Origin of the sequence: Xanthobacter aminoxidans, from assembly GCF_023571765.1 — a bacterium.
GTDB classification, from domain to species: Bacteria; Pseudomonadota; Alphaproteobacteria; order Rhizobiales; family Xanthobacteraceae; genus Xanthobacter; species Xanthobacter aminoxidans.
The window spans coordinates 1-56728 of sequence record NZ_JAMJXC010000014.1; the positions used below are offsets into that span (position 1 = coordinate 1).

The following is a 56728-nucleotide window of genomic DNA, read 5'->3' on the forward strand; positions in this document are numbered from 1 at the left end:
CGGCGCTGGGCCATCGATCCCCCGCCGAGTTTGCCGCAACAATCGCACTGGAAACCGTGGCCGCCTGAGGCCACAAATCAACCGGCGGACTCTCTCCTCAACTGGAGGAGAAATGGGGCTCACGTCAGAGTTTCTGAATGCGGGCGGGTTCTTTGTCGTCAGGGCACAGGCGCATGAGCTTTGACGCAGCACCGCGCCACGCGGGCGATGTCGCCCGATTGCAGCGCTTCATGCCGTGCGAGACTGAGGAGGTCGACGTCGAAAGAGGCGCGGTCGAGAGCTTCGCGCATCACGGTCGCGCGCTCGCGCGGCGTCTCGACGGCCACAGCGACATCGAAGGCGCCGTTAATCTCGTCGGGCGGGCCGAAGGCGCCGCCCGCGCGTCTACAGCGCGGCTTCGTAAATGGCGAGAGCGTCCGCCTCGGTGACGGGGCGCGGGTTGTTGACCAGCAAGCGCGTCTGCTTCATCGCCTCCGCAGCCAGAAGCGGCAGGTCGTTGCGGGTGATGCCGACGGCGCCGAGCCCCGGGGGCAGGCCGAGGGCGTGGCTCAGCTCTGCCAATGCCGTGGCAAACGCGGCGGCCCGTTCCGTCGCAGGCACGTCGGCCAGCTCGGGGAAGGCGTCCGCGGCGATCTCGCCGTAGAGCGTGGCGGCGGCGGGCATGTTGAAGCGCAGCACCGGGGCCAGCACCAGCGCATTGGACAATCCATGCGGCACATGGAAATGCCCGCCGATGGGATAGGCGAGCGCATGCACCGCGGCGACCGGGGAATTGGCGAACGCCTGCCCGGCGAGAAGCGAGCCGAGCAGCATGTCGCTGCGCGCCGCGATATTCGCGCCGTCGAAGGTGGCGGTGCGGATGGCGCCGCCAAGCAGCCCCAAGGCCTGCCGGGCGAGTGTGCGCGACAGCGGATTGTTGTTCGGTGAGGCGGAAGTGTAGGCCTCGATGGCGTGAACCATGGCGTCGATGCCGGTGGCGGCCGTCACCGCCGGAGGCAGGCTCAGGGTCAACTCGGCGTCGAGGATCGCCATGTCGGGCAGCAGATGCGGTGTCACGACGCCCATCTTCGTGGCGGCGCCCGTGGTGATGATGGAAATGGGTGTGACTTCCGAGCCGGTTCCGGCGGTGGTGGGCACCAGCACCAGCGGCAAGCGCGGCCCGCGGGCGCGGTTGACGCCGTAGATGTCCGCGAGTGCTTCGCCGCTGCCGGCGATCAGTGCCGCCACCTTCGCCACGTCCATCGGCGATCCGCCGCCGATGGCAAGGAGGCCGCTCGCCCGGTGCGCTGCGACGAGGTTGGTCAGGGCGGCGACGTTCGCCTCCGGCGGGTCCGCCACCACGTCGTCGAAAATGGCGACCGCGATCCCGGCGGCAGCGAGGGAGGCGAGGGCGGGAGCGACAAGCCCGGCCGTGCGCAGGCTCTTGTCGGTGACGAGGACGACGCGCGGGCCGAGCAGCGGTCCGGCCAGATCTGCGATCCGGCGCGCGGCGCCGGGCTCGAGCACGATGGAGCGCGTGGTGTTGAAGACGAAACCTGCCATGGTCTGCCTTTCCGCCGTCAGGAGCCGCGACCGATGCGGATGCCCGCGGCTTCCCGGTCGAAGGTGTCGGAGGTGACGCCGGCGGCGCGCAACTCGTGCTTCTGCACCTTGCCGCTTGCGGTCTTGGGCAGCGCTTCCACCTGCCGGACATAGCGCGGCACCATGTAGTGCGGGATGCCGGCGGCCAGGAAGCGGATGAGGTCCTCGGCGTCGAGAGTCGCACCGTCCACCGGCGTCACCACCACCAGAACCTCGTCCTCGCTGAGGGCGCTGGGCACGGCCACCGCGGCGCATTCCTTCACTGCTGGATGGGTGCGCACCTCGGCTTCCAGCGCGAACGAGGAGATGTTCTCGCCGCGGCGGCGGATGACGTCCTTCAGCCGGTCGACGAAGAAGAAGTTGCCATCGGCGGTTCGGCGGAAGCCGTCGCCGGTGTGGAACCAGCCGTTGCGCATCGCCTCGGCGGTGGCCGCGGGATTGTTGTAGTAGCCCTTCATCAGGGCCCACGGCCGGTGGGCGCGGATGACGAGCTCGCCGGTCGCCCCCTCCGGCACCTCAAGGTCGTGCTCGTCGACGATGCGCAGTTCGAACCAGGGGCGGGGCTGGCCGGCGATGCCCTTTTCGGTGATGCCGGGGCCGGCGTGGAGGGGGCTCGCGATCTCGGTCATGTTGTAGATGGTCCAGGCCTCGACGCCGAAGCGTTCGGCGAAGGCAGGACCATCCTCGCTGAAGGGCGTGATGAAGGCGCGGCGCAGGGGATGGTCACGGTCGGTCGCGGCCGGCGGGGCCTTCAGGAGGAAGCTCGCCATCACGCCAAGCAGCAGCACGTAGGTGGATCCGGTCTCGCGTACGGCGGGCCAGAAGTCCTGGGTGCGGAACTCCCGCATCATGCCGATGGAAAGGCCGCGCGCGAGCTGGGCGTAGACGTAGAGCGTCGATCCGCAGTGGAAGATGGGGCCGCAGATCAGGCAGCGCTCGTCGTCCGCCACGGCGAACGCGTCGGGGCCCATGGTGTAGAGCTGGGTGTAGGACGAGATCACGCCCTTCGGGCTCCCCGTCGTGCCCGAGGTGTACATGATGGCCTGGGTGTCCCACGGCTCGATGGGGCGGTCGAGGTCGAGATCGGCGGGGGCGAAATCGTCCCGGTCCTCCAGGGCCACGACATCGAGGCCCGGCACCGTCTCAGGCGCGCCCGCCACCGTGAGGACGACGGAGAGCTTGCCCGGCGCCACCTCCCGCAGGCGGGGCAGAAGACTTGCCTCCGCGATCATCAGCGGGGCGTCGGCATCGTTCAGGATGTGCTCCAGTGGCCGGCCGCGGCTCGCAGTATTGAGGGGCACGTAGACAGCGCCGAGGTAGTTGATGGCGAACCAGGTGGCCAGCAGCTCGGGCCCGTTGCCCATGAAGCAGAGCACATGGTCGCCCCGCCGGACGCCATGGCGGACGAGCGTGGCCGCGCGCCGGCGCACGCGGGCGAGCGTCTCCGCATAACTCCAGGTGCAGGTTTCGGCAGGCCCCGGCCAGAATTGCACGAAGGGCGCCTGCGGCCGCTCCGCCGCGCGGCGCTCAAGCATGGCGCGCAGCACCGCATGGTCGCGCGACAGCGCTGCTTCCCGCTCGCTCATCCTCGTCCTCCCCCTTGGCCGGCGTATTCGTGACGCCCTTGGAGCCTGTTGCAAAGGCTTAATCCTTATGCAACATACTCAGTAGTATGTAAAGGACGGGCTGTTCGGAGGGCCTGCGGCGCCATGAAAATCGTGGAGATCGAGCGGGCCGGCACCATCGCAGTCGTGCGCTACGACCGCGGCGGCAAGGCGAATGCCCTGAGCCTTGCCGCCATCGAGGCGCTCACGGCCGCCGCGGCGGAGCTGGAGGCGGACACGACGGTGCGGGTCGTGGTGCTTGCCGGCACGCCCACCCGGTTCTCCGCCGGGGTGGACCTCAAGGACGAGGCCCTTTGGCGGCCGGATGACGACATCGCAGCGCGCCATCATGCCATGGCCGCAGGCGGACGCATGTCCGAGCGCTGGCGCCGTCTGCCGCAGGCGGTGATCGCCGCGGTGGAGGGGCCGGCCATCGGCGGCGGCGCGATCCTGGCGCTGGCGGCCGACTTCCGGGTTCTGGCGGACGGCGCCTTCTTCCGTTTCCCGGAGGTGCGCCTCGGCATGACGCTCGGCTGGGGCGGCCTGCCGCTGCTCTCCGCTCTGGTGGGGCCGGCCCGCGCCAAGCGGCTCCTCTTCTGCGACGAGACCGTCTCCGCCGCCGAGGCGGTGGCGATGGGCCTTGCCGACAGGAGCGCACCGCAGGGCGGCGCACTCGACGCCGCGCGGGCGTGGGCCGGCGAGATCGCGGCCTGCCCACCCCTCGCCCTCGCCATGACCAAGCGCGCGCTTGATGGCTCGGCGGGTGGCAACTGGGCCGCGGCCTACGAGGCCGACCAGTTCCTGCTGTCCAGGCTGGTTTCGGAGGCGACCAGCTAACGGGTCGTCCCGTCAAGCAACGACGGCGGGCTCAAACCGCCGCGTCCCCAAAAGCACCCAAGGGAGGATATCTGATGACGCGCGGATTTTTCGGCTGCGCCGCTCTGGCGGCGCTCGTCCTGTCCGGCGGTCCGGCGGCTGCGGAGACCTGGCGTCTTGGCGTGCTCACGGACATGTCCGGCATGAACGCGGACCTCGCCGGTCCCGGTTCCGTCGCTGCGGCGAAGATGGCGGTGGAGGATTTCGGCGGCAAGCTGCTCGGCCGTGACGTCGAGGTCATCGTCGGTGACCACCAGAACAAGCCGGACGTGGGCGCCAGCCTAGCGCGCGGCTGGATCGACCAGCAGAACGTGAAGGCCATCATCGATGTGCCGACGTCCTCGGTCGCCATGGCGGTGCAGGAGGTGACGCGCAACACCGACACCGCATTCCTCGTCTCCACCGCGGGTTCCTCGGAGCTGACGGGCAAGGCGTGCTCGCCCTCCACCGCCCACTGGACGTGGGACACCTATGCCCTCGCCAACGGCACCGGCCGCGCCATGACGCAGGACGGTGGCAAGAGCTGGTTCTTCATCACCGTGGACTACACCTTCGGCCATGCGCTGGAGAAGGACACGAGCGAGGCCGTGAAGGCGGCGGGCGGCACCGTGGTGGGCAGCGTGCGGCACCCGCGCGAGACCTCGGATTTCTCCTCCTACCTGCTGAAGGCGCAGGCCTCTGGCGCCAAGGTGGTGGCGCTGGCCAACTCCTCCGGCGACACCATGACTGCGCTGAAGCAGGCGCAGGAATTCGGCATCACCCAGGGTGGCCAGCGCATCGCCGGGATGCTGCTGTTCCTCACCGACGTGCATGCGGTCGGGCTCGACATCGCCAAGGGCCTGACGCTGACCACCGGTTTCTACTGGGACTATGACGACGCGACGCGTGCCTGGTCGAAGCGGTATGCGCAGCGCATGAACGGCCGGATGCCGACCATGGTGCATGCGGGCGTCTATTCGGCGGTGACGAATTTCCTGAAGGCCGCCGAGGCGGCCGGCACCGTCACCGGATCGCAGGTGATGGCCAAGCTGCGCGAGGCCCCCATCAACGATTTCTTCGCCCGCAACGCCTATCTGCGCAAGGACGGTCGCCTCGTGCACGACATGTACCTCGTGGAGGTGAAGGCGCCGAAGGACTCCAAGGGGCCGTGGGACTATTACAAGGTTCTGCGCACCATCCCCGGAAAGGAAGCGTTCCGCCCCATCGAGGAGAGCGCCTGCCCGCTGGTGAAGGGCTGAGGGTCTCTCCGGACGGAACGGGTCGGGCGCCCGCAGCCCCTGGATGCCGGCGCAGGAGAAATGGACTTCGTGCAGGACCGGGGAGGCCGTCGCGGCCTCCCCGTCTTCGGTGAGGGAGGGAGCCGTCGTGGACCATTCGCAGCAGAAGGCTGCCGTTTCCGGCATCGTCATTCTGGCTGACCGCGTCCGCCCGGAATGGGTGGATTACAACGGCCATATGGGCGATTTCGCCTATGGCATCGTCTTTTCCGATGCCGCCACGGCCTACATGGAGCGCCTGGGGCTGGACGCCGACTATCGCACCACGCAGGCTGCAACTCTCTACACGCTCGACAGCCGGATCGGATACCTTCACGAATGCCACGAGGGCATGGCGCTTTCGGTCGAGCTGGTGGTGCTGGCGGCGGATGCCAAGCGCATGCACATCCTCATGCGGCTCATCGATGCCGAGGGCGTGGCGCTCGCCTTGTGCGAACAGGTGCTGATGCATGTCTCCCGCGCTGCGGGCGCGCCACGGGCCGCGCCCTTTCCTGCCCACGTGCAGATGCGCCTTGATGCCGATGCGGCGGCCCACGCCCCCCTCCCGCGCCCGGCCTGGCTCGACAGACGCATCGGCCTTTCGGCACGGGGCTGATCCTGGGGCGCCAAAAAACCGGCCCCGGACTGCTCCGGGGCCTTCAGGCTGCTCGGGAGAAACTCACGCCACCTCGAACAGGCCGGCCGCGCCCATGCCGCCGCCCACGCACATGGTGACCACCACGTAGCGTGCGCCCCGGCGGCGGCCCTCGATGAGGGCATGGCCTGTCATGCGGGCGCCGGACATGCCGTAGGGATGGCCGATGGAGATGGCGCCGCCGTTCACATTCAGCCGGTCGTCGGGAATGCCGAGCCGGTCGCGGCAATAGAGGAGCTGGGCAGCGAAAGCCTCGTTCAGCTCCCACAGGCCGATGTCGTCCACCGTCAGGCCGTGACGGGCCAGCAGCTTCGGCACGGCGAAGACCGGGCCGATCCCCATTTCTTCCGGCGCGCAGCCCGCCACCGCCATGCCGCGGTAGATGCCCAGCGGAGAAAGTCCGCGCCGCTCGGCCGCCCTGGCCTCCATCAGCACGCAGGCGGAGGCCCCGTCAGAGAGCTGAGAGGCGTTGCCCGCGGTCACGCATCGGCCTTCCGCCACCTCGATGCCGCCCTTGAACACCGGCTTCAGCGCCGCGAGGCCCTCCGCGGTCGTGTCGGCGCGGTTCCCCTCGTCCTGCGTGAGGCGCACCGCCTCGCGGCGGGTCTCGCCCGTGGCCTTGTCGGCGACGACCTTCACGGTGTCGAGGGGCACGATCTCGTCGTCGAAAGCGCCGCGGGCCTGCGCCTGCGCCGTGCGCTGCTGGGACTGGAGGGCATAGGCATCCTGCGCCGCGCGGGAGACGCCGTAGCGCGCGGCCACGATCTCGGCGGTCTCGATCATGCTCATGTAGGTCGAGGGCACGTGAGCATCCAGCCAGGCGTCGTGCCAGCCAAAGACGTTCATGCGCTCGTTCTGCACCAGCGAGACCTGCTCGACGCCGCCGCCGACCGCGATCTCCATGCCCTCGCCGACAATCTGCCGGGCAGCGATGGAGATGGCCATGAGACCCGAGGCGCACTGGCGGTCGACGCTCTGGCCAGGCACCTGGACGGGCAGGCCGGCGCGCAGCGCGGCGGTCCGGCCGATGTTCATGTGCGTCGTGCCTTGCTGCAGGGCGGCACCCATGATGACATCCTCCACCTCGCCGCCCTCGATGCCGGCGCGGGCGAGCGCGCTCGCAATGGCGTGGCCGGCGAGCTGAGGGGCGCTGGTGTCGTTGAACGCACCGCGATAGGCCTTGGCGATGGGCGTTCGGACGGTGGAGACGACGACGGCTTCCCTCATGATGCGGGATCCTTCCGGGGAACGTGGAGCGTTGCTGCGAGGGCCCGCAGCTCCGGGCTGAGCGGCTGTGGACGGCGGCTGGCGCGGTCCACATAGACATGGATGGTGCGCCCCACCGCGGCTGTGAGGGGAGCGCCGGACCGGAACAGGCCGAAGCCCCAGGTGAGGCTGGAGCTGCCGATGCGCTCGATGCGCACGCCAACCTCCACTTCGTCCGGGTAGCTCACCTCGGAGAAGTAGTCGCAGCCGACCTTGGCGACGATGCCGATGGGCCCGGTGCCGGCGAAGTCGAGCGCACCCGCCCCGATCAGCGCCCGGTTGAGGGCGCTGTCGAAATATTCGAGATAGACCACGTTGTTCATGTGGCCGTAGCGGTCCACGTCGTTCCAGCGCGTCTGCATGGCATAGAGGCGCGGGAACGCCGTCCGCCCTTCGGGGGCGGGGCGAGGCTCGCTCATGGAAGCTCCCTTCAGGCCGCCGCGATGGCTGCGGCCTTGGCGCGCGCGATGATGCGCTCCACATGGGCAAGGCCGGCCTCGGTCTCGATCGCATTGTCCAGCCGGGCGAGATCGGCAAAGGCGGCCGCCACCGCTTCGGGGGTGCGCTGGCTCTGCGGCAGGAACACGCCTTCCGTCTCCACGATCGCCATGCGTGACACGGTGCCCGCGCCGGCGAGCAAAGCGGTGCGGCTCGGCGCCTCCTCGCTCACGAGGTAGAGGGCGGCGGGCGTGACATTCTCGGGGGCGAGATGGGCGAGGGTCTGCTCGTCCATCATGTCGCCGGTCATGCGGGTGGCGGCCGTGGGCAGAACGGCGTTGACGCGTATGCCGTACTTTTCGCCCTCGAAATGCAGCACGTTCATGAGGCCGATGAGCCCGGCCTTGGCGGCGCCGTAGTTGGACTGGCCGAAATTGCCGTAGACGCCGGAGGTGGAGGAGGTCATCAGCACGCGGCCGTATTTCTGCGCGCGCATGGTCTCCCACACCGCCTTGGTGGCGTTGGCCGAGCCGAGCAGATGCACCGCCACCACGGCCGCGAAATCCGCCATATCCATCTTGGCGAAGGTGCGGTCGCGCAGGATGCCGGCGTTGTTGATGAGGATGTCGATGCGGCCGAACGCCTGCAGGGCCGCCGCTGCCATCGCTTCCATGTCCGAAGCGGAGGTGACGTTGCCGCCGTCCGCGAGCGCCTCGCCGCCGCTGGAGCGGATCTCGTCCACCACCGCCTGCGCTGCGGCGGTCGAGCCGCCGGTGCCGTCGCGGGCGCCGCCGAAATCGTTCACCACCACCTTGGCGCCGCGGCGGGCGAGCTCCAGCGCATGCGCGCGGCCGAGCCCGCCGCCGGCGCCCGTGACGATGGCCACCCGCCCCTCGAACGAGATGCTCATGCCTTGTCTCCCTTGAGAATCAGAACCAGCCATTCCGCCGCGAGGGCCGGCTTGGCGGCGTGTTCGAGCTCGACGGTCACGTCGAAGCGATTGAGGATGCCGCCGCCCTTGGGCTCCTGCGCCGCGACGCGGAACACGCCGCGGATGCGCTGGCCCACCGGCACCGGCATGAGGAAGCGCACCTTGTCGAAGCCATAGTTGATGCCCACCTCGCCCGGTCCGGGCAGCTCCATAACCTCGGCGCCGAGCTTCGACAGCAGGGACAGCACCAGGAAGCCGTGGGCGATGGTGCCGCCGAAGGCGCTCTCCCGCGCCGCACGCTCGGGGTCCACATGGATGAACTGATGGTCGGAAATGGCGTCCGCGAACAGATCGACAAGAGGTTGGGTCACGTCGAGCCAGCCGCTCACGAGGGGCGGAGCGCCGGGGGAGGGGATGGGAAGGGACATCGGGACCTGTTCCGGCTTGTCCTGCGGCGGCATCGCGCACGGGCGGGACGTTGGCTTACAACATACTCGGTAGTATGCATTTGAGAGGGGCTTTGTCCAGCCACCTCATCCGGGTGAAGGATTTGCAATCGTTCGCTAGGCTGCGGGCGCGCGGCAGCCTAGCGTGCAGGCGCACTTAGCAAGGGTCTGGGCAGGACATGGCAGGAAATGGCAACGCTGGCAAAGCCAAGACGGTCTCGGGCAAGACGGCGACGAGTAAGGCAGTCACGGGCAAGACGGGCGCCGGCACGGCGGGCGAAGCGATGGCGGGCGGGAGCACGCTGGAGATCCGGAGCGACGGCACCGGCAATGCCGACATCCTCGAGGCGGCGGCCGCGTGCTTCATGGAGCAGGGCTTCTCCGCCACGAGCATCGACGACGTGGCGCGCCGCCTCGGCGCCACCAAGGGCCGCATCTATCATTACTACGCCTCGAAGACGGACCTCTTCTTCGACGTGCACCGCGAGGGCATGGACCGCCTGTTCGCCGCGGTGGAGACGGCGTCGGCGATGCCGGGCACGGCCGGCTCGCGCCTTGCTCGAATGCTGAAGGCACACGCGCTGGCGTCGATGGAGAACCATACCTACATCGCCGTTGTGGTGCAGGGCGTGCACATGCACCGGCTGGCGGCCACCACCCCGGCCCAGCGGCGCACCCTTGATGCCGTGATGGACATGCGCCGTCGTTACGAACGCTTGTTTCGTTCCATGCTCGACACGGCTCTGGAAGACGGCAGCGCGATAAGCGAATCTCCCTCACTCACCATCAAGGCTGCGCTCGGCGCCATCAACTGGATGTCGATCTGGTATCGCCCCAAGGCTGGCGAGACGGCCGCGGACCGCGAGGCGCTGGCGGAGCAGATCGTGCGCCCGCTACGCTTCGGCTTCGAGCCTCGACGAGGCTGACTGCAACCGGTTCAGGGCGACTTGGTGCCCCGCCTCCGCCTCTGCCTGAATTTCGATCGAGCAGCGCGGGGGCATCATGTCGGCGCTGGAAGTACGCGACCAACCGTGGCTTGCGCGGGGATTGCTCCGGCGAAACAAGATCGAAATGTGAAATAGCTATTCCAGTTACCTTGGGATAGCCTGACATTGCCCTGAGCCGGGGCGGCGGGGCATTTCATGACAATTCGATCGTTTTTTTGTGACGTGTCGCGCACACGCGCACTCGGGCTCGTCGCCATGGGCCTGGGTGCCGGCAGCCTTGCACAGAGCGCGCTGGCCGAGCCCCTGCCGTCTTCGCCGACGACCTATGAGACGCTGAATTACGGGACGAACGGGACGTTCCTCACCGGCATTCGCGGCGACAACATCGTCGGCAACTACACCATTCCCGGCAGCACCGAGACCGGCGGTCTCTACTACAACATGACCAGCCGCACCTGGTCGCCCATGCCGGAAGCCACCAACAACGGGGTCAACTATCCCGGCGCCATCGGTTCGTCGCCCTACGGGCCGAGCTTCGGAACCCCCGGCGGCATCCTGCGTGTGGTGGGCAGCTACCAGACTGAAACGTCGGCCCCTTATGACCTCAGCTATCTCTACGACGCCGCCGCGGCGCCGGGGCAGACGCTGACGCCGCTGGCCTATCCGGGCGCCGACACGCTCTACACCATTGCCCACAGCAACTTCGGCAACCAGGTGGTCGGCGACTACGACACCCGGCTCGCGACCGGTAACGCCTTCATCTACAATATCGACACAAAAACCTATACCACCAACAACATACCAGGCGCGGTCAGCACCACCGCCTATGGCATCTACGGCGACAAGATCGCCGGCGGCTATGGCGAGGTCGAGGTCGGCGGCGGGCTGCACGCCGAGCACGGCTACATCTACGACCAGACCACCGGCACCTATCAGACCTACGACCACCCCGGCGCCGTCGCGACCCATTTCGAGGGCATCACCGGAGCCGGCCGCTCCGGCGAGTACAACCTCGTCACCAACTGGGTGACGGCGGACGGCGTGGTGCATCCCGCGGTCATGCACATCGACGCCCTCGGCGTCGTGACCTGGTACGAGATCGACATCCCCGGGGCCGTCGTGTCGTCCAACTCGGCCTATGGCGACAATGTCGTGGGCATCTATGTCTCGACCGCGGGCGGCACGACCACCATAAACGGCTTCATCGCCACCATTCCCGGCATGTACAACCCGATCCGCAACATCGGGACCCTGAACTTCGCAGGCGAGAATGCCCCCGCTTTGTCAGGCATGAAGGGCGACGACATCATCAACAGCGGCACCATCAATGTCACCGGCAACGGCGGCATCGGCATGCGTGGCGAGACCTATGGCGTGCTGACCAACAAGGGCACCATCACCGCCACCGGCATCGCCGGGGCCGCGGTGGACTTGCATGGCGACTACGGCACCTTCCTGAACTACGGGATACTGAAGACCACGGTCGAGGCCGATGCCCTGCGCACGGGCCCGGACAGCCATGGCACCGTGATCGTGAACGCGGGCATCATCGATGGCCGGCTGGCCGCGACGGCGGGGCCGGACAAGAGATTCGAGAACGCCGGCTGGCTCGGCGTCAGCGGCACCGGCCCGACCATCACGCACCTCCTCAGCGGCACTTTCGTGCAGACCGCGACGGGCACCTACGCCGCGCGCGTGACGGACAAGGGCAGCGACTTCCTGGAGGTGACGGGCACCATACGGCTCGACGGCACGCTGCAGGCGTCCTTCCTCGACACCAGCTTCGCCCCGACCACGACGCTCATCGTCGCTACCGACGGCATCACCGGCACCTTCGACCATGTGATCACCCCCGGCCTGCCGGCGCTGTTCGACGCGAGCGTGGCCTATGCCCCGAACGCGGTGACCATGACGGTCGCGGCCGATCTCGCCGGCAAGGCGGGCAACACGCCGAACCAGCGCGCGGTGGGCGGTGCCCTCGATCGCGTCATCAACACCACCACCAACGGCCTGCTGACGACCCTTCCCACGGCGCTCAGCCCGCTCTACGGCCTCACCGTGGCCGAACTGCCCGGCGCGCTCACCGCCCTCTCCGGCGAGGCCTATGCCAGCACGCAGACCGTTCTCTTGGGTGACAGCGCGTACAGCCGCGACGCGTTGCTGGGACGCCTGCGCCAGGGCTCCTATGCCGGCCAGGGCGGCCCGACGGCCGCGCTCGGCTTCGGCGGACCGGCGCTCGCCTATGCCGCGCCGGCTACGTCCGGCGTGCCCTTCCCCACCAAGGCGCAGCCTTCCGCCGAACCCGCGTTCAACGGCACCATCTGGGCGCAGGCCTTCGGCGGGTGGAGCGCCTATGGCGGCGGCCGCGACACCGCCGACGTCGATGCCAACATCGGCGGGATCATCTCCGGCGCCGACGTGAAGGTCGAGAACTGGATGCTCGGCGCTGCGATCGGCTACACGCATTCCAATGCGCAGATGGATGCGCTGGCGAGCCAGTCCAACACCGACAGCGTGCTGGTCGCGCTCTATGCGGGCACCAGTTCCGGGCCATGGAAGCTGCGCCTCGCCGCCAGCTACGCCTTCAACCAGATCGACGCTTCGCGCACCATCGCCTATCCCGGATTTTTCCAGCGGGCGAACGCCGATTATTCCGGCGGGACCGGGCAGGTGTTCGCAGAGGTCGGCTACGGCTTCGCCGTCCAGCAGCTGGCGCTGGAGCCCTTCGCGGGCCTTGCCTATGTCCATCTGAACACCGACGGCTTCAGCGAGACGGGCGTCTCGGCCGGCCTGTTCGGTGCGTCGAGCTCGATGGGCGTCGGCTACTCCTCGCTCGGCCTGCGGCTGGCGAGCACCGTGGAGCTGTCACGCGGCATGGCGCTGGAGCCCCATGCCTCGCTCGCCTGGCAATATGCCTTCGGCGACCTCACCCCCGATGCCCGGCTCGCCTTCCTCAGCGTCCCGAGCGCGAACTTCACCGTCGCCGGCGTGCCGCTGGCGCAGAACACCGCGCTGGTGAAGGTGGGCGCCGACCTGCGCATCGGCGAACAGGTCCGCTTCGGCATGGCCTATGTCGGCCAGTTCGCAGACAGCGTGACGGTCAACGCCGTCCAGGCCAATCTGGCGTGGCGCTTCTAGCGGCGGGATGCGGAGATCCCCCGCCACGGCCCCCGCGGCGTCGGCCTGCTCCACCGCCTAGGGCCGTGGTCGCGTAAATTGATCTCCCTTGAGCAACTTAACTCCCATTCGATGGTCGATGGGGTTGGCGGAACATTGTAATTCTTGATATTTCCGCGTGTAATTCAAGCATGTATCAAGTCAGATACCATCAATTGATGGGCAGTATATTTGTGAATCCGATATGTTGGTCCTGCTCGCCATAAACGTGAGCGCACCATAAACGAGGTTCACGAGAAGGCAGGCCCCATGGAGGACAGCTCAACACCTGATCGCCGCTGATGCAGATCCGCACCTCGATTGTGCGGATCTGCATCTAGCTTGATCTGTTCGGCCCCGGTGGTGCCGATGGTCGCGGCTGTTTTGATGACGGAGCGCCGGGAGACGACAGGGCGCATCACCAGTTCTGTCGATGCGCCGTGAGCGCGGTGGAGATAATTCCCTGGCACCGGGTCCGCAAAGGGGCCCCTTGGTGCGGGCTGCGATCTTCGAGGCCCGGGACGTCTCACTGCGAGAGATCCCATGCGAAACACCTTCGGACTGATTTCCGGCCTGTGGCTCGGTACGCTGGCGGTGCTGCCGGCCTCGGCGATGCCTCTGGCGCGCCCTCCCGTGCCAGAGTCCGCCGTCGTGACCCCCATCGCCCAAGGTTGCGGTCCGGGCTGGTGGCGTGGGCCGTGGGGGCATTGTCGTGACACCCCCTATACCGGCCGCGTGCCGGGCGGCGGGTGGGTCTACGACCTGCCCCCCGCCTACGGCTACTTCGGCAATGGCTGCCCTCCGGGCTACTGGCACGGGCCGTGGGGCCACTGCCGCGACACCCCCTATCACGGTCGGCTGCCCGGTGGCGGATGGCAGTGACGGCAACGGCCGTCTCCTCTCAAATCCAGCGACACGGAAGATCCTGACCATGAACTGCACTCTTGTGGCCGCCCTGACGGGCGCTCTTCTCATCGCCATGCCCGCAGCGCAGGCCCAGACGGCACCGCCGGCTGGCGCGCCGCCGGCCGTGGAACTCTACAGCGCGGCGGATGCGCAGGCCGTGGTCGAGGCGCGCCTTCTCGCGCTGAAGACGGTGATGACCCTCAGTCCCGAACAGCAGAAGCTCTGGCCGCCGGTGGAGGCCGCCATCCGCGCGGTGGCGAAGCTGTCCGCCGAGCGCCGGGCCGAGCGGGCCAAGGCACTGCCGCCGGCCGATTTCGTGGACATCCTGGACCGGATCGCCGATGCCGAGGCGGTGAGGGCACGTGACCTCAAGACCGTGACGGCTGCGCTGAAGCCACTTGTCGCCACCCTCACGCCCGAGCAGCAACGGCGTATCCCCGCGTTCCTGGGCCTGCGCGAAGGCGCTGGTGGCCTGCCTCAGCCCACCGCCGAGATCTGGCTGTTCGAGGAAGAAAACTAGGATCAGATCAATATCATCCCATCACCTGCGGTCTCAAGGAGGTTCCCATGCCCATCTCGTTCCTGCATTCGAAAGGAACCGAAGCGCCCATCAAGATCCCCGCCATCGGGCTCGACCTGTTCGTGCGCATGCCGCCGGCGGCGAGCTCGGGCGAGTTCTGCTTCATCGAGACCATCAATGCCCCCGGCGCGGGTCCGCCCCGGCATCGCCACCGCGAGGCGGAGATCTTTCGCGTCATCGAGGGCCGGTATCTCTATGAGGCGGACGGCCAGCGCTTCTATGCCGAGGCCGGGGACGTGGTGAGCATTCCCGGTGGGGTCGAGCACGGCTTCTGCAACGTGACCGACAAGCCCGCGCGCCAGTACATCCTCATGGCTCCGGCGCTTGATGCGGCTGCCTTCTTCACCGAGCTGGCCGGCGTAATGCACGACGGCATCCCCGACCAGGCGGCGCTCAATGCCTTCGGGCTAAAGTGGCACGTGGAATTCCTGGGTCCGCCCGTCAACAGGAACGACCAGCCCACGGAATAATGCGCCGCCGCGCCGCCGCCATCGACGCAAGATCGAGAGGTTCGTCCCGTGGGGCGGGCCGAAGCACAACATCAGGGGGAGGAGAGGATGAAGGATCCGGTGCTCATCGCCGGCGCGGGGCCGGTCGGCCTGACCATGGCCCTGGAACTGGCCCGCTACGGCGTCCCGGTGCGCGTCATCGACAAGATCCCCGAGGCGACCCACACGTCCCGGGCCGTCGCGGTGTGGCCACGAACGCTGGAACTGCTCGACCGCTCCGGGGCGGCGGCGGACATCATCGCCATGGGCAACAAGGTCACCGTCGCCAACATCCTGTCGGGTGGCCGTCCGGTGGCCTCGCTGTCGCTCGATCAAATTCCCTCGCCTTATCCGTTTGCGCTGATGGTGCCGCAGTACGACACCGAAGCGGTGCTGCAGCGTCACCTCGCCGCTCACGGCGTCACGCCCGACCTCGGCGTCGAGCTTCTCGGTTTCGAGCAGGACGAGGATGGCCTCTTCGCCCGCCTGCGGGAGCCCGACGGCACGGAGCGCACCGAGCCATATGCCTACCTTGTGGCCTGCGACGGCGCGCACAGCGTGGTGCGCCATCACCTCGGCCTCGACTTCCTGGGCGATACCCTCGGCCTCGACTGGACACAGGGTGACTTTCACCTGAGCGGATATCCCTTCCCCTCCTCGCAGTTGGCCATCTTCTGGCACGAGGACGGGCCACTGCTGTTCTTCCCCATGGCGCCCGACCGCGCGCGCATCATCACCAGCCTCGGCCCCTCAAGCGCAACGCCGCCCGTCGCGCTGGACCAGGAGGCGTTCCAAAAGATGGTTGACGCCCGTGGCCCCGGGGGCATCACACTCACTGGCACGGAATGGGTCAGCGCCTTCCGCATCAACGAGCGGCAGGTGGAGAGCTATCGGTCCGGGCGGGTCTTCCTCGCCGGCGATGCGGCTCACATCCACAGCCCGGCCGGCGGGCAGGGCATGAACACCGGCATGCAGGACGCCATCAATCTGGCGTGGAAGCTGGCCCTCGTGATCCGCGGCATCGGCGCGCCGGCGCTGCTGGAGAGCTATGGTCTGGAACGCCGCCCGGTCGGCGCGCGGGTGATCGCGGCCTCGGGGCGCATGACCCGGATCGGCACGCTGGCCGACCACACGCTGCAGCATGTGCGCGACTTCGTCGCCCATATCCTGATGGGGCTGTCGCCGGTGCAGCGGGCCATCACGGGGCTGATGGCGGAAGTCTCCATCGGCTATCCGGACAGCCCGCTCAACGGACCCTGCCAAGGCGAAGCGAAGGCCGGCGCGCGGGTGCCTCCGGTGGCGGGCGAAACGCCGTTCGGCGCGGGCGACGCGCCGATGTTCACCGCGTGCGGCGGAAGCGGGGCGGCCGAACTCGCCGCGCGCTTTCCCCGGCTCGTGGCCGCTGCGTCGCCTCGATCTGACGGCGGAGCTTTCATCTCGCTGGTCCGGCCGGACGGCTACCTCGCAGCCCAGGTCGAGGCTGCGGATTGGCAGGACCTCGCGCCCTATCTTCAGCGGATCGGGGCGGATCGGTGACCGCCCCTCGCGTGAAACCATCCCCGAATGGCTGCGGCGGGCGAAACGACCGTCCGCTTCACAGCTGAAGGACTTGCGATGCCTCGCCTCCTCGATGCGGAAGAGCTTGACCTGCTGGCCATCGGCGCCTGGATTCTCGGGACCGGAGGCGGCGGGTCGCCCTATGCCTCCCACCTCGTCGCCCGGCAATTCTATAAGGATGGCGGCCAGATCGCCCTGCTCGACCCGGACGAACTGGCCGATGACGATGTCGTCGCCGTGGTCTCGACCATGGGCGCGCCGCTGGTGTTCCAGGAGAGGATGACCGATGCCGCCTTCGCCTTGAAGCCGGTTCGGATCATGGAGGCTTTCCTGGGCCGGCCTTTCCGCGCCGTGATGACGGTGGAGATCGGCGGCTGCAACGCGTTCCAGCCACTTCTCGTCGCCGCGGCATCGGGCCTGCCGGTGGTGGATGCGGACGCCATGGGGCGGGCCTACCCCGAGGCCCAGATGCAGACCTTCTCGATTGCCGGGCTCCAGATGGTCCCGCACGTCGTTTCCGACATCCGCGACAATGACGTCATCATCCCCACGGCGTCCGGCTGGCATGAGATGGAGCGCGTGCGGCGCAAAGTCTGCACGGAATACGGATCGGTCGCCACCACCTGCCAGGCGCCGCGCACCGGCGCGGAGGTGAAGCGTCACGCGGTCCTGCGCAGCCTGTCGCACGCCATCGCCCTGGGGCGCGAGGTGCGCCGCGCGAAGACGGCGCATGAGGACCCGGTCGAGGCGACCGTGGCCGCCGCCGGCGGCAGGCGGCTGTTCACCGGCAAGGTGATGGATGTGCAGCGGCGCACCACCGAGGGCTTCCTGCGCGGCTCCCTCAGCCTCGCGGGCCTCGGAGACGACGCCGGCGCGTCCTTCGACATCGCGTTCCAGAACGAGTTCACCATCGGCCGGCGCGACGGCGCGGTGATCGTCACGACGCCCGACCTGATCTGCGTGCTCGACACCATCTCGGGCGAGGCCATCGGCACGGAGAGCCTGCGCTACGGCCAGAGGGTGACGGTCATCGCCCTGCCGTCGCAGCCGATCCATCGCAGCGCGGAGGGGCTGCGCCACGTCGGCCCGCGCGCCTTCGGCCATGACGTGGACTTCCACAGCGTCTTCGGGGAGGAGCCGGCATGAGCCGCATCGGGATCGACGTCGGCGGCACCAATACCGATGCCGTCCTGCTCGAGGGCGGCAAGGTGCTCGCGGCGCTGAAGCGATCGACCACCGTCGATGTCGCGGACGGCGTGCGCCGGGCGCTGGTCGATCTGGTGGCCGCGGCTGCAGGCCATCCGGCTCTCGGGCGGATCGAAGCGGTGATGATCGGCACCACGCATTTCACCAATGCCGTGGTGGAGCGTCGCCATCTGGACCGCGTCGCGGCGCTGCGCATCGGCCTGCCCGCCAATGCCGGTCTGCCGCCCTTCATCGGCTGGCCGAAGGACCTTGCGGCAGCCATGCGGGGCAGCATCCACATGGTGGGCGGCGGGCACGAGTATGACGGACGGGTCCTGGTGCCGCTGGATCGCGCTGCCGTGCGGCGCGAGGCGGAGCGCATCGCGGGGAGCGGCATCAGTTCGGTCGCCATCACCAGCGTGTTCTCGCCGCTCACCGATGCATGCGAGCGCGAGGCCGCGGACATCGTGCGGGAGGTGATGCCTGCGGCGCGCATCACGCTGTCCCACGAAATCGGCCGCATCGGCCTGCTCGAACGGGAGAATGCGGCGCTGTTGAATGCCGGCCTGCAGGGCCTTGCGCAGCGCACCACCGCCGCCTTCGTGCGGGCGCTGCGCGAGAGCGGCATCACGGCGCCGCTTTATCTCACGCAGAATGACGGCACCATCGTGCAGGGGGCGGTGGCGGAGCGCCATCCCGTCTATTGCTTCGCCTCCGGTCCTACCAACAGCATGCGCGGCGCCGCCTTCCTTTCGGGCCTGACTGACGCGCTGGTGGTGGATGTGGGCGGCACGACCACTGACGTGGGCTGCCTCAAGGGTGGGTTTCCGCGCCAGGCCAATGCGATGGTCGAAATCGGCGGCGTGCGCACGCTGTTTCGCATGCCGGACCTGATCTCCATCGGCCTCGGCGGCGGCACGGAGATCGCCGATGACGGGCGCCGGATCGGTCCGGGCAGCGTCGGCTTCCGGCTGCCGGAAAAGGCGCTGTGCTTCGGCGGCGACACGCTGACGGCCACGGACATCGCCGTCGCGGCGGGACGGATCGCGCTGGGAGAGCCGGGCCTCGTGGGCAGGCTGCCCCGCCCCCTGGTGGCCGACAGCCTCCGACACATGGAACACATGGTTGCGGAGGTGGTGGACCGCATGAAGACCGATGCCGCGCCGATACCCCTCATCGCGGTGGGCGGCGGGAGCTTTCTGGTGCCCGATCACATGGAGGGCGTCTCGCAGGTGGTGCGTATCGAGCACCATGCCGTGGCCAATGCGGTGGGCGCCGCCATTGCGCAGGTGAGCGGCGAGGTGGACCGCATCTTCTCCGGTGTCGAGCGCGACGCGGCGCTCGATGAAGCGCGGCGGGAGGCGACGCGGCGGGCGATCGAGGCGGGCGCCGAAGCGGGCAGCGTTCAGACGCTCGACGTGGAGGACATTCCGATCGCCTATCTCCCCGGCAATGCGCGCCGCGTGCGCGTGCGTGTCATCGGCGAGATCGCGCGGCTCGCTGGGTAGCGCAGGGGGACGGATGGCCAGCGAGCGCCGATCTGACCTGCTTAAAGGGACCGCACATGCACAATGATCTCAATGAAGCGACGCCGGCCGGACAGGGCCCGGCGGATCGGCGCGTGTATCGCGAAGCCTCGCCAACGGAATTGATCTACATCGCCACGCGTATGATCGTGGTGAGCCGCAGCAGCATCTTCGGAACGATCGGCAGGGCCCAGTTCGAGGCGGCCGTCGCGCATCTCGAAGCGCGATATGGAATCCTGCGCTCGGTGGTCGAGGACGGGTATTTCGTGGAGCGGTCCGATGACCGATCGGCGATCGAGGCCTGGTTGCCCGCCGACAGCTGCTCCGCCGAGACCCTCTACGCCCAGCTGCTGAACGCCGACCTCGACACCGGAAAGACCCTCTATGCCATCCACGTCATCGTCGCCGATGACGGGCTCGATGTCTTCCTGCTCACGTCCCATGCGATCACGGACGCAATCTCGCTGATCGAGCTGCATTCCTGTCTCGCCCACATGTGCGATTGCGTCGTGCGCAACGAGGCCCCGGCCCTCGGCGTACAGCCGTTCCCGACCCCGGTCGATGAAGCCGTGAGCCGCAGCCTGGCGGCGCTTGGAACGGATGCGCCACCGTCGTCCTATTCCGGTGTGTTCGCCGAGATTCCCATGGCCGCGCCCCATGATGGCGGCCCCGTGACCCATCGGCTCGAACGCGTCGTGATCGGGGCGGATGCGATGCATCGGATCAAGGCGGCGAGCCACGCAACCGGCTCTTCGGTGCACGCACTTCTTTTGGCCGCGTTCGCTCTTGCCATAGGTGATATCGCGGACGGACACCCGCGTCAGATTCTCATGCGATCATCGGTGGACATGCGCCGGCGGCTCGAGCCCCACGTTTCCCCCGAACTGGTCTTCACCGCCATCACCGGGCACATCACGCCCGTCCCCGACCTCGACCGGCCGATGATCGAGATCGCCCGCTTCATCTTTGACGATGTCCATCAGGGACTGGCAAACGGCAGCATTTTTCACGACTACATCAATTATCCCAGGGCATTCGGCAGCCCACAGCAGGCGCCGGTCGCCATCAATGTTTCCGATATCCAGACGGTGCAGTTTCACTGGCCTCTCGAGCGGTTGGCCGTGACCGGATTCGAGTATGCCTTGGGCTGGATGAAGAAATTCCCGAATGTCTCCGTGTCCGTCTATGACGGCACGCTGATCGCCAACATCGTCTATGTGGAAGCGTTCGCCACTCCTGCAACGATCCGCGCCATCTCGGACGGCTTCGTCAGGAGGCTCGATTCAGTCTGCGAACAATAGAGACCCCGCACCCGCGCGGGGCGCGGGTGCGGGGTTACGTCTACTTCGCAACGAGCGGAACGTAACGCGGTGTCCAGATCTTGGCACGCAGGCGCTGCTGGATCTGATCGACTTTGACGTCGGGTGCGGCGCCTTCCCGATGCGCCTGCATCGCGACCGCGAGGGCGACCTTGGCCGCGACCTCGCGCAGGGCGCTCACCGGAGGCAGAAGATTGTGCTTCGGGTTGTCGCGCGCCGGCGACGCGTCTGCCAGCGCCTTCGCTGCCGCCATGAACATGCCATCCGTCACGCGGCTGGCGCCGACCGCCAGAACGCCGAGGCCAACACCGGGAAAAATGTAGGAATTGTTGGTCTGGTCTACCTTGAAGCGGGTGCCGTCGCGCAGGCGCGGGGGAAACGGGCTGCCGACGCCCACCAGAGCCCGCCCGTCGGTCCAGGCCTCGATATCCGCCGGCGTCGCTTCCGCGCGCGAGGTGGGGTTCGACAGAGGAAAGATGACCGGCCGCGGGTTGCACTCGGCCATGGCGCGGACCACCGGCTCGCCGAAGGCGCCCGCCTGGCCGGAGACGCCGATCAGCACGGTCGGCCGTGCATTGCGCACCACGTCGAGGAGCGCGATCGTGTCGGGATGGTCGAGCGTCCAGCCTTCGATTGCCGCCCGGTTCTGGGCGAAGGGCGCCTGGAAGGGCGCGAGGCCGGGCATGTCTTCGGTTAGAAGCCCATCACGGTCCACCATGAAGAAGCGTTGTGCCGCCTCGCTGTCCGACAGGCCGGCATCGCACATGGCCGTGCGGATCAGGCCGGCGATCCCGCAGCCAGCCGAGCCGGCGCCGAACACTGCCACCCGCTGCTCGGTCAGTGGCACGCCGGTGACGTTGATGGCCGCCAGCAAGGTGCCGGTCGCCACCGCCGCCGTGCCCTGGACATCATCGTTGAAGGTGCAGAGCCGGTCGCGATAGCGCTCCAGCAGGCGCGTCGCATTGCCCTTGGCGAAGTCCTCCCATTGCAGGAGAACCTTGGGCCAGCGCCGGATGACAGCTGAGACGAAAGCCTCGATGAAGTCGTCATACGCCTGGCCTCGCACCCGCTCGTGGCGCCAGCCCACATAGAGCGGATCGGCGAGGCAGTCGGCATTGTCGGTCCCCACATCGAGCAGGATCGGCAGGGTGGTCGCCGGATGCAGGCCGCCGCAGCCCGAATAGAGCGCGAGCTTGCCGATGGGGATGCCCATGCCGCCCGCCCCCTGGTCTCCCAGCCCCAGGATGCGCTCGCCGTCGGTCACCACGATCGCCTCCACCGCGTCGAAGCGCGGCTGCGCGAAGATCTGGTCGAGCCTTGACTGATGCGGAATGCTGAGAAACAGGCCGCGCGGCTTGTGATAGAGGCGGCTGAACTGCTGGCAGCCGGCGCCGACGGTCGGCGTGTAGACGATGGGCAGCAGCTCTTCCAGGTTCCCGACCAGCGTCGCGTAGAACAGGGTCTCGTTGATGTCCTGCAACTCGCGCAGGAAGGCATAGCGTTCGAGATCGGTCTCGAACTGGCGCAGCGACTGCAGGGCGCGGGAGATCTGCTCGTCCAGGGTGGAGACATGCGGCGGCAGCAATCCGTGCAGATAGAACGCGTCGCGCTCTTCCTCTGAGAAGGCCGTGCCCTTGTTGAGCTGGGGGTCGGCCAGCAGTTCGTACCCGCTCAGCGCGGTGGATACGAGCGCGGGGGTCGCTTCAGACATAAAGATCGCTCCTGCACTCGCCGGCCCGGGCGAGTTCGATGTAGGTGTCAGGTCCGTAATGGAGGGTGTTGCGGGCGTAATAGGGCGGCACCTGCATGTCGAACTGCACGTGGCCGTGGCTGACGTCGCTGCGCAGGAGATCGGTGCGGCTGGCGATGTCGAGGCGCAGCCGCTCGCCCGGCTTCAGCACCACGGGCTGCGCCGTGAGGCTGAAGCGGAGCGTCACGGGCACACCAGGGGTGAGCGGCTCGGGCACATCGATGTCGATGGCGAGCTCGGTCGCGGTGGAGCGCGCCGCGTCGATCCTGCGGCAGGCAGGGCGGATCGCGCCCATGGACAGGATCTGGTAGCCGCCGTCGGCCGAGACGATGCCGGTGCGGGCCACCACGTAGGAATCGATCTCGTTGGAGCTGAAGGACAGGCTCAGCGTCACCGGCCCGGTCAGCTCCGTCTCCGCCTCGATCGGAAGCTCGAAGGTGAGGCGCTGGGTCTCCACCTCGTCGAAACCCGCCGTGACGATGGCGCCGAGGGGCACCGCCGCCCATCGGTTCGTCCCGCCCCCGCCCGGCGCGTTGTCGAGGCGGTGGGTTGCGGCGTCGGCGCCATTGGAGGCTGGGTAGAGGCGGAGCGGAGTGCTACCGGGCAGCGGCCAGTCGGAAGCGCTGCGATAGTCCTTCGCCCCCTCGATCCAGTATCGCACCCGCGGCTGGGCGGCATAGCCGTTGTCCGCGCCGTAGACGAGATGGTCGAAGAAGGCGAGCGCCTCCAGCTGCCAGGCATAGACCGGCAGCTCGTAGGTCGCCGGGCCGACGATCAGCCAGCGTTGGTCTTTCGGCGTGCCGGCATTCTCGAACAGGTCGTAGGCGCCGAACTGATGCAGGTTGAGGTAACCGGCATTCTGCACCACCACGAACGGCACCTCGATGTCCCCCAGCGCGCCGGACGGGCCGGCGGGCAGCACGCTCGTCGCCCGCGTCTTGCCGTCGAGCATGAGGGCGGCGAACAGGCGGCGCGTCTGCGGCGCCGGCACCTGCCGCTCGAAGGTCCTCATGATCCGCGTCATGCGGTTCTTCAGCTGCGGCCACCACAGGTGCTTCAGGGGTGAGTTGGTGATGTGGCTCACCACCGCGCGCAGCAGCGGCGGCACCCGTAGCCTGAACTGCAGGGGCGTGAAGTTCGCCCCCATCCAGAGAGCGAAGAAATCCGGCTGCGGCGCGCCGCCGAACATGGCGATGTGGCGGAAGAAATCCGTGCACATCTCGTTGGTGAAGAAGCCCTTCAGGGCCGGCGGGCGCAGCCGCGCCACCTGCGGCTGGGTCAGCCCGTAATAGGAGGTGCCGAACAGCACCACCTGCCCGTCGCACCAGGGCTGGGCGGCGGCCCAGGCGATGACCTTGGCGTGGTCTTCCACGTCCGTGTCGTTGAGATAGACGGCATCGGCGCCGCCCGAGCGGCCCATGCCGCGGCGGGTGACGATGACATGGGCATAGCCGCGATCGGTGAAGATCGGCGGGCTGCCGGTCTCGTTGTTGCCGGCCGGCACGCCGGCTGCTTGCAATTCCTTGGAATAGGCCGCGAAGGCGATGACCGCCGGATAGCGGCCGGGCGGCTTGGGCACGTAGACATCGGCGGCGAGCGCGATGGAGGGCGCCACCTCGACCATCTGGTCCGCGAGAACGCGGCAGCCGAGCCCCGACTGCGCGGCGGGTCCCGGCGTCCAGCCGGCGAGCTGCGGGCCGAACAGGCCGCCCTTCGGCGCGATGAGATTGTCCCAGAAGCCCGGCTTCCCGGTCTTGGCCGTCATGTGCATTCCCCCCCCCGACTCGGGCTCACCGCGCCTGATCTTCGCGCCGGCGCGCCCTACAATTGCGAGATGTCGAGGCCGGTCTTCTTCTGCGCGGCGAGGCGCATTTCGCGCACCACCCATTTCTGCCTGTCGTCTGGAATGAAGAAGCCGCCGATGCCGGACGAAAAGAGCAGGTCGAAGACCCGCTCCGTCACCTCGGCAAGCGCCTGCGCCAGGTCCGCTCCGGCCTCCGGCTTCGGGGGCACCATGATGACGATGGTGTCGTCCGCCTGCTCGACGATCTCGATCCTGAAATCGGGGCCCGGCGTGTAGCCGAACTCCGCGCAGACCACCCCGACCGGGTCGGCGAGGAGCTTTGCGCGGTAATCGGGATCGGTGGCGATGCGCTCGTAATTCTTCTCGACGAAATCGGCGTTGCTCACGGCTGATCTCCCTCGGTGCGGGCCGCGTTGCGCAGGGCCAGCAGCTTGAATTTGGCCGCCACGGGCACGAGCCAGATGAACAGGCCCTGGCTGGACCACAGGTCCATCTGGTTCAGCGGCGTCGCGGCGGGCGGCGCATGGGGCGCGCGGGCGGGCGGGATGGTGAAATAGACCCGGTCACGCCGCTGCACCACCACCTTCACCTTGACGCCGGCCGGCACCGCGACGCCCATGGACTTGAGCGCCTCGACGGGGTCGCTCTCCACCTGCGCGGCGAACGCGTCGTCGGTCCACACGCGCCGCGTCAGTTCTTTCTCAAAATCTCCGGACACGGATGTCTCCCAATTCCGTTTCGATGGGATGCGGCGGGCGATGAGGCGCCGCCGCCAGCTCACGGCTCGCGATTGATGATCAGGAAACTCGGACCTTGATGCGCGAGCGCGCGGGCGAGCACGTCGCTGACGCGCTCGACAGCGTCGATCGTCTCCACGCGCGCGCCGAACCCCTCGGCAATCTTGCGCATGTCCACATCGGGATCGCTGAAGTCCAGGCCGACGAAGTGCGTGGTCGCGATGGTCGTGCCCATCACGTTGCACCACAGGTCCTTCAGCAGCCGGTATTCGTTGTTTACGAAGCAGATGAAGATGGACGGGATGGAATACTTCGCTGCCGTCCACAGTGCATGGATGGAGAACAGGCTTCCTCCATCGCCGACGAAGCAGGCGGCATGCTGGCCGCTTGCAAGGCCGATACCCACGCCCAGCGGCAGAGCCCAGCCCAGCCCGCCGCCGCGCGGCGAGAAATGCACGTTCCGGAAGCCGAGGCTCACCGCCATGTCCTGCACGACGGCGTCCTCGGAAGAGCCTTCCGTAATGATATGCGTGGATCGCTCGAGATGGCGCAGGACCGCCAGGATCAGCGCATCGCTCGCGTGCGCTCCCGAAGCGGGATATTTCGCATCCAGAGCTGCCTCGTCGACCGTCCGTGCGGCGACTTGCGCCGTGTCGGCGCCGAGCGCGGTCGCCAGCGCATCGAGTGTCGCGCGGATGTCGCCGAGCACCGCCATGTCGCAGGGAAAGTCGAAGCCCAGCTGGCTGGCCGCCGGCGCGATCTGGATGACCTGCAATTCAGGCGGCAGGGCCTGGAGGCCATCATAGGTGAAGCTGTCGACCTTCTCGCCGACCAGCAGCATGGTGTGGTAGCGGCCGAGCGTCTTGTTGATCGCCTTCGTGGTGGGCGGAAGCTGGCCGCGGAAGTTCGGATGCAGCGGATCGACCGTGCCCTGCACATGGAAGGGGGCGGCATAGATATCGGCGCTGAGGGCACTCGCGATGCGGCTGATGGCATCGATGCCATGCGCCGCGCCCACCGCATAATCGGCGACGATGGCGAGCTTGCCCCTCGGCACCGCTGCGAGGGCGGCGGCCACCTCGCCGATGGCGCGTGGCACCACCTCCTCGATGATGCGCGTCTTCTTGAACGTCGTATGCTCGGTCTCCTCCAGCATGAAGTTCATGGGAATGGAGAGAAAAACGGGACCGGTCGGCTGGAGCCGCGCATGCAGGTAGCAGCGCTGCAGGGCGACGGCGAGATCGTCCGTGCGCGTCACCTCATAGGCGTATTTGGTGGCGGTCTCCGCCAACTGGACATTGGGCGCGCCGAGCACCGGATTGTGGATGAGAAACCGGGAATCCTGCTGCCCGTTGATCACCAGAAGCGGCACCCCGGACATGAGCGCGTTGCGCATGTTGAACATGCCGTTGGCGAGGCCCGGATAGGTGTGCAGGCTGACGATGGACGGCTTGCCGGTGATCAGCGCATAGCCGGCGGCGATGCCCACCGCGCTCGATTCATGCAGCGACAGGACATAGGTGGCCTTCGAGGCGGCCACGGCCGCGAGGAAGGTCGTTTCCGTGGTTCCGGGATTGCCGAAGACGAAGGGAATTTCATAAGTCTCAAGGAAATCCTGGATGAGCTCGCCACCGGTCCGGGTCGTCATGTTCGCTCCAATGATCTTGCCGGAGCCAGCCGAGTGGCGTGCGCCGTACTTGGTATTTCAAATGGTCAGCCGTCGCACCGGAAGGCGCCGGGTGCCCCGGCCTGTCCGTGCGGCATCCAGTGCGCGCATTTAGTGGTGCGCCCGATCCCCGGATTGAACGTGTTGCAGGGATCGAGCGCCTTGAAATGGTCGACCATTGCGGGCTTTGCGAAGTAGAGATGCCCCACATTGTGCTCGGCGGGATATTCCGCGCCGCGCTCATCGAGCAGCTTCCACATGGCGTGCTCGATCTCCTCGCAATTGCTGCCCTTGGCCACGATGTAATCCTGATGGAAAACGTGGCAGAAGAAGTGGCCGCAATAGAGCTTGCGGATCAGGTGCTTCTCGATGTCCGCGGGCAGCGTCTCGAACCAGTTCTCGTCGTTGCGGCGCAGCGCGATGTCGAGCGCGACGATGTCCTCCACCTCCTTGTCGTGCACCGCGCGATAGCGGATCGCCGCGCCGGCAGCGGCAAAGCGGTGCAGGAAGGCCTTGTCGCCTTCATCGGGCGTGCACTCGAAATAGTCGCCGGACTTCGAAGGGAAGATCGACTTGAGGTAAGCGCGCGCCTCCGCGATCCCGTCGTCCCCCATTTTCAACAGCAGATAGTGCTCGAAGCGGTCGCGATAGTCGGTCATGCGCCGGGGCAGATGCTTCGGGAAGAGATGGCTCAGGGCTTGCAGCATCTTGGCGCTGAGGTTCTTCGGCAGGAAGCTGAAGCGCCGGCAGATATTGTCGAACGCCGCCTCAAGGGCGTACAGCCGCGGGATCATGTCCGTGCCGAGCGTGTTGATCACCACGAAGGTGTCCTTGCCATAGACCTCCGCGCAATTGAAGGAGTCCCGGTGCATGTACTCGCCTTCGATCGGCAGATTCTTGAAGCATCCGAGGATATGGCGGCGGATGCCCTCGAGCTCGCCGGTATGGTTCGATCCGATGTAGAAGACGACCTGTTCCTTCCCCTTCGGGAAGGTGTCGAGCCGCACCGCCATGAGCATCACCTTGCCGGCGCTGCCGGAGGCCTCGAACAGGCGACGCGGATCGGCATTGAAGCGGGACGGGGTTGGCGCCGCGATGTCGCGCACATGGTCCGCATAGTCATGGTCGGAGGCGGCACGGGTGGGGTCGTTGACAATGTCGGCGGGGGTGAAATCGCCGCTCTCGACCCGCCGGAGGATCGTCTCCGGATCATTGCCCAGCGCGATGCCGAGATGATTGACGAGATGCAGGCTGCCCGCCTCATCCAGGCGCGCGAACAGAGCGAGCTGGGTGAAGGCCGGGCCACGATGGATCAGGGCGCCGCCGGAATTGTTGCAGACGCCGCCGAACACCGACGCGCCGATACACGACGAGCCGATCACCGAGTGCGGCGCGCGGCCGATCCTGTCCAGCGCCTTCTCCAGATGGAACAGGGTGGTACCCGGCAGGCACACCACCTGCGCCCCGTCGTTAATCAGGTGCAGGCCTTCGATGCGCATGGTGTTGATGAGCACCACGCCGCGATCGTAGTCGTCCCCGTCCGGGGTCGAGCCGCCGGTGACCCCGGTGTTGGCCGACTGCATGATGACGATCTTGTCCGCCGCTACGCAGGCCTTCAGGACGCGCCATTGCTCCACCAGCGAGCCGGGCCGCACCACGGCGACCACCGGGCCGGAACCGAACCTTATGCCGGTGCGAAAGCGCCGCGTCGCCTCCGGGCTCGTCAGGACGTGCGATCGACCGACGATCTCTTGCAGGACCGCAATGAAGTCCGCTTCATCCGCGACCGTCTTGTGTCCGGCCGCGTCGCGCGTTGGGACGCTCAAATCGAGGAATGCAGCGTCCATGACGACAGGTCTCCCTCACGTCACCTCTGGCTATCGGCCGGATGCGGTAAACGGCCTGATCTGGTGATCGTCCCTGAAACAGATCCGTCGGTGGCTGATGGGCCGCCCGGCGTGGGCTTATGGGACGTCAGCCTATTGCTACGGCATTGGAACGCACATCAACAGAAGTGGTGAGGTACCCAAGATTGTTGTTCGACTTGAAAGAAGAGCGGAGGACCCGGGTAACGCCGCCTTAGCCGCACTCCCTCCTCTAGGTCAGGATGCGTTGTAAGGCCTGCAATTCTCTGGCATCTTCCGGCTACCTTCAAGGTTGCCCCAGCGTGAAAGACACGGAGCGCGAGCTCGCCGATTGCGTCGGCGCTATCTACCAGGCCGGCGCCGGAGATGGCAGTTGGTTCGACGTCGGCGATCGGATTTGCCGGATCATGGATGCCCGGCGCGCCCTGCTGGTCCTCGGAGGTCCCGGAGGGGCTCGCAACTTGCTGATGCCTGCCGACGGCAGCGAGACCGCCTATTCGGCCTATTTCCACGCCAGAGACCCCTATGCTGCCAAGGCCCGCTACGACTTTGCGACAGCGCGGGCCCACCACCTCGGCAACGCGAAGCTCGGTGCCGAGCTGGTCGCCGAAACAGAACTCCTCCGCAGCGAATATTACTTCGACTTTGCGCGACATCACGAGCGTCGTCATGTGATCGGCGGCATGGCCGGTATCACGGAGGCGACTCCGATATTGGTGTCCCGCGGCGACGACACGGGAGCATTCGACGAAACCCATGTCCGCCTGCTCAAGACCCTGATGCCGCATGTCCAACGCGCCATCGAGCTGCGCGCGCGGCTGGGGCGGGATGACGAGGCGGTGGCCCTGACGCGGGCCGCCCTGGACGCGCTTCCCGTGGGCGTGGGCGTCGTCGATGCAGGGCTGAAGATCCGCTTCATCAACGATCTCGCCCGCAGGTATCTGGCCGGTCCCGATTCCGGTCTGTTCTCCATGCGCTCGGGCCCTTATGCCGGCAGTGGCGTGTACCTCGCGGCCATGTCCCGCGAAGAGGCCGGCATGCTCCGCAAGCTCGTTGCCTCCTCCACGTCAGGGGGCGCCGGGGGCGCTATGCGTGTCACTTCGCGCAACGGCGCCATCGCCGCGCTGACGGTCGCCCCGGCGCCGCTGGGCCTCGCCAATGACGTGAGAGGGCGGGACGAAGGCGATGCCAGGGAGCCCTTGGCTCTCATCCTCCTACGGCCGCTCAATCGCAAGGTGGTGCCGCAGGCGGACATGCTGTGCGAGATGTTCGGCTTCAGCCGCGCTGAAGCGGAGGTCGCCGTCGCGCTCACCGGCGGTGCCAGCGCCGAGGATGTGGCGCGCGGACGCGGGGTCTCGCTCATGACCGTCCGCAGCCAGATCCGATCGATCCTGGGCAAGTCGGATGCAGAGAACCTGCGCGACTTCGAGCGCACCATAGCGACCCTTGGCGCACTCGTGCCGCAACGGCGTTGAAGGGTGTTCGGTCGGCCCGCGTCCCGCATAGACAGTTCTGACGATGAGGCCTCTGGCCCGGCTGGCTAGGCTCCGTTCAATCGAACCTGCACCGGACGCACGCCATGCAACAGCACGTCATTCCTGCGCCACGCCGGCGCATGATCGTCGGGATCAGCGGCGCCACTGGGATCATCTACGGGCTGCGCGCCCTCGAGGTGCTGCGGAGCCTCGACATCGAGACACATCTCGTCATGTCGAAGCCGGGTGAGCGCACCCTTGCCCACGAAACCGAGCTGAAGGTGCGCGACGTCCGCGCCATGGCGGACTTCAGCTATCTGGATGCCGACATCGGCGCCGCCATCGCCTCCGGCTCGTTCCGCACCATGGGCATGATCGTCGCCCCCTGTTCGGTACGGAGCCTGTCCGCCATCGCCGCCGGCAACACCGACGGCCTGCTCACCCGCGCGGCCGACGTCTGCCTGAAGGAGCGCCGCCGGGTGGTCCTCATGTTCCGCGAGACGCCCGTGCATGCGGGCCACATCCGCGCCATGGCGCAGGCCACCGAGAACGGCGCCATCGTCTTCCCGCCGGTGCCGGCCTTCTACGACCGCCCCGCCTCTCTCGTGGACATGGTGAACCACACCGTCGGGCGCGTGCTCGATCTGTACGATCTCGACGCAGGCCTGTTCACTCGATGGGGCGGCCAGCCGCGAGCAGCTCCTTCCGCCGCCGCGCGCGCTGGGGGAGACGCCTGATGCCCCTCACCGACCTGCGCCATTATATCGAGGCCCTGCGCGGCCTCGGGGAAATCCAGGAGATCGACGCACCGGTGTCCCTCGACCTGGAGCTTGGCGCCATCATCCGGCTCTGCATCGAGACCGGGGCGCCGGCGCCCCTGTTCAACCTTCTCTCCGACCACCCAGGTCGCTTCCGCATCCTTGGTGCTCCGGGCGGCACCAGCGCGCAGCCCGGCATGGAGCTCGTGCGCGTTGCTGTCGCGCTGGAGCTGCCGCCGACCACGGGCGGTCTCGCGATCGCCGAGGCCATTGCCGCGAGCCTCGACAGGCCGGCCATTGAGCCGGTGGTCGTGGACGATGCGCCGGTGTTCGAGAACATGCTCACCGGGGACGCGGTGGATCTCGCCGCGCTTCCCGCGCCGCTGCTGCACTATGGGGACGGCGGGCGTTATCTGAACACCTTCGGCTGCATCGTCGCGCGCACGCCGGACGGAACCTGGACCAACTGGTCCATCGCCCGGATGATGGTGGTCGACGGCAAGCGCCTGTCAGGGATCGTGGCGCCGGAGCAGCACTTTGGCATGGTGGCGAAGGCCTGGGCGGATCTGGGCAAGCCGATGCCGTTCGCGCTGGCGCTCGGGGTGGAGCCCTCCATTCCCTTCATTTGCGGCATGCCGCTGCCGGCCCATGTCAACGAGAGCGGGCGCCTCGGCGCGCTGATGGGGCGGGCGATCAGGACCGTTCGGTGCAGGACGGTCGAGCTTGATGCTCCCGCCAGCGCGGAGATCCTGATCGAGGGACACCTCCATCTCGACGAACTCGTCGAGGAAGGCCCCATGGGCGAGTTCGCCGGCTACATCCCTCTCGACACGCCGGCGCGCCGGCCCACCTACCGGGTCTCCGCCATCAGCCATCGCGACAACGCTATCCTGCCGGTGGTGGTCGCCGGCGAGCCGGTGGAAGAGAACCACACCGCCTGGGGCCTGCCCAGCTCAGCCCAGCTCCTCCACGACCTGCGCCTGGCCGGCATCCCGGCCACCGCGGCCTGGATCCCGCTGCAGTCGGCGCTGCATTGGCTGGTGGTCACCGTTCCGCGCGACTGGCGCCGTCGCAGCGGCGTCGGTGAGAGCGCCGCGTTGTGCCGGCGGATCGGCCAGACGGTGTTCGCGAGCAAGGCGGGGATCCCCAAGGTGATCGTGCTCAATGACGACGTCGATCCGACGGACCTGAAGGAACTGGTCTGGGCCTTCGCGACCCGCTGCCACCCGTTGCTGGGCCATGCCGTGTTCGACGACATCGAGGCCGCGCCGCTTCTCGCCTATCTGCGCAGGAGCGAGAAGGTTTCAGGCCACACCGGCAAGATTGTCTACAACTGCCTTGCCCCGGACGAATGGGGCGAAGCCCTGCCGATGCGGGCCTCGTTCCGCCACGGCTATCCGGCGGAGATCGTCGACCGCGTGTGTCGCCGCTGGAGCGAATACGGATTCAAGTGAGCGTCCCCATCCACCCCCGTCAACAGCCGGTGGTCGAGCCATCAGCCCGGCGCCGGAGAGAGGACAGCCATGACCGACGCATTCGACTCCACCCATACGGCGGAGATCGCCGCCTTCGTGGGCAAGCACATCATCTATACTTATGCCAATGGCTGGCAGTATGAGATGTACTTCAAGAACGACCGCACCATCGACTACCGCGTGCATGGCGGCATGGTCGGCGGGCGTTGGGTGAAGGGCCAGGAGGTCCACATCGTCCGCCTCGCCGACGGCGTGTACAAGGTCTCCTGGCACGAGCCGACGGGCACCTGCGTGAGCGTCGCTTACAATCTCAATGAGAACCGCGCCCACGGCGCCACCTTCTTCCCGCGCTGGATCGAGCAGGAGCCGAAGAAGATCATCGGCTTCCAGAACGAAAAAATCGACCGGATGCGTCAGTATCGCGACGCGGGGCCGGCCTATCCGACCATGCTGGTCGACGAGTTCGCCGATATTACCTTCGTGGAGGAGTGCGGCCGCGACGACGAGAGCGTCATCGCCTGCGCCCCCGAGGACTTGCCTGCGGGCTATGCGACGCGCCGCAACGTGGGCTGATGGGCGCCGGCGGCCGGACGGGACATGGAGCGTTCGACAATGGGAGTCCGGGACCTCAATCGTCGTCAAGTCGCGATGCTCGGTATAGCCTTGGGCGAGACATGGCGCGCTCAGGCGGAAGCACAGACGAGATCCCCAATGCTCTATCCGGGCGAGGAGTTGACCGAGGCGGCCGGCTATCCGGCTCTGGTTCGGTTCGAGGCGGGGCGCGAGGGCCTTCCCCTCGTGGTGTTCGTCACAGGAGGCGGGGTGCTCGGCCGCATCGCCTATGGACTGCCCGGAGGAAGGGCCGCCGATTTCCTTTGCCATTGGCTGCATGAGGATGGCTTCCCGTCGCTGAGCCTGTCCTATGCCATCGACAACAGGGCTGTGTTCGACACCGCATTCCCGCAGTTCTCGGTCACCGACTGGGCTGAGCAAAGCGCCGAGATCATCGCCCGCTACATCAACCGCAATGACCTGCCGGCCAACGCCATCGTGCTCGGCTGGAGCATGGCGGGGCGAATTGCCGAGCCGCTTCATGTCGCGCTGCGCGGCAGGGGAAAGGGCATCGAGCTTTTCATCGCGATGGCGGCGGCATCGGCGCTGCCCCATACCCTGCCCGGCCTCGACCACATGAAGCCAGCCGCAAGCGGCCTCGCCGCGATCCGGGGCGCCTACCTCGACTGGCTGCTCCGATGCCTCGCGGATCAGAACGCGGCTGCCGGCCACGCGGTGCTCGATGCCGACCTGTTCGCCCGCGAGATGACCGGCGATTTCCCGGTCGGGCTGGCAGCATCGGCCATGCGCTACCGGGACGGCGCGTTCGTTCCCGACCCGGCCGGCGACGCGCGCGAGGTCGGCACCGCCCAGTATCGCGCCTTTCCGCCACTCGCCTTGATGACGCACGCTTCCGCCATCGACGCCCGGCACGCGCTCACGGACCGCTCCACCTGGGGCGTCTACATCACCCAGCAGCTGTGCGAAGGCCTCGTTTTCTCGCAAGCGGACAAGCTCGCCGCGCTTCCTGACGAGAAATGGGCGTTGCTGGTCGAGCACGTCAGGACCGTTGCCCCGCGGCTGAGCGCGACGCTGCCGGGCAACCACATGTTCTTCCTTGGAGAGACTGGTGCGCGCAGAACCGTGCAGACGTTGAAGCTTCTCAGGCAGACCGCCGCAGACGTTGCAGGTGAAATTTCACATCTTATGGACTGAAAAATGCTCATCCCGCCCCCCGATTGCGCGAGCGGCACTGTGAAATGCAGCGATACGGGACAAGAAAAATAATCCTCGCCAATCAGACGGTGGCTGTGATTTCCGGTACGGCGCGGGATGGTCTGAAACCGCCCTAGTTCACTCCCACTCGATCGTCAATAGGCTTGCGTGCGCATTGCAGTAACTTAATTTTCCACCTGCGTTCCAAGTCAATACCAACTGCGATACCACCAGCGTAGAGGCGCTTAGTTTGCAGATTCTACAAGGCGGTCCTTCCCGCTATAAGCGGGTGCGCATCATGAATGAGCATCGCGAGGACGCAGACGGAAAGAGTTTGACTTCGGGAGGGCATACCTCCCCGCCCCTCTCTCTAGGCCATTACCGATGCGCTTTCACGATAGCACTACGACAAGGAAAGATTTTGCGACATCTCCGTCGTGCGCATCTCCATGAAGATGTAATCGATCCATCGTATCGCTGCATGGCGACGGGGCGATTTATTTGCTGCGCCAATTCGCCGAACGGGCAAAACAAAATTTCATTTTATTAAAAATTATTCGTCTTAGAAAAATTCATCATTTTTTCATTCTATCATTAGAGGGGCGGCGATAGATCTTTGGATAGAAGCTCTTACGTCAACGTGCTACGCATGACCGCATAGATTGTGTCGCTACGGATCGCGTCGGCCTCCTGCGCGGGAACGGCCCCGGTTGTGTTCATAAGGTCTAAATTACCCCTCGCACCCGTATAAACGATCGCTGAGGCCAATACCTCCAAGGCCTTCGTCGTCTTCTGTTCGTCAGACCAACGCGCGACGAGAGCGAGTATCTCGTCCTTGCTCCAGCCGCTCTGGATGCGCCGGTCAATCCAGTGATCAATCCATGGGAATGTCTGTTTGAGAGCGTCGTCGAGATAGGCAATAGCGCTCGCCTCTGAGAGTTCTCGGCTCTTCCACTCCGCTGACAGGCGCTCATCCAGATGTTGTCTTCGCAACGAGTGCCATCCGTGCTTATTGCATGTATCCCAAAGCTGATGGATGTCCGATTCACTCAGGTAGTCGAGGTACGGAAGAATCGCTACGATCTGACTGATCTGGTCAAATCCAGTCCGCTTTCCACCCATGCCGCGCGTACGACCTACTTTCATTGAGAGGTAATTGAATAGATATTTTGGATCAGCGCTCTGTTGCACAGCGTCCGCTACAGATGCGAGGAGCGCTGGGGTTGAGAAAAACAAGGCTGCGGCCAAGTAGTAGCTGGAATTGCGCAAATCCGGCCAATGGCGAAGCAGAATGGTCTCGGCCTGGCCAGAGGAGAGATTCATGACCATCTCGGACAGAATCCAGTCTGGCCCATCCCTCTCGGGCTCGGATCCTCCAGGCGGCGCGACTGTCTTTGAGCGTCTCCACAAGGCAGTATCCAGCGCCTCTGTCATTTCATCAGTCCAGTATTCGCGACCGAGCTGCCACCAGTATCCGCGTCGATCCGTCCGCAGTTTCTCCAGAAATGCGGGCACTGCTGTTTTGTCGTGTCGACGTATACGCTGCCAAAGCACCTGATCGAAAAGAACATCGTCTTCTTTCGTGGATCGAAGAATTTCGACATCACCATGGTTCTTTGTCGAGGACCAGAAACGGAGCGCTTGCTTGCGCAGGTGCTTTTCCCCGGCTTCATTTTGCCACAGCGGCAGAAGGCGAGCGCGCGAGCGCTCAGACATCGCTCGGCCTGTTTCGTCCTGTCTACGCTTGAAGTCATCCGCAGCGTGCGAAGAGAACGGCCAGAACCTTCCCGTCCCTTCAATTTCCGCGTCACGTCGGGCGATTTCGCGCACTATAAATTCGACAGCGTTCGGTTGATCCATACCTTCGAACAAAACGGTGATGGGCCACTTCAGGTCGTCGGATTTAGCTTTTTCGATAAGGTAAGGGATCGCGGCCTCCGGTGGTTTCCGCTGAAACGCCCACCTAAGGCCATACTCGGCAACCCGAATGCGAGGAGGGGTCGTATGCTCTTCCGCAGCCGTATCAGGTAGGGTCGCCCACAGATCGCAGACTGGCTTTAACGATACTTCGGCTTCCGCGGGATCTCTGCTGCATTCAGCAAAAGCCCAGAGGTATTCGGCCAAACCGTTTTGCCGATCGGTATCTCCATCCCAACATGAGGTGACCGCCGCAGCCAGTTCTGGAGCTGCAAGATGGCCGGCGAGGCGCAAAGCACCGCTTCGCTCCCAGGCAGACAGTGTTGGTCGACGCAGAAAACCACTCAACGAATTGATCAGGCCTTTACCGCACCGTCTTTTAACGTGGTCCAGGAACTCCTCGAATCCTGCAACGCGTGTTCCGAGTTCGGTTTGCTGGCATAACGCGATCCCACCCATAAGATCACCATTCCGGAATCTTGCTCGCAATCCGTTCCATGACCGATCGCGGAGCTTTCCGGCAATGGGCAAAATGTGCGGCCCTTCGCATTCAGCCAGCATCCTCGCGGCATCCCATTGGAAGGATCGATGTTCCCGGCTGCCGGAATTGTTTGCATCGAGCCACGCCATCACGCAGTCGATGATGACCTGATGCGTCGGCTGTGATGGAGCGTTCATGTGTCGCAAAGCGCAAAAGCCGGCGAGCGGGTTCGCATCAACAACAGATGGAATGTGCCCCGCCGCGATAAAGCCACTTGCCAGCGCGAGCCCGATCATGTCTGCGAAGAACGGGTCTGACACGAGGTCATTCGGTGCCTGTCCTCCTGTCAATAGTTCTCCAAACCCATCGGCGAGCAACCACTCCCGTACACGGTCGTGGCGGAACACGAGCCGCTCTCCCGCCGATGGACCGGAGACGCGAATGATCTCGCCATGCTGTATAAGGTGACGAAGGGCCGCAACATCGCTTCCTACCTCAGGCCAGCTGAGAAGCATCAGCCACTCTGGATCGAGCTGGCGTCGTTGCAGGATACTTTTCGCTGTATTTCGCAGCGCTTTGCGATACTCCGCTGGCGAGTACTCCTGTCGGGTGGCCGAAAGGCGCTGCAACGACCACTCGATGAATTGTCCAATCGTACGATCGACGCTCGGGGCGCGGTCAGGGTCGTGAAGAGCAATCAGAAGAGGATCGTGACCCAGCGCTTCCGAAAGTGCGGCGGCGTCGAACTCCGAAATCGTGCGACCCTGACAGGACTGCCGCCGTTGTACGGCGAGCGTTCCTTCACCCTTCGAAAGCGGCGGAGCGAAGACGGCCTTCGCATTGATCCGTTTCCGGGCACCGTCCGATAACGACGACAGGACCTGAGGCCACACCGGACAGATGATCTTCCAGCCATCTGCACCCGCCGTTGCGTCTTCCGACCAGCGCGCAATTCGTTCGATCAATGACGCTCCACGCCCTGATCGGTTGATATCTTCGACCGTAATCAGGAGCGGTTGCGCTGGCGTCCCAAGCTGACGCGCAGCACCACCGGCACCGGGAGCTAGTGCCGGATGAAGCCTGCGTAGCGTGGCCTCAAGCGCCTGGTCGAGCGTGGCCGATCCGGCGACGTCCTCGTCGCTCAGGACCAGCGAGAAAGCACCATTATCCAGGTTGTCTCGCAACCTCTTGTAGCAAGCCACACTTTTGCCGCTGCCCGAGTCCGCGATCAAAAACATCACTCTTTCGTCATCCCCAGCAGCCAGAACACGATCAAGCTCTCGCTCAACCCACGCAGCTGGATCGTCAGGCGGCGCCGCCGCTTGGAGGCTCGTCCCCGACAGCTCACGCAAAAGGCTCTCGGAAATCCGCTCCTGTTCAATCCCGAGATATTGACGCCTAAGCCATTGACCGTCGGGATCGTTATCGAGGAAGTCAGCGATCCGGGAGCGCGACCAGATATCGATCGCCAGGCCTGCGCTGGCGCCAGCTGCATGAACATCCCTGACAATTTCCTGACCCGGATCCTGATTGCTCGTAAGGACTAACGTCGCTTTCAGGTCGGGGGTCCTGGTTCGTTCATCGGCGACTATGGCGGAGGTCTTGACCACGTCGCCTGCGGGCTCAGTCGGCTTTCCGCCTTTGGCGCGCACTTTCACTGTGGCCGGATCGTGCAGCCACTTGCCATCAAGGTCTTTGCCCACGGTGATAGTGTGATGAATGACGATCATATGAGGCGGTACTGCCCCGGGCACGAAGGCAATACCATCCACCGGGGACTTTACAGTTTTTCCTTCGGCGTTGACGCCGGGGTGACCGACAAGCGCGTAGAGCGGGTCGGATTTGCGCAGAACAGCGGTCGCTAGGCGTTCGAACCTGCCTTCATCTGTTATGCCCGCCAAGAGGCGTATGGTCTCACCAGTTTCCATAGTCCCCAAGATGGATCGAGAAGGGCCAAAATGACTCGTCTATCGTAAGGGATTCGGGCTCCAGGCGCCTCCATTTTGGAGCGACCGCTATTCGCTGGGTATCTCTTAGGATAGCCGATCACCTTATGAGGAGAACATGTGTCTGGCCCTGTCGGGTGATGGTACCTCGCGCTGACGGTGTGCCGCTCGCCGGCGGCAGTCGGTCCCGCGTCCCGCTGTCGGGGGCGCTATGCTGACGCTCCTACGGCGGCCCTTTTTCGGTCTCGCGGCTGCGGTCGGTCCCGCGCCTCAAGACGCTCCTGCGGCCGCGTCTTCCGTCGAAGGGCTACTATACGAAGAGGTTATATGACCTGAACTGAAATCAGCCGGGCGCACGCGCTGAAATCAGCCGGAGGCTTGAGGACGACGACGTTCACACCTTGACTATCCTGCACCGATCCATATCTGATCGCTCCAAAGCCAGCATGCCGGGCGCAGTCACCAACGAACCTCGTGAACACATACTCCGGTCGATCCCAGCCATCAGATTTCCGTGGTGCCATGCAGAGGGCTGAACGAGCCAGACACTGAATGACTTCATCATCATCACCATCGATGTAGTCGGCGATCATCAGGTCGAGCACACGACACGGCAGGTCCAGCTCGATCTCGGCCACCGCTATCCCCTCGGAGGCGCGCATTTCCCCCTTGACTGTATCCACGGAGCCCGCGAGGTAAAGCATTGGGTGGCCCGCGTGGTTGTATCGCCCTTCATAGACCTTCGCGGCAGGTGGCGGAGCAAAGTGCGCCAGCGTTGCAGGATCGGGAACGTCCCGCGCCATTCTGCCCCGATACCAGATCGCCTTGCCGGGGAGAGTTTCTGCCGTGTCAACTTTGCGTTTGATGACCTCAAAAACCTTTGCCGCAAACGGATGACTCAGCAACAAAAATGGTGACGTGCGCGCGAGATCGGAGATGGAGCCGAGATTGAAATCATAAACAAGGAACTTGTGTTCAAATATGTAGAATACGCCATCTAAAACGGCGTCGCAGTTCGGACAGCGTAGCTCCTTTGAAAACAGAGCGATTTCATCCGGATGAAAGGCCTCCTGAATGCGGCTCTGCTCCAGGAAGTAAGAAATTTCGATCCCCGAGGTCAGAAAATCATCATCGCGAGACGCCGTGCCCGGCCATTCGCCGCAGAATTCATCGAAGCATTTTTCACAACAGGAAATGCGCGACGAGAAGTAGCGCTCTAGGTCACGGTCGAAATATTCCTGGAATATTTCTTGTCGCTCTTCCATCGTATTATCTGAGAAATATTTGCTTACCATAGTCTTCTCGTTGCCTTATAGTTGATATGCTGGTGATTTCCTGTTCGCGGCGAATCGCCGCGATCCACCCACCTTTAAGCGCGGAATTTCGCCCGCCGGGGCGAGCTTGTAGGCGGTTTTCTCATTGATCTTGAGAAGTTCTCCCACCTCCCGGACTGTCAGGATTTCGTCGATCATGCGTCCATCACGAGTCGCGCCCAATGAAGCATACAGACGATAAGAGAAAATTCGAGACGATTGCGGTGCTCGCTCGTCCGTATAGCATGCTGCGGTGCAGGAGCCAGGGGCGTCACGGTATCATGTCGCATAATCGGATTTGAAAGCGAAGTATCATGGACGATTCATGTCTCGAATCATATCGATATTTCCGCCTTTAAAGCGGATAGTGAACTATGATCCGAGTTGGGCGCTCGGGCCTCCTACGCATCCCGCCTCGTGCGGACGAGCGCCGGACCGATTGGGCCGGTCCTCGATGGTGTTCGCGCTGTACTGGAACCGTGGCTTGGCAAGGCAAAGTCCGATCCAAGCTCCGTCGCTCCCAAACCCGCTTTCGCGTCGATGCGGAAGGCGAGCCTGCCGATGCGCGCATCAACTTCGAGGTCGAAATCAACACACGCGAGCGGGAAGCCTACGATCCGCCATCGAGATTCCGTCCGGCGTCGAAAACCCGTGGTTCACCGGCGAGGCGGCAATCCCGACCTTCTCGCGGCAGGAAATGCTGGCGACCAAACTGCGGGCCTTGCTTCAGCGCAACAAGGGCCGCGATCTGTTCGACCTCGATCACGCGCTCAACGTGTTCGAGGGGCTGGACACGGCCCGGATCGTCGAATGTTTCCTGCTCTACCTCGAGAAGGCGGAGACAGCAATTTCCAGGGTCGAAGCGCAGCAGCGCATGTTCCAGAAAATCGCCAATCCGACATTCTTCACCGACATGCGTTCGCTGCTTTCGACGGAACGCGCCAGGCCGACCAACGAAACGCTCGAAGCCACGTTTGTCCAAGTGATGAAGGAACTGATCGACCGGATACCCGGCGACGAATGGGCGAAGGCCGGGGAAATGCGGGAACGGTTCGGAGTCTAGGTATGTGTGTCGATGCCAACACTTCGGCTGTCCTCGAACGCCTCTTTCCCCTTCGCAGTCCAGAGCGCCAACGCCTTCTCGCGCTCATCGCTTCGGAGCTTGTCGGCCATCCAGAGGAGCGCGCCGTAGATGATGGCGCGGTCGTCGCCGGTCAGGTCCACGATTCCGGCTTTGATGACGAGGCCGCCGAGTTCGATCAGATGTCGCGTGCGCTTGCGGCGCTCGACCTGCCAGGCGCGCATGTCATGCCGCGCCTGTGCCGTCTGATGCCGGTTGCGCGCCACGCGGTTGCGCCGGATCGCCGCCAGTGTCGCGACCAGGCGCCGACGCAGTTTGTCGCGACCGGCCCTGAAAGTACGCGGCCCCACGTTTCGCCCATGCCTCCCTCTTTCCGGCATCCTTGGTTTCCGCCAGCACGATCAGTGCGCCCGCCAATTCGTCGGCGCTGAGCGCGTCGGCTCCAGTCGAAATGACCAGCTCGCCGAGCTGTTGCACCTTGCGGCTTCTGAGGTCTCGCGCCTTGTGTTCGAGCGACTTCAATTCTGCGTCGAAGTCCCGTGGCTTGCGCATCATTTCCTCCACATGCTGTTGACGGAAAGATGATAGTCGAGCGCCTGCCGAAACGCTGTAAGGTTGCCGGGACAGTTGGGGACGGCGTGGTCCCTCCCGAGAATTTTTCGAGGGAGGGCGCGCTTATACGTCGTTCCGACGTGCGCTTCGCTGTGATGATGTTCGGATCGCGATGGCGATCTATCATCTTCACGTCAAGGTCATCGGCCGCAAATGCGGCTCCAGCGCGGTGGCGTCCGCCGCCTACCGCTCGGCCTCGCGGTTGCGCGACGACAGGCTCGGGCGCAGTCACGATTTCTCGGCCAAGCACGGCGTCGTCCATTCCGAGGTGTTGCTGCCGGAGAATGCGCCGGAGCCGTGGAAGGACCGCGAACGACTTTGGAACGATGTCGAGGCGCTCGAGATCAGAAAGGATGCGCAGCTCGCCCGCGAGGTCGAATTCGCCATTCCGCGCGAGATGACGGAGCGCCAGGGCATCGAACTCGCCCGCGATTTCGTGCGGTCCGAATTCGTGGACCAGGGCATGATCGCCGACCTCAATGTGCATTGGGATCTGGCCGAGGACGGAATGCTGAAGCCCCACGCGCATGTCATGCTGACCATGCGCACGGTTGACGAGAATGGCTTCGGTCCGAAGGTGCGGGAGTGGAACCGCACCGAGTTGCTCGAACGCTGGCGGGAGCGTTGGGCAGAGCTTGCCAACGAGCGACTTGCCGAACTCGACGTCGACGCGCGCATCGACCATCGCAGCCTGGAAGCGCAGGGCATCGTGCTGGAGCCGCAAAGCCAGATCGGCGCGCCCGCGCATCGCATCGAAGGCGAAGGTGTCGAGGCTGCCGACCGCGCGGAAATGCATCGCGAGATCGCACGCGGCAATGGCGAGCGCATCATCACCGATCCCGCCCTGGCGCTCGACGCCATCACGCATCAGCAATCGACCTTCACGCGGCGTGACATGGCGATGTTCGCCCATCGGCACAGCGACGGGAGCGACCAGTTCAATGCGGTGATGGGCGCGATGCGGGAGGCGCTCGATCTGGTCCAATTGGGCAAGGATGGACGGGGCGAGGATCGCTTCACCACCCGCCAGATGATCGAGACCGAGCAGCGCTTGCACCGCGCTGCCGACCTCATGGCTGCGAAGGAGCGCCACAAGGTTAGTGACAGGGACCGTGAAGCGGCGCTGGCGCGCGCGGAAGCGCGCGGTCTCGTCCTTTCGGGAGAGCAGGTCGACGCGCTGGCGCACGTCACGGACGGGCGCGATCTCGGCGTCGTCGTTGGTTACGCCGGAACGGGGAAGAGCGCGATGCTGGGTGTGGCGCGCGAAGCTTGGGAAGCGGCGGGCTACGAGGTGCGAGGCGTGGCGCTGTCCGGCATCGCCGCCGAGAATCTCGAAAGCGGATCGGGCATCTCGTCGCGCACCATCGCCAGCCTGGAACACGGTTGGGGACAGGGCCGCGATGTGCTCACCGCGCGCGATGTTCTGGTGATCGACGAGGCGGGCATGGTCGGCACGCGCCAGTTGGAGCGCGTGCTGTCTCATGCCGCCGAGGCCGGCGCCAAGGTGGTGCTGGTCGGCGATCCACAACAATTGCAATCCATCGAAGCCGGCGCGGCGTTCCGGTCTATCCACCAACGTCACGGTGGGGCGGAGATCGGCGAGGTGCGCCGCCAGCGGGAGGACTGGCAGCGCGACGCAACGCGCGATCTGGCGACCGGCCGAACCGCCGATGCGCTCCATGCCTATGACAAACATGGCATGGTCCATGCCGCTGCGCACCGGGAACAGGCGCGTGACGATCTGATCGACCGCTGGGATCACGACCGTCAGGCGTCGCCGGGCCGCAGCCGTATCATCCTCACCCACACCAATGCCGAGGTGCGCGCCTTGAACGAGGCCGCGCGCGGCAGGATGCGGGACGCCGGAAATCTCGGCGACGAGGTGCGCCTAGTGGTCGAACGCGGTGAGCGCGGCTTCGCGCGCGGAGATCGCGTCATGTTCCTTCAGAACGAGCGCGGCCTTGGCGTCAAGAACGGCACGCTCGGCGCCATCGAACAGGTCAGCACGCAGAGCATGAGCGTGCGCACCGACGACGGTCGTTCCGTTCGTTTTGACCTGAAGGATTACGACCGCATCGACCACGGCTATGCGGCAACCATCCACAAGGCTCAGGGCATGACCGTGGACCGCACCCACGTTCTGGCTACGCCGGGCCTGGACGCCCACGGCGCCTATGTCGCCATGTCGCGCCACCGCGAACGCATGGAGTTGCATTATGGCCATGACGACTTCACGAGCCAGGACCGGCTTCTCGGCGCCGTGTCGCGCGACCGTACCAAGGATATGGCGTCGGATTACGAGCGGCTCGAGCCGGCCCGCGATTATGCCGAACGGCGCGGGATCACTTTCCGCGCCCGCGTGGCCGAGATCGTGCGCAAGGTCGTGCCCGAGAAGGTGCGCGGCATGTTCGACGGCCTGCGCCTGCCCGCCGCCGGCGGACAGGGGCCGGAAAGGAAAGTGGCGGAAGACCCGGAAGCGGCGCTGCGTCGCGCCCGCACCGAGGCGCTCATCCGCCATGCCCGCGCCGTGGATGCGATCTTCGAGACGCAGGAGCGGGGCGGCAAGGCCAACCCGGAGCAGGTGAAGGAATTGCAGGAGGCCCGCAAGGTCTTCGAGGAGGTGCGGCCCTATGGCTCGCACGATGCCGAAGCCGCCTACAAGAAGAACCCGGAACTGGCCTCGGAAGCGGCCACGGGGCGCACCGCCCGCGCCATCCGCGCCCTACAACTCGAAACCGAACTGCGCACCGATCCGCAGCGCCGCGCCGATCGCTTCGTGGAACGCTGGCGGGAGCTCGGCCAGACCTGCCAGCGCCAGTATCAGGCGGCGGACATGTCCGGCTACAAGGCCACGCGATCGGCGATGGGCGACATGGCGATGAGCCTCGAACGCGATCCGCAGCTCGAGTCGATCCTCGCCGGCCGCAAGCGAGACCTCGGAATCGGGGTCGAATCGGGCCGCCGACTCGGATTGGAACTCGCCTTCAGCCACGGCATCGACCTTGGCAGAGGCCGGAACATCGGGTTTTGACCCCGCCTATTTTACGCCGCCGGCGCGCCCCGCTGCGACGGCGCGCAAAACCCTCTTGCACAGCGATAAATCCTTGTCCTGTCTGGCTCGGGAGCAGTCAGACAAAGCCAGCAGAAGTCGAGGCAGCCGTGCGCCAACCAGACCGTATCATCCGCCTGAGAACCGTCCTCGCCCGGACCGGCCTCTCGCGGTCCACCATTTACCGCAAGATCGCCGAGGGCACCTTCCCCGCACAGATCAAAATCAGCGCCAACGGCGCGGGCTGGCATGAATCCGAAATCGACCGATGGATCGCCGATCCCGCTGGCTGGCGGGCCACAATGACAACGACTGACAGAATGGACGCGAGCCGCACGTAGTTCAAAGATCGTCGTCCACTTCGTCGTCGTGGACCTCGGCGGCGCGTCGCTTCGCGTCGGCGATCAGCTCTCTCGCGGATTCGCCCTTCACCCAGGCGTCGAGCATATCAGCCCAGCACTGAAGCATGATCTTCCGCTCGGCGAGGTAGCGATTCACGTTGTAGACGGCCGCGATCCGGTTCCGGGGCGCGTGGGCCAAACTCATCTCGATCCACCGATCATCAAACTTGGCGCGATTTAAGCCGGTCGAGAACGTGCGGCGCAGGTCGTGAACGCCGAAGCTCTGAAAGTCGGGATCATCCTCCCGGATGCGCTCTACGACCGTGTCGATTACGCGGTTGAGCGTGGCGTTGCTGATGGGCGTATCGCCATCGTATCGGCCGGGGTGCAGATATCGGCTGGCGCCGAACATGGTGCGGAACGCCGTCAGGATATCCAGAGCCTGATCGCTCAGCGGGACGACATGTGCCTTGCCGGCCTTCATGCGCTCGGCCGGGATCGTCCAGCGCGCGGCGGCGAAGTCGATTTCCTTCCATGTGGCGTCGATGAATTCCGACTTGCGAACGCCGGTCAGCAGGACAAACTTCACCGCCAAGCGGAGCGTGGGCGCCGCCGTCACATGATCCAGCGCCGTCAGGACCGCGCGGACCTCGGATGGAGACAGGGCGCGCTCGCGCGGCTCGAAGGTGGCGATGGCGCTGGTACGGATCGACTCGGCCGGGTTGCTCACGTCCAGCCCGCATCCTTGGGCGTGGCGGAACACCAGCAACACGACCTCGCGGACATGCACGGCGACGGCCGGCCCGCGCTTCTCTTTGACCTCGTCGCACAGACGTTTGAGACGCTGCGGCGTCACTTCCCCCAGCTTGAGCTTCGACAACTCTCCCGCGATGGCGCGATCATAGACGGATCGGCGCATCGCCAAGGTGCTGTCGGCGAGTTTCTCGGTCCCCGACTTGGGATCGGCCTTGTGCTTGAAATAGGCTTCCGCCCACCCGCCGAACGTGAACGCCTCGGCTGACGCGGTGCGCTTCTCCACCTTGGCTTTCGACGGCGACTCACCCCGCTCGACCTGACGCCGGGCGCGCGCCAGCAGCGTCCTGGCCTCCGCAAGCGACACCTCCATGCCGTATTCCAGCGCATCGGGCGCCCGTGTGAGGCTGCGCGCCGCCTCGGCGCTATATCGGCCGATGGTCAGCGTCTCCTGCCGTCCGTTCACCCGGTAGTGGTATCGGAACGAGATGACACCCGTGGGCGTGACGGCTGCGTGCATCCCGTCGCGGTCCGCCACCTTATAAAGCTTGGCCCTCGGCTTCAGAATTTTCAATTCTTTATCAGTAAGATGAACCATAAGTCCGCATCCGGTCTGGGGCAAACCGATACCATCAAGATGGGCTGTTGGTATCGGAAGCCCGTTTCTCGACCATCCTGCGCCATACCAACATCGCTACCAACAAAGTGGCCCGGCTGTGGTGACACGCAGCGATACGGGGTGGGAAAAATAATCCTTGTCAGTCAAAGAGATCGTGCGATTTTTGGCACGGAGCAGGACGGTCTGAAACCACCCTAATTCACTCCCACTCGATGGTCCCCGGGGGCTTCGACGTCACGTCGTAGACCACGCGGTTGACGCCCTTCACTTCGTTGATGATGCGGGTGGCGGTGCGGCCGAGGAAGGTCATGTCGAAGGGGTAGAAGTCGGCGGTCATCCCGTCGACGGAGGTGACGGCGCGCAGGGCCAGGACGTGGTCGTAGGTGCGGCCGTCGCCCATCACGCCTACGGTGCGCACGGGCAGGAGCACGGCGAAGGCCTGCCAGATCACGTCGTAGAGGCCGGCGTAGCGGATTTCTTCGAGATAGATGGCGTCGGCCTTGCGCAGGATGTCGAGCTTTTCCTGCGTCACCGCGCCGGGGCAGCGGATGGCGAGGCCGGGACCGGGGAAGGGGTGGCGGCCGACGAAGCTCTCCGGCAGGCCGAGCTCGCGGCCGAGCGCGCGCACCTCGTCCTTGAACAGGTCGCGCAGGGGCTCCACCAGCTTCATGTTCATGCGGTCGGGCAGCCCGCCCACATTGTGGTGGCTCTTGATGGTGACGGAGGGGCCGCCGGCGAAGGAAACGCTCTCGATCACATCCGGATAGAGCGTGCCCTGGGCGAGGAAATCGGCGCCGCCCACCTTCTTGGCTTCGGCGTCAAACACGTCGATGAAGAGCCGGCCGATGGTCTTTCTCTTCACTTCCGGGTCTTCGACGCCCTCCAGTTCCTTCAGGAACAGGTCGGCGGCGTTCACATGGACGAGGGGGATGTTGTAGTGGCCGCGGAAGAGCGAGACCACCTCGTCCGCCTCCGCCTGGCGCATCAGGCCGTGGTCCACGAACACGCAGGTGAGCTGGTCGCCGATGGCCTCGTGGATGAGCACCGCCGCGACGGAGGAATCCACCCCGCCGGAGAGGCCGCAGATGACCCGACCGGAGCCCACCTGCTCGCGGATGCGGGCGATGGCGCGCTCGCGGAAGGCGCCCATGGTCCAGGTGCCTTCGAGGCCCGCCACCTTGCGTACGAAATTGGAGAGAAGGCGCGCGCCGTCCGGCGTATGCACCACCTCGGGATGGAACTGCACGCCGTAATAGTTGCGCGACACGTCGGCGATGGCGGCGAAGGGGGCGTTCTCGGAGGTGGCCACCACCTCGAAGCCCTCGGGCAGGCGGGTCACGCGGTCGCCGTGGCTCATCCACACGGTGTGGCGCTCGCCGGGGCGCCAGACGCCGTCGAACAGGGGCACGGACTTCTGGACCGTCACCTCGGCGCGGCCAAACTCGCGGTGGTGGCCCGCCTCCACCGCGCCGCCGAGCTGCGCCGCCATGCACTGCTCGCCGTAGCAGATGCCCAGAACCGGCACGCCCGCCGCGAACGCCGCATCGGGTGCCTTCGGGCTCTGCCCCTCGATCACCGAGGCCGGGCCGCCGGAGAGGATGATGGCCTTGGGCTTGAGGCGGGCAACGGCCTCCTCCGCCTTCTGGAACGGCACCACCTCGGAATAGACCCCGTCCTCGCGGACCCGGCGGGCGATGAGCTGCGTCACCTGGCTGCCGAAATCGATAATGAGGACGGTGTCCTGGGAGGCGGCGGGTGCGGCGGTCATGGTGAAGCCTTGGGCGAGAGGGCGAATTTCGCCCCTCCTTTAACCGCAAAGCACCGATTCCAAAAGTCAAGCGCCGCGCAGGGCTCGTATGAGCCCGCGGCTCGGGTCAGATGCGCGTCCAGAACGGCTCGCAACCGGCGGGCGCGTTCACGGCGCCGGAATGCCGGCGCTTCAGCTCCGCGCAGCCGAATGAACGGGCCTGTTCGGGGAGGCGGGAATTGATGGCGGTGCCGATCTCGTCATAGGGCTCGCCGGAGGCGTAGACATAATAGGCCCAGTAGCCGCCGACGAGGACGACCACGAGGAGCAGCAGGCGGATGAGACCCATGGCCTGTCCTTTCAGCGCAGTGGCATTCGCGCGGACAACGCCCCGCTTGCGCTGAAAGTTCATTCGAGGCGGACAGGGGCCGCGCGTCGCCTCACCCCGCCCGCTTCATCACGCTCACGAAGAAGCCGTCCGTGCCGGTGCGGCGCGGGGTCATCAGCAGGCCCTCGCGGCTGGCCAGTGCCGCTTCCGCCAGCGCGGGGCCGGAGGCGCCCAGCGCCAGAACGGCCTCGGTGGGGGCGACGGGGGCGAAATCCTCGCGCTTGTTGAGGAGGGCGCGCACCTGGGCGCCGTTCTCCTCGTCCAGCAGCGAGCAGGTGACATAGGCCAGCCGGCCGCCGGGGCGGACATAATGGGCGGCCTGTTCCAGAATCTTGGCCTGCTCGGCGGTGCGCTGGGCCAGCGCACCGGGGCGCACGCGCCATTTGGCGTCGGGGTTGCGCCGCCAGGTACCGGTGCCGGTGCAGGGGGCGTCCACGAGGACGAGGTCCATCTTGCCTTCGAGGTCGTGCAGCACGTCCTCGGCGCCGCGCGGGCTCCGCACCTGCACGTTGCGCACGCCGGCGCGGGCGAGGCGCTCGTGCATGGGCTTCAGGCGGCGGATGTCGCTGTCGTGGGCGTAGATCTGGCCCTTGTTGTCCATGAGCGCCGCGAATTCCAGCGTCTTGCCGCCGGCGCCGGCGCACAGATCCAGCACCTGGCTTCCGGGGATGGGGCGGGCGAGGATGGCGGCGAGCTGGGAGCCCTCGTCCTGCACCTCCACCTCGCCGCGCAGGAAGGCCGGCTCGGCGGAGACCGGCGGCGCCTTGCCCTCGGAATCGAGCCTGATGCGCAAAGCGAGGGGCGAGAAGCGGCAGGGCTCGGGGTGAAGGTGGGAGAGTTCCGCCTTCACCGCCTCGGGCTCGCCCTTCAGCGTGTTGATGCGCAGATCCAGCGGGGCGCGTGCGGCCAGCGCCGCGCCTTCCTCGATCACGCTCTCGCCGAACACATGCCGCAGCGAGGCGTGCAGCCACTGGGGATAGTCGCCGCGCACGAAGGGCGCCGCGCCCTCGAGGCTTGGGTCCGCGAGGCGGGCGCGCTCGGCCTCCGAGAGGGGCGCCGGGGCGAAGCGTCCGCCATCGGCGAGCGCCGCGATATCATCCACCGAAAGGCCGCGCATGAGCGCCAGCATGCCGAACACCAGGGCACGCGGCTCCTCCGATCCCATCACATGGGCGGCGGAGGCGCGCCGGCGCAGGGTGTCGTAGAGGATGCCGGCGATGGCCGCGCGGTCGCCCGATCCGGCGAAGCGGTGGGAGAGGCCCCAGTCCTTCAGCGCGTCGGCGGCGGGGCGGCGGCGCGCGGAGACGTCGGCGAGGATCTCGATGGCGGCGGAAAGGCGGGCGGCAGGGGTCACGGTGGCTCTTCTGGTTGTCGGGTCAGGCCTGCTTCGCGGCGGGGGCGAGCCCCTCCGCGGTCAGCTGGCGGGCGAACTGGTCCAGGGCGCGGGCCAGCTTCTCGTCGATGATGTGGAGATATTCGGTCCAGTCGGCATAGCCGGTCAGCTCGGCCTTGCCGTCGCTGATGCCGCGCAGGCCGAGCAGGGGCACGCCGTGGCGGCGGGCGGCGCGCAGCACGGCGAAGGTTTCCATGTCCACCATGTCCTCGGCGATGGCATCATAGGCCGCGCCCGAGATGATGGCCCCGCCGGTGGAGAGGGAGGCTTCCGGCACGCCGGCGATGCGGTGGGGCAGCTCCACCACCACCGGCTCGTCGAGGAAGGGCGTCTTGCCGCGTTCGAAGCCGAGCGCCGAGGCATCCATGTCGCGATAGGCGACCCGGGCGACCTGATAGACTTCCGCGTGATCGAGCCGCCGCGAGCCGGCCGACCCCAGCGTCACCACCAGGTCCGGATGGCGGCCCTGATGGTGCAGGATGGCGAGGGCCCGCGCCGTCTCCACGGCCGCCTCCACCGGGCCGACGCCGGTGATGAGCGGGTCGATGCGGGCCTTCAGGTGCTCTCCGTATTCCTGGCTGGTCGCCATGACGAAGAGGACGTCATGGCCGCCGAAGGCGAGGACGTGGCGGGCGGGATCGGTCATCGCAAGTTCCAGTGGGGCGCCCGGCCGGGCACCCGGTCTGCAAAGACCTCAACTCCTCGGCTGCCGCGGCCCGCCTGTCAACCGCCCCGCTTTCAGATGTTGAGGAGGATGGCGAAGGCGAACAGAACCCACATCAGGGTCAGCACGGCAAGGCTTGCAAGATCGAGGCTGACCCCGCCGATGCCGCGCTCGGCCCGCAGCTTGGGGGAGAGCATCTGGGGGAAGGCGGCGGCGAGGCGCAGCAGCACGAAGATCCAGGCCAGCACCACGAAGGCCACGTCCGCCTTGCGGGTGAACAGGGCGAGGCAGGTCAGGGTGTAGAACAGCACGGCGGCGAGGCCGGCGCGCAATCCGTCCGCCGTCACCTCGGTGGAGCGCACGGCGCGCAGCAGCACGGCGAGCACCAGGGCCACGTGGACGAAAAGCGGCAGCAGGATCATCTGAACGGTCATGGAAGCCTCCGGGCGGCGCGCGTGCCCATCAAGCGCCAGCGCAGCCATGAGCGGAACCGCCGGCGCGGCCGTTCGTTCCCTCGCTGCGTTCTTTCCATGACGAACGCATCCGGTGCGCGGCGCCCCGTCTTTGTACGGCCCCGCGGAGGCATCACACATGAGCAATCAGGACGACATCCGCGAACTGCGGCGCAAGGTCGAATCCGGCCGCGCCCCGCGCCCGTTCTTCACCCGCGTGTCGCAGGCCGTATCGCGATGGGCGGGCAAGCCCGTCACCTTCATCATCGCGGTGCTGGTTCTGGTGGTCTGGGGGCTCACGGGGCCGATCTTCGGCTTCAACGACACCTGGCAGCTGGTCATCAACACCTCCACCAGCATCGTCACCTTCCTGATGGTGTTCCTGATCCAGAACAGCCAGAACCGCGACACGGCCGCGCTCCAGATCAAGCTGGACGAGCTGATCGCCCGCCTCGATGGCCCGCGCGAGAGCCTGCTCGACCTGGAGGATCTGGACGAGGAGGTGCTGGAGCGCCTCCGGCTCGAATATGCGCTCCTCGCCGACAAGGCGCGGGAGGACGGGGACAGCCGGGGCCGGGTGCCCCTCTCCGAGGCGCCGGAGTGCGATCCGGGCCGGGGGAAGGCCGAAGGCGCGCCGGTCGCCGGCTGAGCCGTCTGTTCAGAGTGCCGCGACGGCAAACGCCTCGGGCGGCGCTCCGGCGCGCATCCGCGCCGCCATGGTCTCGTAGGCGCTCTCGATGTGGCGCGCATAAAGGTCCACGGCGAACAGCGGCGAGGCGGGCAGTCCCGCCTGGAGGCGGGCGCGCACCTCGGCGAGCGCCGCGGGATCACGGGCGAGCGAAATGGCGAGCGCCTCGAACGCCCCGGGCGTGGTCGTCGCGAGATCACCCAGGCCCACCTGACGCATGAGGCAGTCCGCCACCCGCGAGGCGAAGGAGCGGCCGGTGCGGGTCACGATGGGCACCCCGCGCCGCAGCGCATCGCTGGCGGTGGTGTGGGCGGTGTAGGGGAAGGTGTCGAGGAAGAGGTCCGCATGGCCGATGCGGGCGAGATGCTCCTTCAGCGGCACGCGCGGCGCGAAGACGAGCCGCGATGGGTCGAGCCCGCGCCGCTCGGCCTCCCGGCGCAGATTGTCGTCTGTGCCGGCCCGCCCCTCCAGCAGCCAGAGCACCGATCCCGGCACGGCGGCGAGGATGCGGGCGAAGCTGGAGAAGGCTTCCGGATCAAGCTTCCAGGCGGCATTGAAGGAGACGAACACGAAGGCGTCTTCGGGCAGCCCGCAGGCGGCGCGTCCCGGCGGCTCGGCGACGGGCAGGTCGGGATCGTTCGGTTGGTAGCAGTGCGGCAGCTGGACGATCTTTTCGCTGTAGAAAGGCGCATCCGCGAAGGGCAGCACCACCGGATCGGCGATCACGTAGTCGAAGAAGCTGGCTCCGCTGGTGCCGGGATAGCCCAGGAAGGCCACCTGTACCGGCGCCGGGCGATGGGCGAACAGGGCCATGCGCTCGCCCTGGGTGTGGCCCATGAGGTCGACGGCGATGTCGATGCCGAGCCCGGCCATCTGCCGGGCGATGTCCTCGGTGCTCGCCTTCTCCACATCGAGGAAGCGGTCCACCGCCCCCTTCACCCGCGCCCGCTCGGGCGAGCCGTCGTCCGGGCCGATGGAGACGGCGGTGATCTCGAACCGGCTGCGGTCGTGCCGGTCCAGCAGGCCGGCGATGAGGTGGGTGGTGGGATGGATGCGGAAGTCGGCCGAGACGTAGGCGACGCGGATCGGGCCCGTGGCGGCGCGCCGGGCGGAGTGATCGAAAACGAGCGGCCGCGCGGGCGTCTTCTCCGCCTCCACCCAGCGCCGTGCCCCGGCGAGATGCATCGCGGGGTCGTCCAGATAGAGCGTGAGGAAGGGAATGGAGGGCGCGCTCTGGCCGATGGCGCCGAGCCGCAGGTTTTCCAGAAGCCGCGCGTGGCCGCGCCAGTCGCAGGTGGCGCGGCGGGCGGGAAACAGCACGTTGGCGGCGAGCGGCAGGGTCGGGTCGCGCGCGAAGGCCTCGCCCATGGCGGCGACTTCCTCGGCCGTGCGCTTCAGCGCGCCGTAAGCGAGGGCGAGATTGTAATGGAGCTTGGGATCGTCCGGCCGCCGCGCCAGCGCCTTGCGATAGAGCTCGATGGCCTCCGCCTCGCGGCCCTGCCGGGCGCGGCAGATGCCGAGCAGCTGGATGACGTCGGCATGGTCCGGGACGGACTTCAGGATCTTGCGATAGGCCCGCGCCGCGTCCTCATACTGCTCGCGCAACTGGAGCTGGTAGCCGTCATAGAGCAGCTTCGCGAGGGGCGGGGGGAGCGGAGGGGGCTGGGACATGGTCTCGGTCGGCTGGGCTCTGCAAGTCGGCTGGGCGCAGCCAGCGCGAAGGGGAGGCGTTGGGCGCCTCTAGCATGCGGGCGCCGATGGCGATAGGCAGGGGCTGGCGCGCCCGGCCGCCACGCCGGCCACCGACCGATCTTCTGGAGGAACCCCATGCCGCTTTATGCCCTCGACGGCATCGCCCCGGAGCTGCCCGCCTCCGGCAATTTCTGGATCGCCCCCACCGCCGTCCTCATCGGCCGGGTGATCGTGAAGGAGGGCGCGAGCATCTGGTTTGGCGCGGTGCTGCGCGGCGACAATGAGCCCATCGTCGTCGGCGAGGGCACGAACATCCAGGAGAACTGCGTTCTCCACACCGACCCCGGCTATCCCATGACGCTCGGCCCCAAGGCCACCATTGGCCATAATGTGACGCTGCATGGCTGCACGGTGGGGGAGGGGGCGCTGGTGGGCATGGGCGCGACCGTGCTCAACGGCGCGGTCATCGGCGATCACTGCCTCGTCGGCTCCATGGCCCTCGTGACCGAGGGCAAGACCTTCGAGCCCTATTCGCTCATTGTCGGCGCTCCGGCCAAGGTCGCCCGCACGCTGGACGAGGCGGCGGCCGAGCGGCTGATCGCGACGGCGGCGGGCTACCAGCACCGCTGGCCCCAGTATGCGGCCGGCCTCAAGCGCATCGACTGAGGGTCCGCCGTATTTCAATGCAAAACGGGCCGGAACCGCGGCGTCGGTTCCGGCCCGTTTTCGTCTCGCTGAGGCAGAAGCCGGCGAGGCGACCCTTTGAAGGTCAAGCTGTCAGCGGCCGGTGCCCACCACCGGCGGCACCCGGGTCTCGCCGAGGGACACCCACTGGGAGGGATCTTCCTTCGACTGGCGCTTGACGAAGCGATAGCCCGTGTCGGTCCAGGTGTGGATCTCGGCTTCCTGGTTGTCGAGGATGAGGTCGCCCTTGTCGGTGATGACGGTGAGCACGGCGTGGCCGTCGCCCTCGTGGTCGCGCACCACCGTGATGAGCAGAACAGAAGTCGGCCAGCCGGCGTTGATGAGGCGGCGGCGCTTTTCGAGCACATAGTCCTCGCAATCACCGCGGCCGTCGTCGGGATAGGCCCAGCGCTCGGTCTCGCCGTAATGGTCGAGGTCGGTTTCGGGCTGGACCACCTCGTTGACGGTGCGATTGACGCGCTCAAGCTCGGCCTTGTGCTCGGCATCGAGCCGGATCGCGGGCATGAGGGGACCGGCGGCGCGGCAGTCAGCGCCATTCTCGGCGCAGAAACGGACATAGCCGGACGGGGCGGAGGTGTAGCGCCCATCCGCGAGGTGGCGCGGCGCGAAGGCGGCGGCGAGGTTTGCGAGACGGAGCTGCCCGCGGGCGTCCTGCGCGCGATTTTCCTGCGCGGCGGCGGGGACGCTTGCGCCCAGAAGCGCGACCCATGCGGCCAGCGCCAGAGGAAGGCTGAGGAGCGAAACGCGCTTCGACATTGCCGGGGGTCCGAGCGGAGTTAACAAAAAGATAATGCCTCAACCCGTGGGGCTTGGCTCCGTCAACCTTCTGTTAACCTTAATGGCCCGGTTTCAATTTACCTCCCGATTCTGCGATCCTTTTGGGCTGTTGCGCCGCCGCCACCCCGGCACGCGCGACGCGACACTGTTGCGCTTGGCGCGTCCCTCGACCGATGCTAATGACTGACGCGTCAGTCATAGCGAGGCGCCCATGGCGCGAAGCCCTTCGGACCCACGCGAGAGCCCGCCCGAGCCACAGGCCCGGCGGCGGCGCGCGCCGGTCATGGACAAGGGCGAGCGGCGCCGCTCCATCCTCGATGCGGCGCTGGCGGAGTTCGCGGTCCACGGCTTTGCCGGCACGCGGCTGGACGACGTGGCGCGCCGGGCAGGCGTCGCCAAGGGCACGCTCTATCTCTACTTCTCCGACAAGGAGGCGCTGTTCCGCGGGCTGGTGCAGGAGACCCTGACGCCGGTCCTCGCAGATGCCGGCGGCATGGTGGCGCTGTTTCCGGGGACGACCCGCGAGCTTCTGGATCTGCTCATCGAGCTGCTCGCCCAGCGGGTGCTGGAAACGCCGGCGCAGGCGCTGGTGCGCCTGATGATCGCCGAGGGGCCGCGCTTTCCGGAGCTGGCCGCTTATTATCACCGGGAAGTGGTGGTGCGCGGCCTCGCGCTCATTCGCGCCATCGTCGCGCGGGGCATCGCCCGTGGTGAGATCGACAGCGACATTCCCGCCCGCTTCCCCCAGCTCGTCATCGCCCCTGCCATCGTCGCGGTGGTGTGGAACAGCATGTTCGGCGCCTTCGATCCCCTCGACGTGCGCCAGTTCCTCGCCGCCCATCGCGACATGATCCTGCGTGGCCTTGGATGGAGAGAGACGTGACCCGCGCTCCCGCATTGTGCGCCATGCTAGTCCGTGCCCTCGCCCTCGCCGCTGCGATCGGCCTCGCCGGCTGCAACGGCGACGGGACAGGTGGCTTCTCCGGCTATGTGGAGGGGGATCTGGTGTTCATCGGTCCCACCGAGGCCGGGCGCGTCACCGCGCTTCTGGTGGAGGAGGGGGCGCAGGTGAAGGCCGGGCAGATGCTGGCGAAGGTGGAGGACGATCTCCAGACCGCCGACCGGGACGCTGCCGCCGCCCAGCTCAAGGAGGCAGAGGCCCGCCTCGCCAATGCCCGCTCGCCGCTCCAGCGGCCGGAGGAGGTGGCGGTGCTGGAAGCGTCCGAGCGGCGCGCCGCCGCGGCCCTCGACCTCTCCCGCATCGATCTGGATCGCCAGAAGACGCTGGTGCCCAAGGGCGCCTCCTCCCAGGCGAACCTCGATTCCGCACAGCACCTGTACGACCAGAACCAGGCCGCCCTCGACGAGGCGCAGCGCCGCATCGCGGCCGCCCGCATCGCCGCGCGCACCCAGGACATCGAGGCCGCCGAGCAGGCCACCCAGACGGCGAAGGCGAACCTCGCGGCGGCCCAGATCCGGCTCGACCGCCGCAGCGTGAAGGCTCCGACGGACGGCCCCGTCCAGACCGTCTATTACCGGCCGGGCGAGATGGTGCCGGAGGGCCGGCCCATCGTCTCCGTGCTGCCGCCGGGGCTGGTGAAGGTGCGTTTCTTCGTGCCCGAGGCGCAATTGCCGAAGGTCAAGGCCGGTGCCCCGGTCACCGTCACCTGCGACGGCTGCGCGCCGTTCACCGCCAAGGTGTCCTTCATCGCGGCGCAGGCCGAATATACCCCGCCGGTGATCTACAGCCGCGAGGAGCGCTCCAAGCTCGTCTACATGGTGGAAGCGCGGCCCGACGATCCCGCCAAGGCGAAGCCCGGCCAGCCGGTGAACGTGACGCTCGGAGCCGCGCCGTGAGCACGGCGGCGGCGCCGGTGCTCGATCCGGATGTGGTCATCGAGGTGGAGGGCCTCTCCAAGAGCTTCGGCGGGCATCGTGTGGTGGACAATCTCACCATGCGCGTGCGGCGGGGGCAGATCTACGGCTTCCTCGGCCCCAACGGCTCCGGCAAGACCACCACCATCCGCATGCTGTGCGGGCTGCTGACGCCGGACGCGGGGCGGGGCACCTGCCTCGGCATGGACATCCTCACCGAG

General features: G+C 66.5%; 51 protein-coding genes (1 of these 51 cut by a window edge). 25 read left to right on the top strand and 26 right to left on the bottom strand.

Going from position 1 to position 56728, the window contains the following annotated elements:
- Nucleotides 1-158: 158 nt before the first annotated feature.
- The 3 genes from EJ105_RS19100 to EJ105_RS19110 are packed head-to-tail and all read right to left on the bottom strand — an operon-like array spanning nucleotide 159 to nucleotide 3167.
- Nucleotides 159-326: a hypothetical protein gene (locus tag EJ105_RS19100; RefSeq protein ID WP_250167601.1), complete on the bottom strand. Its 168-nt coding sequence runs from the start codon at nucleotides 324-326 to the stop codon at nucleotides 159-161.
- 58 nt (nucleotides 327-384) lie between these two features.
- Entirely contained in the window at nucleotides 385-1542 is a 1158-nt protein-coding gene (locus tag EJ105_RS19105; RefSeq protein WP_250167602.1) for an iron-containing alcohol dehydrogenase, read from the bottom strand.
- A gap of 17 nt (nucleotides 1543-1559) precedes the next feature.
- Nucleotides 1560-3167 (bottom strand): AMP-binding protein, encoded by a 1608-nt coding sequence (locus EJ105_RS19110; RefSeq protein ID WP_250167603.1) that lies wholly within the window; start codon nucleotides 3165-3167, stop codon nucleotides 1560-1562.
- Between the two features lie 123 nt (nucleotides 3168-3290).
- On the opposite strand from EJ105_RS19110, the gene EJ105_RS19115 reads away from it, so the two are divergent.
- The 3 genes from EJ105_RS19115 to EJ105_RS19125 all read left to right on the top strand — a co-directional run bounded on the left by EJ105_RS19115 (nucleotide 3291) and on the right by EJ105_RS19125 (nucleotide 5933).
- A complete protein-coding gene (locus tag EJ105_RS19115) occupies nucleotides 3291-4022 on the top strand; it encodes an enoyl-CoA hydratase/isomerase family protein (protein WP_250167604.1) in 732 nt (243 codons plus the stop codon).
- A 74-nt stretch (nucleotides 4023-4096) separates the two neighbouring features.
- Nucleotides 4097-5299: an ABC transporter substrate-binding protein gene (locus tag EJ105_RS19120; protein WP_250167605.1), complete on the top strand. Its 1203-nt coding sequence runs from the start codon at nucleotides 4097-4099 to the stop codon at nucleotides 5297-5299.
- A 127-nt stretch (nucleotides 5300-5426) separates the two neighbouring features.
- On the top strand, nucleotides 5427-5933 hold the full coding sequence (locus tag EJ105_RS19125; RefSeq protein ID WP_250167606.1) for a thioesterase family protein: 507 nt from the start codon (nucleotides 5427-5429) through the stop codon (nucleotides 5931-5933).
- Nucleotides 5934-5996: 63 nt separating this feature from the next.
- On the opposite strand, the gene EJ105_RS19130 is transcribed toward EJ105_RS19125, so the two are convergent.
- Genes EJ105_RS19130 through EJ105_RS19145 form a run of 4 tightly spaced genes read right to left on the bottom strand, consistent with a single transcriptional unit; the run spans nucleotide 5997 to nucleotide 9035 of the window.
- Nucleotides 5997-7199, bottom strand: coding sequence for an acetyl-CoA C-acyltransferase (locus EJ105_RS19130; protein ID WP_250167607.1), 1203 nt, complete (start codon nucleotides 7197-7199; stop codon nucleotides 5997-5999).
- Nucleotides 7196-7657: an acyl-CoA thioesterase gene (locus tag EJ105_RS19135; protein ID WP_024277402.1), complete on the bottom strand. Its 462-nt coding sequence runs from the start codon at nucleotides 7655-7657 to the stop codon at nucleotides 7196-7198. Before EJ105_RS19135 ends, EJ105_RS19130 begins: the two co-directional genes overlap by 4 nt.
- An 11-nt stretch (nucleotides 7658-7668) precedes the next feature.
- On the bottom strand, nucleotides 7669-8586 hold the full coding sequence (locus EJ105_RS19140; RefSeq protein ID WP_250167608.1) for an SDR family NAD(P)-dependent oxidoreductase: 918 nt from the start codon (nucleotides 8584-8586) through the stop codon (nucleotides 7669-7671).
- Nucleotides 8583-9035, bottom strand: a complete 453-nt coding sequence (locus tag EJ105_RS19145; protein WP_051679428.1) for a MaoC family dehydratase — start codon at nucleotides 9033-9035, stop codon at nucleotides 8583-8585. The genes EJ105_RS19140 and EJ105_RS19145 overlap by 4 nt, the downstream gene beginning before the upstream one ends.
- Before the next feature lie 197 nt (nucleotides 9036-9232).
- Here EJ105_RS19145 and EJ105_RS19150 point away from each other — a divergent pair, with 197 nt between their 5' ends.
- The 9 genes from EJ105_RS19150 to EJ105_RS19190 all read left to right on the top strand — a co-directional run bounded on the left by EJ105_RS19150 (nucleotide 9233) and on the right by EJ105_RS19190 (nucleotide 20699).
- Entirely contained in the window at nucleotides 9233-9979 is a 747-nt protein-coding gene (locus EJ105_RS19150; RefSeq protein WP_250167609.1) for a TetR/AcrR family transcriptional regulator, read from the top strand.
- A 243-nt stretch (nucleotides 9980-10222) separates the two neighbouring features.
- Nucleotides 10223-13138: an autotransporter outer membrane beta-barrel domain-containing protein gene (locus EJ105_RS19155; RefSeq protein WP_250167610.1), complete on the top strand. Its 2916-nt coding sequence runs from the start codon at nucleotides 10223-10225 to the stop codon at nucleotides 13136-13138.
- A gap of 561 nt (nucleotides 13139-13699) precedes the next feature.
- Nucleotides 13700-14038, top strand: a complete 339-nt coding sequence (locus tag EJ105_RS19160; RefSeq protein WP_250167611.1) for a GCG_CRPN prefix-to-repeats domain-containing protein — start codon at nucleotides 13700-13702, stop codon at nucleotides 14036-14038.
- A 49-nt stretch (nucleotides 14039-14087) separates the two neighbouring features.
- Complete coding sequence (locus EJ105_RS19165; protein WP_250167612.1) at nucleotides 14088-14582, top strand: Spy/CpxP family protein refolding chaperone; 495 nt, start codon at nucleotides 14088-14090, stop codon at nucleotides 14580-14582.
- Between the two features lie 47 nt (nucleotides 14583-14629).
- Nucleotides 14630-15112 (top strand): cupin domain-containing protein, encoded by a 483-nt coding sequence (locus EJ105_RS19170; RefSeq protein ID WP_029557040.1) that lies wholly within the window; start codon nucleotides 14630-14632, stop codon nucleotides 15110-15112.
- A gap of 87 nt (nucleotides 15113-15199) precedes the next feature.
- Nucleotides 15200-16666, top strand: a complete 1467-nt coding sequence (locus tag EJ105_RS19175; RefSeq protein ID WP_250167613.1) for an FAD-dependent monooxygenase — start codon at nucleotides 15200-15202, stop codon at nucleotides 16664-16666.
- A gap of 78 nt (nucleotides 16667-16744) precedes the next feature.
- A complete protein-coding gene (locus tag EJ105_RS19180) occupies nucleotides 16745-17833 on the top strand; it encodes an S-methyl thiohydantoin desulfurase family protein (protein WP_250167614.1) in 1089 nt (362 codons plus the stop codon).
- Nucleotides 17830-19380, top strand: a complete 1551-nt coding sequence (locus EJ105_RS19185) for a hydantoinase/oxoprolinase family protein (protein ID WP_250167615.1) — start codon at nucleotides 17830-17832, stop codon at nucleotides 19378-19380. Before EJ105_RS19180 ends, EJ105_RS19185 begins: the two co-directional genes overlap by 4 nt.
- A gap of 56 nt (nucleotides 19381-19436) precedes the next feature.
- The gene (locus EJ105_RS19190; RefSeq protein ID WP_250167616.1) at nucleotides 19437-20699 is read left to right on the top strand and encodes a phthiocerol/phthiodiolone dimycocerosyl transferase family protein; all 1263 of its coding nucleotides are present in this window, start codon (nucleotides 19437-19439) and stop codon (nucleotides 20697-20699) included.
- Between the two features lie 40 nt (nucleotides 20700-20739).
- Here EJ105_RS19190 and EJ105_RS19195 read toward each other — a convergent pair whose 3' ends face one another.
- The 6 genes from EJ105_RS19195 to dld all read right to left on the bottom strand — a co-directional run bounded on the left by EJ105_RS19195 (nucleotide 20740) and on the right by dld (nucleotide 28521).
- Nucleotides 20740-22428, bottom strand: a complete 1689-nt coding sequence (locus tag EJ105_RS19195; RefSeq protein ID WP_250167617.1) for an NAD-dependent malic enzyme — start codon at nucleotides 22426-22428, stop codon at nucleotides 20740-20742.
- Nucleotides 22421-24232 (bottom strand): CocE/NonD family hydrolase, encoded by a 1812-nt coding sequence (locus EJ105_RS19200; protein ID WP_250167618.1) that lies wholly within the window; start codon nucleotides 24230-24232, stop codon nucleotides 22421-22423. The genes EJ105_RS19195 and EJ105_RS19200 overlap by 8 nt, the downstream gene beginning before the upstream one ends.
- A 56-nt stretch (nucleotides 24233-24288) precedes the next feature.
- Nucleotides 24289-24657, bottom strand: a complete 369-nt coding sequence (locus EJ105_RS19205) for a nitrile hydratase subunit alpha (protein WP_250167619.1) — start codon at nucleotides 24655-24657, stop codon at nucleotides 24289-24291.
- Nucleotides 24654-24989 (bottom strand): hypothetical protein, encoded by a 336-nt coding sequence (locus EJ105_RS19210; RefSeq protein ID WP_250167620.1) that lies wholly within the window; start codon nucleotides 24987-24989, stop codon nucleotides 24654-24656. Before EJ105_RS19210 ends, EJ105_RS19205 begins: the two co-directional genes overlap by 4 nt.
- A 59-nt stretch (nucleotides 24990-25048) precedes the next feature.
- Complete coding sequence (locus tag EJ105_RS19215; protein ID WP_250167621.1) at nucleotides 25049-26656, bottom strand: thiamine pyrophosphate-binding protein; 1608 nt, start codon at nucleotides 26654-26656, stop codon at nucleotides 25049-25051.
- Nucleotides 26657-26721: 65 nt separating this feature from the next.
- On the bottom strand, nucleotides 26722-28521 hold the full coding sequence (gene dld, locus EJ105_RS19220; RefSeq protein ID WP_250167622.1) for a D-lactate dehydrogenase: 1800 nt from the start codon (nucleotides 28519-28521) through the stop codon (nucleotides 26722-26724).
- A gap of 320 nt (nucleotides 28522-28841) precedes the next feature.
- Between dld and EJ105_RS19225 the strand changes: the two genes are divergently transcribed.
- From EJ105_RS19225 to EJ105_RS19245, 5 genes are all read left to right on the top strand, one after another.
- Nucleotides 28842-30014 carry a PAS domain-containing protein gene (locus tag EJ105_RS19225; RefSeq protein ID WP_250167623.1) on the top strand — a complete coding sequence of 391 codons (1173 nt, stop codon included), beginning with the start codon at nucleotides 28842-28844 and terminating at the stop codon, nucleotides 30012-30014.
- Nucleotides 30015-30118: 104 nt separating this feature from the next.
- Nucleotides 30119-30751 (top strand): UbiX family flavin prenyltransferase, encoded by a 633-nt coding sequence (locus tag EJ105_RS19230; RefSeq protein WP_250167624.1) that lies wholly within the window; start codon nucleotides 30119-30121, stop codon nucleotides 30749-30751.
- A complete protein-coding gene (locus tag EJ105_RS19235) occupies nucleotides 30751-32226 on the top strand; it encodes a UbiD family decarboxylase (RefSeq protein ID WP_250167625.1) in 1476 nt (491 codons plus the stop codon). The genes EJ105_RS19230 and EJ105_RS19235 overlap by 1 nt, the downstream gene beginning before the upstream one ends.
- A gap of 69 nt (nucleotides 32227-32295) precedes the next feature.
- Complete coding sequence (locus EJ105_RS19240) at nucleotides 32296-32820, top strand: phenolic acid decarboxylase (RefSeq protein ID WP_250167626.1); 525 nt, start codon at nucleotides 32296-32298, stop codon at nucleotides 32818-32820.
- Between the two features lie 138 nt (nucleotides 32821-32958).
- Nucleotides 32959-34014, top strand: coding sequence for a hypothetical protein (locus EJ105_RS19245; protein ID WP_250167627.1), 1056 nt, complete (start codon nucleotides 32959-32961; stop codon nucleotides 34012-34014).
- A gap of 630 nt (nucleotides 34015-34644) precedes the next feature.
- Here the strand turns inward: EJ105_RS19245 and EJ105_RS19250 are convergent.
- The 3 genes from EJ105_RS19250 to EJ105_RS19260 form a co-directional block, all read right to left on the bottom strand.
- Complete coding sequence (locus EJ105_RS19250; protein WP_250167628.1) at nucleotides 34645-38340, bottom strand: hypothetical protein; 3696 nt, start codon at nucleotides 38338-38340, stop codon at nucleotides 34645-34647.
- Nucleotides 38341-38681: 341 nt separating this feature from the next.
- Nucleotides 38682-39653: an RES family NAD+ phosphorylase gene (locus EJ105_RS19255; RefSeq protein ID WP_250167629.1), complete on the bottom strand. Its 972-nt coding sequence runs from the start codon at nucleotides 39651-39653 to the stop codon at nucleotides 38682-38684.
- A 15-nt stretch (nucleotides 39654-39668) separates the two neighbouring features.
- Nucleotides 39669-39830 carry a helix-turn-helix domain-containing protein gene (locus EJ105_RS19260; protein WP_250167630.1) on the bottom strand — a complete coding sequence of 54 codons (162 nt, stop codon included), beginning with the start codon at nucleotides 39828-39830 and terminating at the stop codon, nucleotides 39669-39671.
- 295 nt (nucleotides 39831-40125) lie between these two features.
- Between EJ105_RS19260 and EJ105_RS19265 the strand changes: the two genes are divergently transcribed.
- On the top strand, nucleotides 40126-40734 hold the full coding sequence (locus EJ105_RS19265; protein WP_250167631.1) for a nucleotidyl transferase AbiEii/AbiGii toxin family protein: 609 nt from the start codon (nucleotides 40126-40128) through the stop codon (nucleotides 40732-40734).
- Here EJ105_RS19265 and EJ105_RS19270 read toward each other — a convergent pair.
- Both EJ105_RS19270 and EJ105_RS19275 read right to left on the bottom strand, forming a co-directional pair.
- Entirely contained in the window at nucleotides 40731-40976 is a 246-nt protein-coding gene (locus EJ105_RS19270) for a conjugal transfer protein TraD (RefSeq protein ID WP_250167632.1), read from the bottom strand. The two genes, EJ105_RS19265 and EJ105_RS19270, sit on opposite strands and share 4 nt — an antisense overlap.
- Nucleotide 40977: 1 nt before the next feature.
- Nucleotides 40978-41304, bottom strand: a complete 327-nt coding sequence (locus EJ105_RS19275; protein WP_250167700.1) for a conjugal transfer protein TraD — start codon at nucleotides 41302-41304, stop codon at nucleotides 40978-40980.
- A 172-nt stretch (nucleotides 41305-41476) separates the two neighbouring features.
- Between EJ105_RS19275 and traA the strand changes: the two genes are divergently transcribed.
- Together traA and EJ105_RS19285 are read left to right on the top strand one after the other, a co-directional pair.
- Entirely contained in the window at nucleotides 41477-44395 is a 2919-nt protein-coding gene (gene traA, locus EJ105_RS19280) for a Ti-type conjugative transfer relaxase TraA (RefSeq protein WP_250167633.1), read from the top strand.
- 128 nt (nucleotides 44396-44523) lie between these two features.
- Nucleotides 44524-44754 (top strand): helix-turn-helix transcriptional regulator, encoded by a 231-nt coding sequence (locus EJ105_RS19285; protein WP_250167634.1) that lies wholly within the window; start codon nucleotides 44524-44526, stop codon nucleotides 44752-44754.
- Between the two features lies 1 nt (nucleotide 44755).
- On the opposite strand, the gene EJ105_RS19290 is transcribed toward EJ105_RS19285, so the two are convergent.
- The 6 genes from EJ105_RS19290 to EJ105_RS19315 form a co-directional block, all read right to left on the bottom strand.
- Nucleotides 44756-46105: a tyrosine-type recombinase/integrase gene (locus EJ105_RS19290; protein ID WP_250167635.1), complete on the bottom strand. Its 1350-nt coding sequence runs from the start codon at nucleotides 46103-46105 to the stop codon at nucleotides 44756-44758.
- A gap of 220 nt (nucleotides 46106-46325) precedes the next feature.
- Nucleotides 46326-47894: a glutamine-hydrolyzing GMP synthase gene (guaA, locus tag EJ105_RS19295; protein WP_250167636.1), complete on the bottom strand. Its 1569-nt coding sequence runs from the start codon at nucleotides 47892-47894 to the stop codon at nucleotides 46326-46328.
- A 106-nt stretch (nucleotides 47895-48000) separates the two neighbouring features.
- Nucleotides 48001-48222: a hypothetical protein gene (locus EJ105_RS19300; RefSeq protein WP_250167637.1), complete on the bottom strand. Its 222-nt coding sequence runs from the start codon at nucleotides 48220-48222 to the stop codon at nucleotides 48001-48003.
- A gap of 91 nt (nucleotides 48223-48313) precedes the next feature.
- Nucleotides 48314-49615: an RsmB/NOP family class I SAM-dependent RNA methyltransferase gene (locus EJ105_RS19305; protein ID WP_250167638.1), complete on the bottom strand. Its 1302-nt coding sequence runs from the start codon at nucleotides 49613-49615 to the stop codon at nucleotides 48314-48316.
- A gap of 22 nt (nucleotides 49616-49637) precedes the next feature.
- Nucleotides 49638-50300 (bottom strand): 5'-methylthioadenosine/S-adenosylhomocysteine nucleosidase, encoded by a 663-nt coding sequence (locus EJ105_RS19310; protein ID WP_250167639.1) that lies wholly within the window; start codon nucleotides 50298-50300, stop codon nucleotides 49638-49640.
- Between the two features lie 92 nt (nucleotides 50301-50392).
- On the bottom strand, nucleotides 50393-50752 hold the full coding sequence (locus tag EJ105_RS19315) for a hypothetical protein (protein WP_024277441.1): 360 nt from the start codon (nucleotides 50750-50752) through the stop codon (nucleotides 50393-50395).
- 157 nt (nucleotides 50753-50909) lie between these two features.
- Here EJ105_RS19315 and EJ105_RS19320 point away from each other — a divergent pair, with 157 nt between their 5' ends.
- Nucleotides 50910-51419, top strand: coding sequence for a low affinity iron permease family protein (locus EJ105_RS19320; RefSeq protein WP_250167640.1), 510 nt, complete (start codon nucleotides 50910-50912; stop codon nucleotides 51417-51419).
- Nucleotides 51420-51428: 9 nt separating this feature from the next.
- Here EJ105_RS19320 and EJ105_RS19325 read toward each other — a convergent pair whose 3' ends face one another.
- A complete protein-coding gene (locus tag EJ105_RS19325; protein ID WP_250167641.1) occupies nucleotides 51429-53129 on the bottom strand; it encodes an O-linked N-acetylglucosamine transferase, SPINDLY family protein in 1701 nt (566 codons plus the stop codon).
- Between the two features lie 156 nt (nucleotides 53130-53285).
- On the opposite strand from EJ105_RS19325, the gene EJ105_RS19330 reads away from it, so the two are divergent.
- Nucleotides 53286-53816: a gamma carbonic anhydrase family protein gene (locus EJ105_RS19330; protein ID WP_024277444.1), complete on the top strand. Its 531-nt coding sequence runs from the start codon at nucleotides 53286-53288 to the stop codon at nucleotides 53814-53816.
- A gap of 111 nt (nucleotides 53817-53927) precedes the next feature.
- Here the strand turns inward: EJ105_RS19330 and EJ105_RS19335 are convergent, their stop codons facing one another.
- The gene (locus tag EJ105_RS19335) at nucleotides 53928-54611 is read right to left on the bottom strand and encodes a transglutaminase-like cysteine peptidase (RefSeq protein ID WP_250167642.1); all 684 of its coding nucleotides are present in this window, start codon (nucleotides 54609-54611) and stop codon (nucleotides 53928-53930) included.
- A gap of 232 nt (nucleotides 54612-54843) precedes the next feature.
- Here EJ105_RS19335 and EJ105_RS19340 point away from each other — a divergent pair, with 232 nt between their 5' ends.
- The 3 genes in view from EJ105_RS19340 to EJ105_RS19350 are tightly spaced (each overlapping or abutting the next) and all read left to right on the top strand, a layout consistent with a single transcriptional unit that may run on beyond the window.
- Entirely contained in the window at nucleotides 54844-55515 is a 672-nt protein-coding gene (locus EJ105_RS19340; protein ID WP_250167643.1) for a TetR/AcrR family transcriptional regulator, read from the top strand.
- Nucleotides 55512-56489, top strand: coding sequence for an HlyD family secretion protein (locus EJ105_RS19345; RefSeq protein ID WP_250167644.1), 978 nt, complete (start codon nucleotides 55512-55514; stop codon nucleotides 56487-56489). The genes EJ105_RS19340 and EJ105_RS19345 overlap by 4 nt, the downstream gene beginning before the upstream one ends.
- On the top strand, nucleotides 56486-56728 hold the beginning of the coding sequence (locus EJ105_RS19350; RefSeq protein ID WP_250167645.1) for an ABC transporter ATP-binding protein. Its footprint extends 735 nt past the window's final position; 243 of the gene's 978 nt are visible here — the first part of the coding sequence; its start codon is at nucleotides 56486-56488; its stop codon lies beyond the right edge, outside the window. Before EJ105_RS19345 ends, EJ105_RS19350 begins: the two co-directional genes overlap by 4 nt.

Excerpts from the sequence above, each read along its gene's own strand:
- guaA (WP_250167636.1), bottom strand. The coding sequence starts at position 47,894 with ATGACCGCCGCACCCGCCGCCTCCCAGGACACCGTCCTCATTATCGAT.
- EJ105_RS19135 (WP_024277402.1), bottom strand. The coding sequence starts at position 7,657 with ATGAGCGAGCCTCGCCCCGCCCCCGAAGGGCGGACGGCGTTCCCGCGC.
- EJ105_RS19190 (WP_250167616.1), top strand. The coding sequence starts at position 19,437 with ATGCACAATGATCTCAATGAAGCGACGCCGGCCGGACAGGGCCCGGCG.
- EJ105_RS19150 (WP_250167609.1), top strand. The coding sequence starts at position 9,233 with ATGGCAGGAAATGGCAACGCTGGCAAAGCCAAGACGGTCTCGGGCAAG.
- EJ105_RS19240 (WP_250167626.1), top strand. The coding sequence starts at position 32,296 with ATGACCGACGCATTCGACTCCACCCATACGGCGGAGATCGCCGCCTTC.
- EJ105_RS19290 (WP_250167635.1), bottom strand. The coding sequence starts at position 46,105 with ATGGTTCATCTTACTGATAAAGAATTGAAAATTCTGAAGCCGAGGGCC.
- EJ105_RS19140 (WP_250167608.1), bottom strand. The coding sequence starts at position 8,586 with ATGAGCATCTCGTTCGAGGGGCGGGTGGCCATCGTCACGGGCGCCGGC.
- EJ105_RS19235 (WP_250167625.1), top strand. The coding sequence starts at position 30,751 with ATGCCCCTCACCGACCTGCGCCATTATATCGAGGCCCTGCGCGGCCTC.
- EJ105_RS19335 (WP_250167642.1), bottom strand. The coding sequence starts at position 54,611 with ATGTCGAAGCGCGTTTCGCTCCTCAGCCTTCCTCTGGCGCTGGCCGCA.
- EJ105_RS19250 (WP_250167628.1), bottom strand. The coding sequence starts at position 38,340 with ATGGAAACTGGTGAGACCATACGCCTCTTGGCGGGCATAACAGATGAA.
- EJ105_RS19175 (WP_250167613.1), top strand. The coding sequence starts at position 15,200 with ATGAAGGATCCGGTGCTCATCGCCGGCGCGGGGCCGGTCGGCCTGACC.
- EJ105_RS19120 (WP_250167605.1), top strand. The coding sequence starts at position 4,097 with ATGACGCGCGGATTTTTCGGCTGCGCCGCTCTGGCGGCGCTCGTCCTG.
- EJ105_RS19110 (WP_250167603.1), bottom strand. The coding sequence starts at position 3,167 with ATGAGCGAGCGGGAAGCAGCGCTGTCGCGCGACCATGCGGTGCTGCGC.
- EJ105_RS19130 (WP_250167607.1), bottom strand. The coding sequence starts at position 7,199 with ATGAGGGAAGCCGTCGTCGTCTCCACCGTCCGAACGCCCATCGCCAAG.
- EJ105_RS19315 (WP_024277441.1), bottom strand. The coding sequence starts at position 50,752 with ATGACCGTTCAGATGATCCTGCTGCCGCTTTTCGTCCACGTGGCCCTG.
- EJ105_RS19325 (WP_250167641.1), bottom strand. The coding sequence starts at position 53,129 with ATGTCCCAGCCCCCTCCGCTCCCCCCGCCCCTCGCGAAGCTGCTCTAT.
- EJ105_RS19115 (WP_250167604.1), top strand. The coding sequence starts at position 3,291 with ATGAAAATCGTGGAGATCGAGCGGGCCGGCACCATCGCAGTCGTGCGC.
- EJ105_RS19260 (WP_250167630.1), bottom strand. The coding sequence starts at position 39,830 with ATGATCGACGAAATCCTGACAGTCCGGGAGGTGGGAGAACTTCTCAAG.
- EJ105_RS19185 (WP_250167615.1), top strand. The coding sequence starts at position 17,830 with ATGAGCCGCATCGGGATCGACGTCGGCGGCACCAATACCGATGCCGTC.
- EJ105_RS19255 (WP_250167629.1), bottom strand. The coding sequence starts at position 39,653 with ATGGTAAGCAAATATTTCTCAGATAATACGATGGAAGAGCGACAAGAA.
- EJ105_RS19105 (WP_250167602.1), bottom strand. The coding sequence starts at position 1,542 with ATGGCAGGTTTCGTCTTCAACACCACGCGCTCCATCGTGCTCGAGCCC.
- EJ105_RS19245 (WP_250167627.1), top strand. The coding sequence starts at position 32,959 with ATGCTCTATCCGGGCGAGGAGTTGACCGAGGCGGCCGGCTATCCGGCT.
- EJ105_RS19330 (WP_024277444.1), top strand. The coding sequence starts at position 53,286 with ATGCCGCTTTATGCCCTCGACGGCATCGCCCCGGAGCTGCCCGCCTCC.
- EJ105_RS19165 (WP_250167612.1), top strand. The coding sequence starts at position 14,088 with ATGAACTGCACTCTTGTGGCCGCCCTGACGGGCGCTCTTCTCATCGCC.
- EJ105_RS19200 (WP_250167618.1), bottom strand. The coding sequence starts at position 24,232 with ATGACGGCCAAGACCGGGAAGCCGGGCTTCTGGGACAATCTCATCGCG.
- EJ105_RS19230 (WP_250167624.1), top strand. The coding sequence starts at position 30,119 with ATGCAACAGCACGTCATTCCTGCGCCACGCCGGCGCATGATCGTCGGG.
- EJ105_RS19270 (WP_250167632.1), bottom strand. The coding sequence starts at position 40,976 with ATGCGCGCCTGGCAGGTCGAGCGCCGCAAGCGCACGCGACATCTGATC.
- traA (WP_250167633.1), top strand. The coding sequence starts at position 41,477 with ATGGCGATCTATCATCTTCACGTCAAGGTCATCGGCCGCAAATGCGGC.
- EJ105_RS19320 (WP_250167640.1), top strand. The coding sequence starts at position 50,910 with ATGAGCAATCAGGACGACATCCGCGAACTGCGGCGCAAGGTCGAATCC.
- dld (WP_250167622.1), bottom strand. The coding sequence starts at position 28,521 with ATGGACGCTGCATTCCTCGATTTGAGCGTCCCAACGCGCGACGCGGCC.
- EJ105_RS19300 (WP_250167637.1), bottom strand. The coding sequence starts at position 48,222 with ATGGGTCTCATCCGCCTGCTGCTCCTCGTGGTCGTCCTCGTCGGCGGC.
- EJ105_RS19275 (WP_250167700.1), bottom strand. The coding sequence starts at position 41,304 with ATGCGCAAGCCACGGGACTTCGACGCAGAATTGAAGTCGCTCGAACAC.
- EJ105_RS19195 (WP_250167617.1), bottom strand. The coding sequence starts at position 22,428 with ATGTCTGAAGCGACCCCCGCGCTCGTATCCACCGCGCTGAGCGGGTAC.
- EJ105_RS19340 (WP_250167643.1), top strand. The coding sequence starts at position 54,844 with ATGGCGCGAAGCCCTTCGGACCCACGCGAGAGCCCGCCCGAGCCACAG.
- EJ105_RS19265 (WP_250167631.1), top strand. The coding sequence starts at position 40,126 with ATGGTGTTCGCGCTGTACTGGAACCGTGGCTTGGCAAGGCAAAGTCCG.
- EJ105_RS19215 (WP_250167621.1), bottom strand. The coding sequence starts at position 26,656 with ATGACGACCCGGACCGGTGGCGAGCTCATCCAGGATTTCCTTGAGACT.
- EJ105_RS19180 (WP_250167614.1), top strand. The coding sequence starts at position 16,745 with ATGCCTCGCCTCCTCGATGCGGAAGAGCTTGACCTGCTGGCCATCGGC.
- EJ105_RS19170 (WP_029557040.1), top strand. The coding sequence starts at position 14,630 with ATGCCCATCTCGTTCCTGCATTCGAAAGGAACCGAAGCGCCCATCAAG.
- EJ105_RS19145 (WP_051679428.1), bottom strand. The coding sequence starts at position 9,035 with ATGTCCCTTCCCATCCCCTCCCCCGGCGCTCCGCCCCTCGTGAGCGGC.
- EJ105_RS19160 (WP_250167611.1), top strand. The coding sequence starts at position 13,700 with ATGCGAAACACCTTCGGACTGATTTCCGGCCTGTGGCTCGGTACGCTG.
- EJ105_RS19310 (WP_250167639.1), bottom strand. The coding sequence starts at position 50,300 with ATGACCGATCCCGCCCGCCACGTCCTCGCCTTCGGCGGCCATGACGTC.